The organism is Pantoea sp. X-Soil-YNGN-785, from assembly GCF_059730585.1.
Genome location: NZ_AP035942.1, coordinates 173,014 through 230,684, shown reverse-complemented (window position 1 = coordinate 230,684; position 57,671 = coordinate 173,014). Strand labels below are relative to the sequence as shown.

49 protein-coding genes, 6 tRNA genes and 3 rRNA genes (2 of these 58 only partly in view) are annotated in these 57,671 nt (G+C 55.7%); 11 read left to right on the top strand and 47 right to left on the bottom strand.

Annotation, left to right across the window (positions count from 1 at the left end; translation table 11 throughout):
* From tuf to AC6I8E_RS01005, 5 genes are all read right to left on the bottom strand, one after another.
* A protein-coding gene (gene tuf / locus AC6I8E_RS01025; protein ID WP_013359730.1) for an elongation factor Tu crosses the window boundary here: on the bottom strand, positions 1-965 show its 5' portion. 220 nt of this gene lie to the left of the window's left edge; only the first 965 of its 1,185 coding nucleotides appear in the window; it begins with the start codon at positions 963-965; its stop codon lies off the left edge, out of view.
* A 108-nt stretch (positions 966-1,073) separates the two neighbouring features.
* Positions 1,074-1,149 (bottom strand) — tRNA-Thr (locus AC6I8E_RS01020).
* Positions 1,150-1,154: 5 nt separating this feature from the next.
* Positions 1,155-1,229: transfer RNA gene (locus AC6I8E_RS01015), tRNA-Gly, on the bottom strand.
* A gap of 190 nt (positions 1,230-1,419) precedes the next feature.
* Positions 1,420-1,504, bottom strand: a tRNA-Tyr gene (locus AC6I8E_RS01010).
* An 8-nt stretch (positions 1,505-1,512) separates the two neighbouring features.
* Positions 1,513-1,588, bottom strand: a tRNA-Thr gene (locus AC6I8E_RS01005).
* A gap of 769 nt (positions 1,589-2,357) precedes the next feature.
* On the opposite strand from AC6I8E_RS01005, the gene coaA reads away from it, so the two are divergent.
* Positions 2,358-3,305: a type I pantothenate kinase gene (gene coaA, locus AC6I8E_RS01000; protein ID WP_033784445.1), complete on the top strand. Its 948-nt coding sequence runs from the start codon at positions 2,358-2,360 to the stop codon at positions 3,303-3,305.
* Between the two features lie 42 nt (positions 3,306-3,347).
* On the opposite strand, the gene birA is transcribed toward coaA, so the two are convergent.
* The 11 genes from birA to pepQ all read right to left on the bottom strand — a co-directional run bounded on the left by birA (position 3,348) and on the right by pepQ (position 15,120).
* A complete protein-coding gene (gene birA / locus AC6I8E_RS00995; protein WP_033784444.1) occupies positions 3,348-4,307 on the bottom strand; it encodes a bifunctional biotin--[acetyl-CoA-carboxylase] ligase/biotin operon repressor BirA in 960 nt (319 codons plus the stop codon).
* Positions 4,304-5,341 carry a UDP-N-acetylmuramate dehydrogenase gene (murB, locus tag AC6I8E_RS00990; RefSeq protein ID WP_346437155.1) on the bottom strand — a complete coding sequence of 346 codons (1,038 nt, stop codon included), beginning with the start codon at positions 5,339-5,341 and terminating at the stop codon, positions 4,304-4,306. The genes birA and murB overlap by 4 nt, the downstream gene beginning before the upstream one ends.
* 151 nt (positions 5,342-5,492) lie before the next feature.
* Positions 5,493-5,608 (bottom strand): 5S ribosomal RNA (gene rrf, locus AC6I8E_RS00985).
* Between the two features lie 91 nt (positions 5,609-5,699).
* Positions 5,700-8,607: ribosomal RNA gene (locus AC6I8E_RS00980) — 23S ribosomal RNA — on the bottom strand.
* A 207-nt stretch (positions 8,608-8,814) separates the two neighbouring features.
* Positions 8,815-8,890, bottom strand: a tRNA-Ala gene (locus AC6I8E_RS00975).
* 146 nt (positions 8,891-9,036) lie between these two features.
* Positions 9,037-9,113: transfer RNA gene (locus tag AC6I8E_RS00970), tRNA-Ile, on the bottom strand.
* A gap of 73 nt (positions 9,114-9,186) precedes the next feature.
* Positions 9,187-10,726 (bottom strand): 16S ribosomal RNA (locus AC6I8E_RS00965).
* Together the 16S, 23S and 5S rRNA genes with 2 tRNA genes alongside form the textbook arrangement of a ribosomal RNA operon.
* 410 nt (positions 10,727-11,136) lie before the next feature.
* The gene (gene hemG / locus AC6I8E_RS00960) at positions 11,137-11,670 is read right to left on the bottom strand and encodes a menaquinone-dependent protoporphyrinogen IX dehydrogenase (RefSeq protein WP_497824333.1); all 534 of its coding nucleotides are present in this window, start codon (positions 11,668-11,670) and stop codon (positions 11,137-11,139) included.
* Positions 11,671-11,687: 17 nt separating this feature from the next.
* Positions 11,688-13,139: a Trk system potassium transporter TrkH gene (gene trkH / locus AC6I8E_RS00955; RefSeq protein ID WP_013359724.1), complete on the bottom strand. Its 1,452-nt coding sequence runs from the start codon at positions 13,137-13,139 to the stop codon at positions 11,688-11,690.
* Between the two features lie 32 nt (positions 13,140-13,171).
* Positions 13,172-13,789, bottom strand: coding sequence for an IMPACT family protein (locus tag AC6I8E_RS00950; RefSeq protein ID WP_135910442.1), 618 nt, complete (start codon positions 13,787-13,789; stop codon positions 13,172-13,174).
* On the bottom strand, positions 13,789-15,120 hold the full coding sequence (gene pepQ / locus AC6I8E_RS00945) for a Xaa-Pro dipeptidase (protein WP_107319230.1): 1,332 nt from the start codon (positions 15,118-15,120) through the stop codon (positions 13,789-13,791). The genes AC6I8E_RS00950 and pepQ overlap by 1 nt, the downstream gene beginning before the upstream one ends.
* A 187-nt stretch (positions 15,121-15,307) precedes the next feature.
* Between pepQ and fadB the strand changes: the two genes are divergently transcribed.
* Together fadB and fadA are read left to right on the top strand one after the other, a co-directional pair.
* Positions 15,308-17,491: a fatty acid oxidation complex subunit alpha FadB gene (gene fadB / locus AC6I8E_RS00940; RefSeq protein WP_497824332.1), complete on the top strand. Its 2,184-nt coding sequence runs from the start codon at positions 15,308-15,310 to the stop codon at positions 17,489-17,491.
* Positions 17,492-17,501: 10 nt separating this feature from the next.
* Positions 17,502-18,665 (top strand): acetyl-CoA C-acyltransferase FadA, encoded by a 1,164-nt coding sequence (gene fadA, locus AC6I8E_RS00935; protein ID WP_497824331.1) that lies wholly within the window; start codon positions 17,502-17,504, stop codon positions 18,663-18,665.
* Positions 18,666-18,735: 70 nt separating this feature from the next.
* Here the strand turns inward: fadA and fre are convergent, their stop codons facing one another.
* From fre to pepE, 3 genes are all read right to left on the bottom strand, one after another.
* Entirely contained in the window at positions 18,736-19,437 is a 702-nt protein-coding gene (fre, locus tag AC6I8E_RS00930) for an NAD(P)H-flavin reductase (RefSeq protein WP_008926461.1), read from the bottom strand.
* 41 nt (positions 19,438-19,478) lie between these two features.
* Positions 19,479-20,963: a 4-hydroxy-3-polyprenylbenzoate decarboxylase gene (ubiD, locus tag AC6I8E_RS00925; protein ID WP_010257222.1), complete on the bottom strand. Its 1,485-nt coding sequence runs from the start codon at positions 20,961-20,963 to the stop codon at positions 19,479-19,481.
* A gap of 80 nt (positions 20,964-21,043) precedes the next feature.
* Positions 21,044-21,769 carry a dipeptidase PepE gene (gene pepE, locus AC6I8E_RS00920; protein ID WP_013359718.1) on the bottom strand — a complete coding sequence of 242 codons (726 nt, stop codon included), beginning with the start codon at positions 21,767-21,769 and terminating at the stop codon, positions 21,044-21,046.
* A gap of 206 nt (positions 21,770-21,975) precedes the next feature.
* Here pepE and rfaH point away from each other — a divergent pair, with 206 nt between their 5' ends.
* Positions 21,976-22,464 carry a transcription/translation regulatory transformer protein RfaH gene (gene rfaH / locus AC6I8E_RS00915; protein ID WP_033734838.1) on the top strand — a complete coding sequence of 163 codons (489 nt, stop codon included), beginning with the start codon at positions 21,976-21,978 and terminating at the stop codon, positions 22,462-22,464.
* Here the strand turns inward: rfaH and tatD are convergent.
* The 10 genes from tatD to udp all read right to left on the bottom strand — a co-directional run bounded on the left by tatD (position 22,461) and on the right by udp (position 31,951).
* Positions 22,461-23,243 carry a 3'-5' ssDNA/RNA exonuclease TatD gene (gene tatD / locus AC6I8E_RS00910; RefSeq protein WP_033734837.1) on the bottom strand — a complete coding sequence of 261 codons (783 nt, stop codon included), beginning with the start codon at positions 23,241-23,243 and terminating at the stop codon, positions 22,461-22,463. The genes rfaH and tatD overlap by 4 nt on opposite strands.
* A gap of 88 nt (positions 23,244-23,331) precedes the next feature.
* Complete coding sequence (gene tatC / locus AC6I8E_RS00905) at positions 23,332-24,090, bottom strand: Sec-independent protein translocase subunit TatC (protein ID WP_013359715.1); 759 nt, start codon at positions 24,088-24,090, stop codon at positions 23,332-23,334.
* Positions 24,090-24,791 (bottom strand): Sec-independent protein translocase protein TatB, encoded by a 702-nt coding sequence (tatB, locus tag AC6I8E_RS00900; RefSeq protein WP_497824330.1) that lies wholly within the window; start codon positions 24,789-24,791, stop codon positions 24,090-24,092. Before tatB ends, tatC begins: the two co-directional genes overlap by 1 nt.
* Before the next feature lie 3 nt (positions 24,792-24,794).
* Complete coding sequence (gene tatA, locus AC6I8E_RS00895; RefSeq protein WP_009088506.1) at positions 24,795-25,049, bottom strand: Sec-independent protein translocase subunit TatA; 255 nt, start codon at positions 25,047-25,049, stop codon at positions 24,795-24,797.
* 109 nt (positions 25,050-25,158) lie between these two features.
* Positions 25,159-26,796 carry a ubiquinone biosynthesis regulatory protein kinase UbiB gene (gene ubiB, locus AC6I8E_RS00890; RefSeq protein ID WP_033734835.1) on the bottom strand — a complete coding sequence of 546 codons (1,638 nt, stop codon included), beginning with the start codon at positions 26,794-26,796 and terminating at the stop codon, positions 25,159-25,161.
* Positions 26,793-27,398 carry a ubiquinone biosynthesis protein UbiJ gene (ubiJ, locus tag AC6I8E_RS00885; RefSeq protein ID WP_013359712.1) on the bottom strand — a complete coding sequence of 202 codons (606 nt, stop codon included), beginning with the start codon at positions 27,396-27,398 and terminating at the stop codon, positions 26,793-26,795. Before ubiJ ends, ubiB begins: the two co-directional genes overlap by 4 nt.
* 11 nt (positions 27,399-27,409) lie before the next feature.
* Positions 27,410-28,168, bottom strand: a complete 759-nt coding sequence (gene ubiE / locus AC6I8E_RS00880; RefSeq protein ID WP_497824329.1) for a bifunctional demethylmenaquinone methyltransferase/2-methoxy-6-polyprenyl-1,4-benzoquinol methylase UbiE — start codon at positions 28,166-28,168, stop codon at positions 27,410-27,412.
* 75 nt (positions 28,169-28,243) lie between these two features.
* Positions 28,244-29,743: a DNA recombination protein RmuC gene (rmuC, locus tag AC6I8E_RS00875; RefSeq protein ID WP_201252261.1), complete on the bottom strand. Its 1,500-nt coding sequence runs from the start codon at positions 29,741-29,743 to the stop codon at positions 28,244-28,246.
* An 85-nt stretch (positions 29,744-29,828) separates the two neighbouring features.
* Positions 29,829-31,097 carry a tetratricopeptide repeat protein gene (locus AC6I8E_RS00870; protein ID WP_312217149.1) on the bottom strand — a complete coding sequence of 423 codons (1,269 nt, stop codon included), beginning with the start codon at positions 31,095-31,097 and terminating at the stop codon, positions 29,829-29,831.
* A gap of 92 nt (positions 31,098-31,189) precedes the next feature.
* Positions 31,190-31,951: a uridine phosphorylase gene (gene udp / locus AC6I8E_RS00865; RefSeq protein WP_033734831.1), complete on the bottom strand. Its 762-nt coding sequence runs from the start codon at positions 31,949-31,951 to the stop codon at positions 31,190-31,192.
* Between the two features lie 304 nt (positions 31,952-32,255).
* Between udp and AC6I8E_RS00860 the strand changes: the two genes are divergently transcribed.
* Positions 32,256-33,089: a dienelactone hydrolase family protein gene (locus AC6I8E_RS00860; protein ID WP_013359708.1), complete on the top strand. Its 834-nt coding sequence runs from the start codon at positions 32,256-32,258 to the stop codon at positions 33,087-33,089.
* A gap of 50 nt (positions 33,090-33,139) precedes the next feature.
* Here the strand turns inward: AC6I8E_RS00860 and metE are convergent, their stop codons facing one another.
* Positions 33,140-35,410, bottom strand: coding sequence for a 5-methyltetrahydropteroyltriglutamate--homocysteine S-methyltransferase (metE, locus tag AC6I8E_RS00855; protein WP_497824328.1), 2,271 nt, complete (start codon positions 35,408-35,410; stop codon positions 33,140-33,142).
* Between the two features lie 144 nt (positions 35,411-35,554).
* Between metE and metR the strand changes: the two genes are divergently transcribed.
* Both metR and AC6I8E_RS00845 read left to right on the top strand, forming a co-directional pair.
* Positions 35,555-36,481, top strand: a complete 927-nt coding sequence (metR, locus tag AC6I8E_RS00850) for an HTH-type transcriptional regulator MetR (protein ID WP_013359706.1) — start codon at positions 35,555-35,557, stop codon at positions 36,479-36,481.
* Positions 36,482-36,564: 83 nt separating this feature from the next.
* Complete coding sequence (locus AC6I8E_RS00845; protein WP_013359705.1) at positions 36,565-37,044, top strand: YehS family protein; 480 nt, start codon at positions 36,565-36,567, stop codon at positions 37,042-37,044.
* A 438-nt stretch (positions 37,045-37,482) separates the two neighbouring features.
* On the opposite strand, the gene AC6I8E_RS00840 is transcribed toward AC6I8E_RS00845, so the two are convergent.
* Positions 37,483-38,346 (bottom strand): carboxylate/amino acid/amine transporter, encoded by an 864-nt coding sequence (locus AC6I8E_RS00840; protein WP_041457286.1) that lies wholly within the window; start codon positions 38,344-38,346, stop codon positions 37,483-37,485.
* Between the two features lie 374 nt (positions 38,347-38,720).
* Here AC6I8E_RS00840 and glpT point away from each other — a divergent pair, with 374 nt between their 5' ends.
* Positions 38,721-40,061, top strand: coding sequence for a glycerol-3-phosphate transporter (glpT, locus tag AC6I8E_RS00835; RefSeq protein ID WP_095706396.1), 1,341 nt, complete (start codon positions 38,721-38,723; stop codon positions 40,059-40,061).
* Between the two features lie 46 nt (positions 40,062-40,107).
* Here the strand turns inward: glpT and yigL are convergent, their stop codons facing one another.
* Positions 40,108-40,908, bottom strand: coding sequence for a sugar/pyridoxal phosphate phosphatase YigL (gene yigL / locus AC6I8E_RS00830; RefSeq protein WP_013359702.1), 801 nt, complete (start codon positions 40,906-40,908; stop codon positions 40,108-40,110).
* A 52-nt stretch (positions 40,909-40,960) separates the two neighbouring features.
* Entirely contained in the window at positions 40,961-41,953 is a 993-nt protein-coding gene (gene pldB / locus AC6I8E_RS00825) for a lysophospholipase L2 (protein ID WP_033784430.1), read from the bottom strand.
* A 112-nt stretch (positions 41,954-42,065) separates the two neighbouring features.
* Here pldB and rhtB point away from each other — a divergent pair, with 112 nt between their 5' ends.
* Positions 42,066-42,689 carry a homoserine/homoserine lactone efflux protein gene (rhtB, locus tag AC6I8E_RS00820; protein ID WP_010257290.1) on the top strand — a complete coding sequence of 208 codons (624 nt, stop codon included), beginning with the start codon at positions 42,066-42,068 and terminating at the stop codon, positions 42,687-42,689.
* A 45-nt stretch (positions 42,690-42,734) separates the two neighbouring features.
* Here rhtB and AC6I8E_RS00815 read toward each other — a convergent pair whose 3' ends face one another.
* The 4 genes from AC6I8E_RS00815 to pldA all read right to left on the bottom strand — a co-directional run bounded on the left by AC6I8E_RS00815 (position 42,735) and on the right by pldA (position 47,124).
* On the bottom strand, positions 42,735-43,544 hold the full coding sequence (locus tag AC6I8E_RS00815; protein ID WP_418163126.1) for a DUF1460 domain-containing protein: 810 nt from the start codon (positions 43,542-43,544) through the stop codon (positions 42,735-42,737).
* Positions 43,545-43,755: 211 nt separating this feature from the next.
* The gene (gene rhtC, locus AC6I8E_RS00810; protein WP_033734822.1) at positions 43,756-44,379 is read right to left on the bottom strand and encodes a threonine export protein RhtC; all 624 of its coding nucleotides are present in this window, start codon (positions 44,377-44,379) and stop codon (positions 43,756-43,758) included.
* Positions 44,380-44,391: 12 nt separating this feature from the next.
* Positions 44,392-46,221 carry an ATP-dependent DNA helicase RecQ gene (recQ, locus tag AC6I8E_RS00805; protein ID WP_033784428.1) on the bottom strand — a complete coding sequence of 610 codons (1,830 nt, stop codon included), beginning with the start codon at positions 46,219-46,221 and terminating at the stop codon, positions 44,392-44,394.
* Between the two features lie 24 nt (positions 46,222-46,245).
* A complete protein-coding gene (gene pldA, locus AC6I8E_RS00800) occupies positions 46,246-47,124 on the bottom strand; it encodes a phospholipase A (RefSeq protein ID WP_033784427.1) in 879 nt (292 codons plus the stop codon).
* A gap of 194 nt (positions 47,125-47,318) precedes the next feature.
* Here pldA and AC6I8E_RS00795 point away from each other — a divergent pair, with 194 nt between their 5' ends.
* Positions 47,319-47,789: a thioesterase family protein gene (locus AC6I8E_RS00795; protein WP_033734820.1), complete on the top strand. Its 471-nt coding sequence runs from the start codon at positions 47,319-47,321 to the stop codon at positions 47,787-47,789.
* A 23-nt stretch (positions 47,790-47,812) separates the two neighbouring features.
* Complete coding sequence (rarD, locus tag AC6I8E_RS00790; protein ID WP_147789648.1) at positions 47,813-48,712, top strand: EamA family transporter RarD; 900 nt, start codon at positions 47,813-47,815, stop codon at positions 48,710-48,712.
* On the opposite strand, the gene AC6I8E_RS00785 is transcribed toward rarD, so the two are convergent.
* From AC6I8E_RS00785 to AC6I8E_RS00740, 10 genes are all read right to left on the bottom strand, one after another.
* Positions 48,683-49,735, bottom strand: coding sequence for an AbrB family transcriptional regulator (locus AC6I8E_RS00785; protein ID WP_201252255.1), 1,053 nt, complete (start codon positions 49,733-49,735; stop codon positions 48,683-48,685). The two genes, rarD and AC6I8E_RS00785, sit on opposite strands and share 30 nt — an antisense overlap.
* Positions 49,736-49,832: 97 nt before the next feature.
* Positions 49,833-50,786 (bottom strand): magnesium/cobalt transporter CorA, encoded by a 954-nt coding sequence (gene corA / locus AC6I8E_RS00780; RefSeq protein ID WP_013359692.1) that lies wholly within the window; start codon positions 50,784-50,786, stop codon positions 49,833-49,835.
* A 178-nt stretch (positions 50,787-50,964) separates the two neighbouring features.
* Positions 50,965-51,021, bottom strand: a complete 57-nt coding sequence (ysgD, locus tag AC6I8E_RS00775) for a YsgD/CorL family protein (RefSeq protein ID WP_350769477.1) — start codon at positions 51,019-51,021, stop codon at positions 50,965-50,967.
* Between the two features lie 67 nt (positions 51,022-51,088).
* Positions 51,089-53,251: a DNA helicase II gene (gene uvrD, locus AC6I8E_RS00770; protein ID WP_013359691.1), complete on the bottom strand. Its 2,163-nt coding sequence runs from the start codon at positions 53,249-53,251 to the stop codon at positions 51,089-51,091.
* 154 nt (positions 53,252-53,405) lie between these two features.
* Positions 53,406-54,122, bottom strand: coding sequence for a 5-amino-6-(5-phospho-D-ribitylamino)uracil phosphatase YigB (gene yigB, locus AC6I8E_RS00765; RefSeq protein WP_013359690.1), 717 nt, complete (start codon positions 54,120-54,122; stop codon positions 53,406-53,408).
* Entirely contained in the window at positions 54,119-55,024 is a 906-nt protein-coding gene (xerC, locus tag AC6I8E_RS00760) for a tyrosine recombinase XerC (RefSeq protein WP_013359689.1), read from the bottom strand. Before xerC ends, yigB begins: the two co-directional genes overlap by 4 nt.
* Complete coding sequence (locus AC6I8E_RS00755) at positions 55,021-55,725, bottom strand: DUF484 domain-containing protein (protein ID WP_013359688.1); 705 nt, start codon at positions 55,723-55,725, stop codon at positions 55,021-55,023. Before AC6I8E_RS00755 ends, xerC begins: the two co-directional genes overlap by 4 nt.
* Complete coding sequence (dapF, locus tag AC6I8E_RS00750; RefSeq protein ID WP_033734938.1) at positions 55,722-56,546, bottom strand: diaminopimelate epimerase; 825 nt, start codon at positions 56,544-56,546, stop codon at positions 55,722-55,724. Before dapF ends, AC6I8E_RS00755 begins: the two co-directional genes overlap by 4 nt.
* A gap of 28 nt (positions 56,547-56,574) precedes the next feature.
* Positions 56,575-56,775 carry an LPS translocon maturation chaperone LptM gene (gene lptM / locus AC6I8E_RS00745; RefSeq protein WP_013359686.1) on the bottom strand — a complete coding sequence of 67 codons (201 nt, stop codon included), beginning with the start codon at positions 56,773-56,775 and terminating at the stop codon, positions 56,575-56,577.
* 147 nt (positions 56,776-56,922) lie between these two features.
* Positions 56,923-57,671, bottom strand: partial view of a class I adenylate cyclase gene (locus tag AC6I8E_RS00740; protein WP_041457156.1) — the 3' portion only. 1,810 nt of this gene lie beyond the right edge of the window; the window shows 749 of its 2,559 coding nt (coding positions 1,811-2,559); its start codon lies beyond the right edge, outside the window; the stop codon is at positions 56,923-56,925.

Genomic DNA, 57,671 nt, shown 5'->3' with positions numbered 1-57,671 from the left:
GGAGTATGGCGGCCACCTTCGTCTTTAGACAGAACGTAAACTTCTGACTCGAACTGGGTGTGTGGCTTGATTGAGCCTGGCTTAGCCAGAACCTGGCCACGCTGGATGTCTTCACGCTTGATACCGCGCAGCAGAACACCACAGTTTTCGCCTGCCTGACCCTGGTCCAGCAGCTTACGGAACATCTCAACACCGGTACAGGTTGATTTCGCAGTATCTTTGATACCCACGATTTCAACTTCGTCGCCGACTTTAACGATGCCGCGCTCAACACGACCGGTAACAACAGTACCACGGCCAGAGATTGAGAATACGTCTTCGATTGGCAGCAGGAACGGCATGTCGATCGCACGGACTGGATCCGGGATGTAGTTGTCCAGGTGTTCAGCCAGTTCGATGATTTTCGCTTCCCACTCAGGAACGCCTTCCAGCGCTTTCAGAGCAGAACCACGAACGATTGGAGTGTCGTCGCCTGGGAAGTCGTACTGTGACAGCAGGTCACGAACTTCCATCTCGACCAGTTCCAGCAGCTCTTCATCATCAACCATGTCGCACTTGTTCAGGAACACGATGATGTAAGGAACGCCAACCTGACGACCCAGCAGGATGTGCTCACGGGTCTGTGGCATCGGGCCATCAGTCGCAGCAACAACCAGGATCGCGCCGTCCATCTGCGCAGCACCGGTGATCATGTTTTTCACATAGTCGGCGTGGCCTGGGCAGTCAACGTGAGCGTAGTGACGTGCAGCAGTCTCATACTCAACGTGAGCGGTGTTGATGGTGATACCGCGGGCTTTTTCTTCAGGCGTGCTGTCGATCTGGTCGAACGCACGAGCCTGGCCGCCGTTGGTTTTAGCCAGTACGGTAGTGATAGCTGCAGTCAGGGTGGTTTTACCGTGGTCAACGTGACCGATGGTGCCCACGTTTACGTGCAGTTTGTTACGTTGAAATTGCTCTTTAGCCATCGTTAGTCCCTCTAAGACACGGATATATCAATGATATCATCACATTAACCAGGCAATGCCTGACTGCAAGGAAGTTACAGAGAAAATCAGGAGGGAGATTAAAGGAAGTGGTGCTGATACCCAGAGTCGAACTGGGGACCTCACCCTTACCAAGGGTGCGCTCTACCAACTGAGCCATATCAGCACATCTGGAGCGGGCAGCGGGAATCGAACCCGCATCATCAGCTTGGAAGGCTGAGGTAATAGCCATTATACGATGCCCGCATCCTGGAACTCGGCTACCTGTTCTTTCTGTAGCTTGCAGATAACAGTGAATGCTTCTCTGCTATCTACTGTCTGCCAGCGAAGCTGACCGACGTTGACTTCGCTAACGCTCAGTCTGAATTCAGGGTGATAAGTGACTCACCTGACAGATAAACAGGCCGTTTATCTGTACTCAACCGCGAGGCTGAGATGGTGGTGGGAGAAGGATTCGAACCTTCGAAGTCTGTGACGGCAGATTTACAGTCTGCTCCCTTTGGCCGCTCGGGAATCCCACCTACTTGATTGGTGCCGGCTACCGGAATCGAACTGGTGACCTACTGATTACAAGTCAGTTGCTCTACCAACTGAGCTAAGCCGGCATCAAGTGGAGCGCATTCTAGGAAGGTCGGGCCCTGGATGCAACTAAAAAATCGCATATTTTTTTCTATCGCTTACTATTTGTGCAAATCATCGCATTTTAACGTTTTTATGCAGATTATTTGTGCAATCTGGCTCTGTTTTCACAGGATCAGACTAAAGCGCGTCACCATCTTAACTCCCTCTGCCCTTCTCTTTTATGCGAATAAAATGAGTGGCCAGCACCCTTTTTTTTACGTCGGGGGTGCTGAATGAGGTTTTTTTGCCCCTGGCTGAACCCTTTTTTCTCATGGAGCGGCGCACTTCTATCGAAAGCAGGGGCATATTGTCATGCGCATTCTTTCTCACTATCACGATTTGCGCTGAAAGGAAGCGTTTAAAATGTTTTTGTACTGTTTGTTTTTTTGCGAAAGGTTGCGCGTGACATGTATTAGCCTCACTGCAAGCGTCTTATTACGCCGTTCAGCCAATCAGGCACAGCGATGACCGTATAAGCAGATTAAACGTCGCACATTACCTGTGCCGGCCTGCAATATCATAAACAACGATAAAGCAGTAAAAATTAAAGGCACTGCAACGTTTTGTGGGTATGCCGACGAAAGCGCGATCGCGTTTATCTTTTTACTTCTGTTAAAAGCCATACTGGTGATACCCTCCAGCCCATTGTTCTCACTGATAAACCAGCGATTCGTGATTCACTTCACCCGTGCTGTCCTGCTTATCGGCTAATACGCGGTTGATAGTAATGAATTTGCGGTCAGATGCATGCTTATGGATAAAACAACCCCCCTGACAACGCCTTATCTGGAGTTCACTCGTGAGCAGTGGGCTGCATTACGTGATTCTGTGCCTATGACGCTGTCAGAGGAAGAGATCGCGCAGCTCAAGGGCATCAACGAAGATCTTTCGCTGGAGGAAGTTGCAGAAATTTATCTGCCACTTTCGCGTCTGCTTAATTTCTATATCAGCTCTAACGTTCGTCGGCAGGCGGTACTGGAGCAATTTCTGGGCACCAATAGCCAGAAAATCCCCTATATCATCAGTATCGCGGGGAGCGTCGCGGTCGGTAAAAGTACGACTGCGCGTGTACTGCAGGCGTTGCTCAGTCGCTGGCCTGAACATCGTAAAGTGGAATTGATCACGACGGATGGCTTCCTTCACCCTAATGCCGTGCTGAAAGAGCGTGGCTTAATGAAGAAAAAAGGCTTCCCGCAATCTTATGATATGCACCGGCTGGTCAATTTCGTCTCCGATTTAAAATCCGGCGCCAGTCAGGTGACCGCCCCGGTCTATTCGCACCTGATTTATGATGTCATCCCTGATGGCGATAAAGTGATACAGCAGCCAGATATTCTTATTCTGGAAGGTCTGAACGTATTACAGAGCGGCATGGACTATCCCCATGACCCTCATCATGTCTTTGTTTCGGACTTCGTTGACTTCTCTATCTATGTAGATGCAGAGGAAGACCTTCTGCAAAGCTGGTATATCAATCGATTCCTGAAATTCCGTCAGGGTGCCTTTACCGATCCAGACTCCTACTTCCACCATTACGCCCAGCTCTCAGAGGCAGAAGCGGTTGAGATAGCAGGTAATCTATGGAAAGAGATTAACTGGCTTAACCTGCAGGAAAATATCCTGCCGACACGTGAAAGGGCCAGCCTGATCATGACCAAAAGTGGCGATCATGCGGTCGATAAGGTGCGCCTGCGTAAATAACAGCGGTCATAAAAAAGCCTGCATTAGTGCAGGCTTTTTTGATCAGACAGGACGCAGTGATATTTCCCCGCCCACCCAGGCTTTTATTTCACCATCCTGCTCCAGTAATAAACCACCCTGGCTGTCGACACCCCGTGCAATACCATGCACTTCACGTTCGCCGATGAGCAACTTAACGGGCCGGTTAATAAAATTGTCCAGTGCCGCCCAGCGCGAGATGAAGGCAGTTAATCCCTCCTGCTCAAACAGCGGCAGGGCCTCGCGCAGGCTGTTGATCAGACGGGCTGCCAGCTCATTGCGGTTCACGCTTACTCCGGCCTCCTGCAGGTTAATCCAGCCCTGATTAATCTGTGAAGCATCCGCTGTCCGCATCGCCAGGTTGATGCCAGCTCCCATCACGATCTGCGCAGCATCACCGGTTTTACCGGTCAGTTCGACCAGAATACCTGCCAGTTTCCGATCGTTCAGGTAAATATCATTGGGCCACTTTACCCGGACATCATCGGCCCCGAGTGCACGTAATGTTTCAGCCATGACAATGCCAATGACCAGGCTAAGACCCATCGCCGCAGCCGGACCCTGCTCAAGACGCCAGTACATGGACATGTAGAGGTTGGCACCAAAAGGAGAGAACCATTGACGACCACGACGGCCACGACCTGCCTGCTGATATTCAGCGATACAGGCGGTGCCAGAGGGCATGTCATGCATGCGTTCCAGCAGATACTGATTTGTGGAATCAATCACCGGGATAATCGAGACATTGCCCTGCTTCACCTGTGACAGAATCGCCTGCTCATCCAGCAGCTGTATCGGGGCAGAGAGACTGTAGCCTTTCCCTGTCACGGTATAGACGTCCAGACCCCAGCTTTTTAGTGTCTGGATGTGCTTGTTGATGGCGGCACGACTCATGCCCAGAGTGTCGCCCAGCTGCTCGCCAGAATGAAACTCACCATCAGATAAAATATCGACCAGTTTTAGCGGGACACTGTGGTCTTTCATGCGATCACCCCGACAGCATTGCACTCACCCTGCGCCTGAATAAAGCGGACTTCAGGCTCCAGCCAGACATCAAATTTTTCACCCACCCGGGCGCGCACAGTTTTTGCCAGCGCAACGATATCCTCAGGCGTGGCATGGTCAGCGTTAATCAGCACCAGAGCCTGTTGCTGGTGAACGGCGGCGCCTCCGATGCGATACCCTTTCAGCTGACACTGATCGATAAGCCACCCTGCGGCCAGCTTGGTTTCTCCATCTGGCATCAGATAGTGTGGCATAGCGGGAAATTGGGTTAGCAGGGAGCTACACTGCGCCTCGGTGACGACCGGGTTTTTAAAGAAGCTGCCGACATTACCGGTGACTTTCGGATCCGGTAATTTGCTCTGCCGCATCTGGCAAACCGCGTGATAGACATCCCAGGCATTAGCCGTCACCGGATTAAGCGTTTTCAGATCGCCATAGGTTAATACCGGCTGCCATTGCTTAGGCAGGATCATCCCGACGGCGACGATGACATAGCCTGACTGGTAGCGATGTTTAAAAATGCTGTCACGATAGCCAAACTCACAGGCTTCACGATCGAGGCGTTCTGTCTCACCACTGTGCAGATTAAGCACATCTACGTATTCACAGACATCTTTTAATTCCACACCATAGGCACCAATGTTCTGAATCGGTGCCGAACCCGTCATTCCAGGGATCAACGCCAGGTTTTCCAGGCCAGTGATCCCTTTTTCCAGCGTACTCTTAACCAGCTGATGCCAGTTTTCACCTGCCCCGACATGCAACTTCCAGCACTCAAATTCATCCTGAATTTTGATGCCTTTAATGCGATTCAGCACCACGGTACCGGCAAAATCCTCCAGGAAGAGGACGTTACTGCCTTCCCCGAGCACAAGGAAAGGTGTCTGATTACGCTGGCTATCCTGCCATGCGGCCAGAATAGCGGCTGGCGTCTCTGCGACGATGCGTTTTTGTGTGTGTACTTCAAGCCCAAGCGTATTGTCGGCTTTTAAGGAGGGATGCTGGCTGGACATTTGACGGCCTTTACTGAGATTATCTGGCCGTAGTTTACCGTATCAGAGAGGGGTTCTCAGGCTGTTTTCGGAGATTATGGTGCGGTTTTTCACGATCTGCAGACGTAAAAAAGCCCCGCACTCGCGTGCGGGGCTTCTTCACTTATTTAATGCCTGGCAGTTCCCTACTCTCGCATGGGGAGGCCCCACACTACCATCGGCGCTACGGCGTTTCACTTCTGAGTTCGGCATGGGGTCAGGTGGGACCACCGCGCTAAAGCCGCCAGGCAAATTCTGTCTCCGCGCCGCCACAGGGGCCGCGCAGAATATCCGGTACAAGGCTGAAAATCGTGTCTCTCAAAAACGCCTCTGGCGTTGTAAGGTTAAGCCTCACGGGTCATTAGTACCGGTTAGCTCAACGCATCGCTGCGCTTACACACCCGGCCTATCAACGTCGTAGTCTTCAACGTCCCTTCAGGACCCTCAAGGGGTCAGGGAGAACTCATCTCGGGGCAAGTTTCGTGCTTAGATGCTTTCAGCACTTATCTTTTCCGCACTTAGCTACCGGGCAATGCCATTGGCATGACAACCCGAACACCAGTGGTGCGTTCACTCTGGTCCTCTCGTACTAGGAGCAACCCCCCTCAATTCTCCAGCGCCCACGGCAGATAGGGACCGAACTGTCTCACGACGTTCTAAACCCAGCTCGCGTACCACTTTAAACGGCGAACAGCCGTACCCTTGGGACCTACTTCAGCCCCAGGATGTGATGAGCCGACATCGAGGTGCCAAACACCGCCGTCGATATGAACTCTTGGGCGGTATCAGCCTGTTATCCCCGGAGTACCTTTTATCCGTTGAGCGATGGCCCTTCCATTCAGAACCACCGGATCACTATGACCTGCTTTCGCACCTGCTCGAGCCGTCACTCTCGCAGTCAAGCCAGCTTATGCCATTGCACTAACCTCACGATGTCCGACCGTGATTAGCTGACCTTCGTGCTCCTCCGTTACTCTTTAGGAGGAGACCGCCCCAGTCAAACTACCCACCAGACACTGTCCGCAGCCCGGATCACGGGCCTACGTTAGAACATCAAACATTAAAGGGTGGTATTTCAAGGTTGGCTCCACGCAGACTGGCGTCCGCGCTTCAAAGCCTCCCACCTATCCTACACATCAAGGCTCAATGTTCAGTGTCAAGCTGTAGTAAAGGTTCACGGGGTCTTTCCGTCTTGCCGCGGGTACACTGCATCTTCACAGCGAGTTCAATTTCACTGAGTCTCGGGTGGAGACAGCCTGGCCATCATTACGCCATTCGTGCAGGTCGGAACTTACCCGACAAGGAATTTCGCTACCTTAGGACCGTTATAGTTACGGCCGCCGTTTACCGGGGCTTCGATCAAGAGCTTCTCCTTGCGGATAACCCCATCAATTAACCTTCCGGCACCGGGCAGGCGTCACACCGTATACGTCCACTTTCGTGTTTGCACAGTGCTGTGTTTTTAATAAACAGTTGCAGCCAGCTGGTATCTTCGACTGGCTTCGGCTCGGGGAGTAAATCCCTCCACCTACGCGCCAGCGTGCCTTCTCCCGAAGTTACGGCACCATTTTGCCTAGTTCCTTCACCCGAGTTCTCTCAAGCGCCTTGGTATTCTCTACCTGACCACCTGTGTCGGTTTGGGGTACGATTCTGTGTTACCTGATGCTTAGAGGCTTTTCCTGGAAGCAGGGCATTTATCACTTCAGCACCGTAGTGCCTCGTCGTCACGCCTCAGCGTTAATAAGGGACCGGATTTACCTGGACCCTCCGCCTACACGCTTAAACCGGGACAACCGTCGCCCGGCTGATATAGCCTTCTCCGTCCCCCCTTCGCAGTAACACCGAGTACAGGAATATTAACCTGTTTCCCATCGACTACGCCTTTCGGCCTCGCCTTAGGGGTCGACTCACCCTGCTCCGATTAACGTTGAACAGGAACCCTTGGTCTTCCGGCGAGCGGGCTTTTCACCCGCTTTATCGTTACTTATGTCAGCATTCGCACTTCTGATACCTCCAGCATGCCTCACAGCACACCTTCAACGGCTTACAGAACGCTCCCCTACCCAACAACACATAGTGTCGCTGCCGCAGCTTCGGTGCATGGTTTAGCCCCGTTACATCTTCCGCGCAGGCCGACTCGACCAGTGAGCTATTACGCTTTCTTTAAATGATGGCTGCTTCTAAGCCAACATCCTGGCTGTCTGTGCCTTCCCACATCGTTTCCCACTTAACCATGACTTTGGGACCTTAGCTGGCGGTCTGGGTTGTTTCCCTCTTCACGACGGACGTTAGCACCCGCCGTGTGTCTCCCGTGATAACATTCTTCGGTATTCGCAGTTTGCATCGGGTTGGTAAGCCGGGATGGCCCCCTAGCCGAAACAGTGCTCTACCCCCGAAGATGAGTTCACGAGGCGCTACCTAAATAGCTTTCGGGGAGAACCAGCTATCTCCCGGTTTGATTGGCCTTTCACCCCCAGCCACAGGTCATCCGCTAATTTTTCAACATTAGTCGGTTCGGTCCTCCAGTTAGTGTTACCCAACCTTCAACCTGCCCATGGCTAGATCACCGGGTTTCGGGTCTATACCCTGCAACTTAACGCCCAGTTAAGACTCGGTTTCCCTGCGGCTCCCCTATACGGTTAACCTTGCTACAGAATATAAGTCGCTGACCCATTATACAAAAGGTACGCAGTCACCCCCATAAAGAAGGCTCCCACTGCTTGTACGTACACGGTTTCAGGTTCTGTTTCACTCCCCTCGCCGGGGTTCTTTTCGCCTTTCCCTCACGGTACTGGTTCACTATCGGTCAGTCAGGAGTATTTAGCCTTGGAGGATGGTCCCCCCATATTCAGACAGGATACCACGTGTCCCGCCTTACTCATCGAGCTCACAGCACATGTGCTTTTGTGTACGGGAGTATCACCCTGTACCCTGCGACTTTCCAGACGCTTCCACTAACACACATGCTGATTCAGGCTCTGGGCTGCTCCCCGTTCGCTCGCCGCTACTGGGGGAATCTCGGTTGATTTCTTTTCCTCGGGGTACTTAGATGTTTCAGTTCCCCCGGTTCGCCTTGCAGCACTATGTATTCATGCTGCAATGATGCACAGAGTGCACCGGGTTTCCCCATTCGGACATCGACGGCTGTAGCGGTTCATATCACCTTACCGTCGCTTTACGCAGATTAGCACGTCCTTCATCGCCTCTGACTGCCTGGGCATCCACCGTGTACGCTTAGTCGCTTAACCTCACAACCCACAGGCGTTTTTCAACGCTGCAGACTGCAAGCATTTGAGAGACTCGAACGTGTCGTATTTTTCATTCTTATTACGGAGAATGAAAACGACACGTCGTTTCAATTTTCAGCTTGTTCCGGATTGTTAAAGAGCATAATACTTCGCAGCACACCGTTGCCGGTACGCTCTGAAGTATTCAGAAAAACAGTTAAAACGGTATGGTGGAGCTAAGCGGGATCGAACCGCTGACCTCCTGCGTGCAAGGCAGGCGCTCTCCCAGCTGAGCTATAGCCCCATACAGTTACTGCAGAGACCACTACTACCACTCAACCGAGTTACATTCTTCTGACGAAGGATGTAATTTCTTTTCAGGCAAGGCATGCGGAAGGGACGTTTACCGGGGTAAACGACCGCGCGCATAACGCAGCATGAGAAGAAATCTGGTAGGCCTGAGTGGACTTGAACCACCGACCTCACCCTTATCAGGGGTGCGCTCTAACCACCTGAGCTACAAGCCTGTAGAGGTTTTTTCTGCTCGTTACTTTTTATCAGACAATCTGTGTGGACACTGCGCGGGAAGGTATCTTCATGTAAGGAGGTGATCCAACCGCAGGTTCCCCTACGGTTACCTTGTTACGACTTCACCCCAGTCATGAATCACAAAGTGGTAAGCGCCCTCCCGAAGGTTAAGCTACCTACTTCTTTTGCAACCCACTCCCATGGTGTGACGGGCGGTGTGTACAAGGCCCGGGAACGTATTCACCGTGGCATTCTGATCCACGATTACTAGCGATTCCGACTTCACGGAGTCGAGTTGCAGACTCCGATCCGGACTACGACGCACTTTGTGAGGTCCGCTTGCTCTCGCGAGGTCGCTTCTCTTTGTATGCGCCATTGTAGCACGTGTGTAGCCCTACTCGTAAGGGCCATGATGACTTGACGTCATCCCCACCTTCCTCCGGTTTATCACCGGCAGTCTCCTTTGAGTTCCCGACCGAATCGCTGGCAACAAAGGATAAGGGTTGCGCTCGTTGCGGGACTTAACCCAACATTTCACAACACGAGCTGACGACAGCCATGCAGCACCTGTCTCAGAGTTCCCGAAGGCACCAATCCATCTCTGGAAAGTTCTCTGGATGTCAAGAGTAGGTAAGGTTCTTCGCGTTGCATCGAATTAAACCACATGCTCCACCGCTTGTGCGGGCCCCCGTCAATTCATTTGAGTTTTAACCTTGCGGCCGTACTCCCCAGGCGGTCGACTTAACGCGTTAGCTCCGGAAGCCACTCCTCAAGGGAACAACCTCCAAGTCGACATCGTTTACGGCGTGGACTACCAGGGTATCTAATCCTGTTTGCTCCCCACGCTTTCGCACCTGAGCGTCAGTCTTTGTCCAGGGGGCCGCCTTCGCCACCGGTATTCCTCCAGATCTCTACGCATTTCACCGCTACACCTGGAATTCTACCCCCCTCTACAAGACTCAAGCCTGCCAGTTTCAAATGCAGTTCCCAGGTTAAGCCCGGGGATTTCACATCTGACTTAACAGACCGCCTGCGTGCGCTTTACGCCCAGTAATTCCGATTAACGCTTGCACCCTCCGTATTACCGCGGCTGCTGGCACGGAGTTAGCCGGTGCTTCTTCTGCGGGTAACGTCAATCGACGCGGTTATTAACCGCATCGCCTTCCTCCCCGCTGAAAGTACTTTACAACCCGAAGGCCTTCTTCATACACGCGGCATGGCTGCATCAGGCTTGCGCCCATTGTGCAATATTCCCCACTGCTGCCTCCCGTAGGAGTCTGGACCGTGTCTCAGTTCCAGTGTGGCTGGTCATCCTCTCAGACCAGCTAGGGATCGTCGCCTAGGTGGGCCATTACCCCGCCTACTAGCTAATCCCATCTGGGTTCATCCGATAGTGAGAGGCCCGAAGGTCCCCCTCTTTGGTCTTGCGACGTTATGCGGTATTAGCCACCGTTTCCAGTGGTTATCCCCCTCTATCGGGCAGATCCCCAGACATTACTCACCCGTCCGCCACTCGTCACCCGAGAGCAAGCTCTCTGTGCTACCGTCCGACTTGCATGTGTTAGGCCTGCCGCCAGCGTTCAATCTGAGCCATGATCAAACTCTTCAATTTAAGTTTGATTTGCTTAAACAAGTTAAGCGGTGCTCATCTGTAAAACGTCATAATGAATTTCATTATGTGTTCACTCGTGAGGCTTTGATATTTTGTTGCGTCCTAAGACGCTGATATCAATCCTGCGAGTGCCCACACAGATTGTCTGATAAATTGTTAAAGAGCAGTGCGAACAGTGCGTTAGCGTCCTGTCGCGAGGTGGCGTATATTACGCTTTCCTCCTGCAGAGTCAACCTCTTTCTCAGAAGTTTTTCTCCGGCGGCGCAGTCTCCTGTGCCTCCCGACCCGTTTCCCGTTGCCGGTGTTCCGTGTCGATGGAGGCGCATTATAGGGAGTTCGCGCGGGCTGACAAGTGTTTATTACGAAAAGATTATCGTTCGCAGTAATTTTCATCAAATCGCGCTATTTCGCTACGATTTGCCTGGTAACTGTGCAAAATCATTGGCAAAAGTGCGAACCTGCTGCCAGTCCGTGTATTCCACTTCTTTCGTTGAATCTGTCTCGCCACCGGTCATACGCATAATCAGCTGAATCATGACGCGATCGAACCAGCGATAGCGCGGATAATAAAGTGCGCCCGCGAACACGGCACAGCAATCGGGTTGCCACGGAGAGTTAGCCAGAAACTTTTGCGTATAGGCGTTAGTTTCAGGCGAACGCTTCTCCGGTTTCCGCGCTGTCAGGTTCACCGAAAAGAAACCGCTGGTACGCTGCTGCAATTCCTTGAGGTGCTGCTTCACGAACTTATCGACGACCGGCTGGAAATGGCCGTAGCGGATCGAGGCGCCAATCAGCACGCGATCATACTGCGCCCAGTCCGGCAGGGTAGCATCCTGGATGTCCAGCACATCACATGGCTGCTGCTGACGGATCGCCTCAGCAATAGAAGAGGCAATTTTCTTTGTTTGTCCGTCGCGAGTGGAATAGAGAATCAGCGCTTTCATGTCAGCATCCTTATTAATTATTCACGCCAGAAAGTAGGCGTGAACAGCACCAGCAAGGTAAATACCTCGAGACGCCCGAACAGCATGGTAGAAATAAGAATCCATTTCGCCACGTCATTCATTGAAGTGAAGTTATCGGCCACAACCCCTAAACCCGGCCCGAGGTTGTTGAGCGTCGCGGCAACCGCAGCAAAAGCCGAGAAGTCATCGACACCGGTGGCGATGATCGCCAGCATGCTGACCAGGAACACCAGTGCATAGGCCGAGAAGAATCCCCAGACGGCTTCAAGGATACGTTCCGGAAGCGCCCGATTACCCAGCTTAATGGTGTAGACCGCATTCGGGTGAACCAGACGCTTAAGCTCACGGTTACCCTGCTTGCATAACAGCAGAATGCGAATCACCTTCAGGCCACCGCCGGTTGAACCGGCACAGCCGCCAATAAAGGCTGAGCACAACAGCAGCACCGGCAGGAACAATGGCCAGCGTGCGATGCTGTCGGTCGTGAATCCCGCCGTCGTTGCCATGGAAACGACCTGAAAGAAGGCCTGATTCAGCGTCTGCCAGCCGCTGGCATAGACATTGTGGAACCAGAGCACCAGCGTGCAGATCAACACCAGCGTCAGCTGAACGCCAATGAACATGCGGAATTCCGGGTCGCGCCAGTACACGCGCAGATTACGTCCGCTTAACATGGCAAAGTGCAGGCCGTAATTACAGCCTGAGATCAGCAGAAACACCGCCACGATGGTATTGATGGTGCCACTATGAAAATAGCCGATGCTGGCATCGTGGGTAGAAAAGCCGCCAATAGCGATGGTCGAGAAGCTGTGACCGATAGCATCAAACGCCGGCATGCCCGCCAGCCACAGCGCCAGTGCACAGGCCACCGTCAGCAGGACATAGATCAGCCAGAGTGTCTTGGCCGTCTCGGCGATACGTGGCCGCATCTTGTTATCTTTTAACGGCCCCGGCATTTCAGCGCGATAGAGCTGCATGCCCCCGACGCCCAGAATCGGCAGTATCGCCACCGCTAACACGATGATCCCCATACCGCCCAGCCACTGGAGCATCTGCCGATAGAAGAGAATCGCCTTAGGCAACGAGTCCAGCCCCACCAGCGTGGTGGCACCGGTTGTTGTCAGGCCCGAGAACGATTCAAAGAACGCATCCGTCACCGAAAGATGTGGCTGCTCGGCAAAGATAAAGGGCATGGCTCCTACGCTGCCCAGCACCGTCCAGAACAGGACGACGATCAGGAACCCTTCGCGCGGTTTGAGTTCGGTTTTCTTTTTACGATTCGGCCACCACAGCAGCGAGCCAATCACCAGCGCCATCATAAAGGTCTGGCTAAACGCCCGCCCCGCCCCATCGCGATAAATGAGGGCGACCAGACCGGGCAAAATCATCGTCACTGAAAAGAGGATCACCAGCAGACCGACTATGCGGGTAATGGCGCGAAAGTGCATTCAGCCGTTCCTTTAAATAATAGAGATGAACATCAGGGTGTGAGCGGGATCAGCGATAACGCGCCCCGACTAAAGTCTGACAGATTTTTTTTGAATCCGTCGATTTGTCCGTAAGGTACAGCCAGCGTCAATGCAATGCGATCCTGAAACTGACTGTCGGTCACCCTACCGTCGAAACGCTGAACCAGCCTTTCAATATCACTGAGCTGTGGATAGTCGCATTGCAAGGTGAACAGCTTCATCGGTACTTTGCGCTGCCGTGGCAGCAGCTTAAGTCCCTGCTGGACCCCACCGCCATAGGCTTTTACTAAGCCGCCGGTTCCCAGCATGATGCCGCCGTAATAACGTACGACGACGGCGGTAATCTCGCCAATATCTGCGCCCATCAGCTGCGCAAGCATCGGTTTGCCGGCCGTGCCCGAGGGTTCCCCATCATCAGAGAAGCCAAGCTGCTGGGAATCATTCGGTGCGCCCGCGACCCACGCCCAGCAGTGATGCCGGGCAGCGGGATGCTCGCTTTTCACCTGCTGGACAAACGCGCGTGCCGCCTCAGCGCCTTCGGTGTGTGCCAGTAGCGTAATGAAGCGACTCTTTTTGATCGTCTCCTCACTGCTGCTGACTGGCACAGCCGGAATATCAAAAGCGTCCATCAGGCCAGATGCAGATCGCGGGTCATATTCTCAACGCGATGCGCATGGATCACCACGTTGTCCTCGATACGAATCCCGCCATAAGGCCGAAGCGCATCGATAGCCTGCCAGTTAAAGTGCTGACTGAAACGGCCCGCACGCAGCGGCGCCAGTAATGAGTCAATAATATAGAAGCCCGGCTCGATGGTTAAGACCATGCCCGGTTGCAGCACGCGGGTGCAGCGAAGATAAGGATATTGCGCGGGCGCGGCCAGATGGGTGCCCTGATCATCCTGCATAAAGCCAGCCACGTCATGCACCTGCAGACCCAGCGGATGTCCCAGACCATGTGGCATAAACGGACCGGTCAGATCTTCAGCCACCAGCGCTTCTTCGCTGATCCCCTGTACCAGCTCAAACTTCAGCAACATCTTCGCAATACGCTGGTGCATCTGAAGATGATAATCGGTGTAGCGCACGCCCGCTTTCAGCATAGCGATCAGCGCCAGCTCTTCCGCGTTCATCGCCTCAACCATTCTGGCATAGAGCGAACTGCTCTGCGCCGCATAGCTGCGGGTTAAATCGGCGGCATAGCCAAGATACTCAGCACCGGCATCAATCAAAAAGCTGTGGCGTTTCGCCGGTGGCTGATGATCCAGCCGGGTGTAGTGCAGCACCGCAGCGTGTTCATTCAGCGCGATGATATTGCCGTAAGGCACATCAGTATCGCGATGCCCGGTTGCGGTCAGATAGGCCTGATTGATATCGAACTCGCTTAAGCCTGCAGAGAACGCCTCTTTCGCTGCGCGATGACCCGCAACCGCCAGCTTTTGCGCCTGGCGCAGGCAGGCAAGTTCATAATCTGTTTTGATGCTGCGATGGAAATGCAGGAAGTCGATCACCGCTTTCGGATTGATATTGCCGGAAGTGATACCGAGCTGAGCCGCACGCGCGTTAACCGGGCCGATATAGGCGACGTTATCGCGCTGTGCAGGCAGCAGTTGCGCAATCTCATCGGCATTTTTCAGGCCGATAACCTCAACATCCGCGGTCCAGAAGCTATCCGGCAACGGTTCAACGTTGTGCCAGTAATCCACCGGAGAGTAGAACCACAGTTTCGGTTTGTTCACCCCGTCAATCCACAGCCAGCAGTTAGGCACCTGCGTTACCGGCACCCAGGCCTTGAACTGCGGATTCACCTTAAATGGATAGGTGTGGTCATCCAGAAACACCGTCAACAATTCACCGGAATGGATCAACATCGCATCCAGTTTATTGCGTGCCAGCACCTGCTGCGCCCGTTGTTGCAACGTGGCGATATGCGCGTGATACAAGGTCTTCAGTGAATCCATTGACGTCTCTCCAGTGTCGCGAAATGGCCGCAAGTTTAGCATACCCCTTGTGCAGATGCCGAAGTCGGCGCAGCTGTGATCTTGTTAGCAAATAAGCAAAGAGCAGTTTGCAAATAATTAACATCGCTCCCACACTCACGATCATCTGGTATGACCAGATCACCTTTCGCGGTTTCAGGAGACGCACATGCTCTACCAAGGCGCTAACCTTACTCTTCACTGGCTGGACGATGGCATCGCCGAGCTGGTTTTTGACGCTACAGGCTCGGTCAATAAGCTCGATACGCAAACGGTCGCCAGTCTGGGCGAGGCGATTGCGGTGCTGGAACAGCAGCCAGAACTGCGCGGCCTGCTGCTGAGCTCCGCTAAACCTGCTTTTATTGTGGGCGCGGATATCACCGAGTTCCTTTCTTTGTTTGATGCACCCACCGAAAAACTGAGTCAGTGGCTGAGCTACGCCAACAGCATCTTCAACCGTCTTGAAGATTTACCGGTGCCAACCCTGGCCGCCATTGACGGCTATGCGCTGGGTGGCGGATGCGAATGCGTACTGGCAACCGATCTGCGTATCGCCACTGCGGATGCCCGTATTGGCCTGCCGGAAACAAAACTTGGCATCATGCCCGGCTTTGGTGGCAGCGTGCGATTGCCGCGCCTGCTGGGTGCCGACAGTGCGCTGGAAATTATTGCAGCGGGTAAAGATGTGGATGGCAATGCCGCCCTGAAACTCGGTCTGGTCGATGCGGTCGTGGCGCGTGAGAAACTGCGCGAGGCGGGGATCACCATGCTTAAGGCCGCTGCCGCAGATGACAGCTGGCGCGCACGCCGGGCACCGAAACTGGCACCGCTGAAACTAAGTCCGATTGAAGCGGCGATGAGCTTCACGATTGCGAAAGCGATGGTGCTGCAGACCGCAGGTAAACACTATCCCGCTCCGCTGATGGCCGTAAAAACGATTGAAGCGGCGGCCAGCCTGGGTCGTGATGATGCGCTGAAACTTGAAACGGCAGCGTTTGTGCCGCTGGCGCAGTCTGATGAAGCCCGCGCACTGGTCGGCATCTTTCTCAACGACCAGTACGTTAAAAGTCTGGCGAAAAAACGCGGCAGCGAAAGCGGCGCTCCGGCTCATGCAGCGGTACTGGGCGCGGGCATTATGGGTGGCGGCATCAGCTACCAGTCTGCCTGGAAAGGCGTGCCAGTCAGAATGAAAGACATTAATCCGCAGGCGTTAACGCTGGGGATGAATGAAGCCAGCAAGCTGCTCAATAAGCTGCTGGAGCGCGGCAAAATCGACGGCAGTAAACTCGCCAGTGTGATCGCCACTATTCAGCCCACCCTGGATTACGCCGGTTTTGACCAGGCCGATGTGGTGGTGGAAGCCGTGGTCGAGAACCCGCTGATCAAGGCCAAAGTGCTGGCAGAAACCGAACAGCATCTGCGTCAGGATACGATTCTTGCTTCCAATACCTCAACCATTCCTATCAGCCAGCTGGCGCAGGCGCTGCAGCGCCCGGAAAACTTCTGTGGCATGCACTTCTTCAATCCGGTGCCGCGTATGCCGCTGGTTGAAGTCGTTCGTGGCGAGAAAACCAGTGAAGCGACACTGAGTAAAGTGGTGGCATGGGCCAGCAAAATGGGCAAAACGCCGATCGTGGTGAATGACTGCCCCGGCTTCTTTGTGAACCGGGTGCTGTTCCCCTACTTCGCTGCTTTCAGCCTGCTGCTGCGCGACGGCGCTGATTTCCGTCAGATTGATAAAGTGATGGAAAAACAGTTCGGCTGGCCGATGGGGCCGTCATGGCTGCTGGATGTGGTGGGCATCGATACCGCGCACCACGCGCAAAGCGTTATGGCGGATGGTTTCCCGGATCGTATGAAGCATGACTATCGCGATGCGATAGACCTGCTGTTTGATGCCGGTCGTTTTGGTCAGAAAAATGGCAAAGGCTTCTGGCGCTGGGAAGAGGATAAAAAGGGCAAGCTGAAGAAAGTGCCGGATGCTGAAGTGGATACGCTGCTGCAACAGGTCTGTCAGCCCGCGCGGGTCTTCAGTGATGAAGAGATCCTGAACCGTATGATGCTGCCGATGCTGAATGAAGTGGTGCGCTGTCTGGAAGAGAAGATTATCGCCTCGCCCGCTGAAGGGGATATGGCACTGGTCTATGGTCTCGGCTTCCCGCCGTTCCGTGGCGGCGCTTTCCGCTATCTGGATACCCTGGGCAACAGCAATGTGGTCGATCAGGCCCGGCGCTACAGCGCACTTGGTGGCCTGTATGCCCTGCCTGCGCTGCTGGTGCAGAAAGCCCATCAGCATGAAAGCTGGTATCCCGCCGCCAAACCGATTGATGAAGCCGCGCTGAAAAGCGCCTGAGGGCAAGAAGATGGAAAATGTGGTGATTGTTGATGCGGTGCGCACGCCAATGGGACGTTCAAAAGGCGGAGCCTTTCGGAACGTGCGCGCTGAAGATCTCTCCGCGCACCTGATGCGCGAAATCCTGAGCCGCAACCCGGCGGTGAACCCGGCATCCCTCGACGATATCGTCTGGGGCTGCGTACAGCAGACGCTGGAACAGGGATTTAATATCGCGCGTAACGCCGCGCTGCTGGCCGAAATCCCGCACTCTGTGCCTGCCACGACCGTTAACCGGCTGTGTGGTTCGTCAATGCAGGCGCTGCACGATGCGGCCCGCGCCATTATGGTCGGCGATGCGCAGTGCTGCCTGATTGGCGGCGTGGAGCATATGGGACACGTGCCGATGAATCACGGCGTCGACTTTCATCCCGGCCTGGGCCGCACCGTCGCTAAAGCTGCGGGCATGATGGGCTTAACCGCCGAGATGCTGGCACGTATGCATCATATCAGCCGTGAGCAGCAGGATGCGTTCGCCCTGCGTTCGCACCAGCGCGCATGGCAGGCCACACAGCGCGGGGACTTTGCAACGGAGATTGTCGCCACCTATGGTCACGACAGCGACGGCATTCTTAAGCGCTATGCTTTCGATGAGGTGATCCGCGAGGAGACCAGCGCCGAAGGTCTGGCGGCACTCAAACCCGCCTTCGATCCGGTGAATGGCACCGTCACAGCGGGTACGTCGTCGGCGCTGTCCGATGGCGCGGCCGCAATGCTGATTATGAGTGAATCACGCGCCCGTGAACTGGGGCTGACGCCACGTGCACGTATCCGCAGCATGGCAGTGGTCGGCTGTGATCCGTCGATCATGGGCTACGGACCGGTACCGGCCAGCAAACTGGCATTGAAACGGGCGGGACTGAGCGTCAGTGATATCGACGTGTTTGAGCTGAACGAAGCCTTTGCCGCGCAGACCCTGCCCTGTATTAAAGACTTAGGTTTGCTGGAACTGATGGATGAGAAGGTCAATCTGAATGGCGGCGCGATTGCGTTGGGCCATCCACTGGGCTGTTCCGGCGCACGCATCAGCACCACATTACTGAACATCATGGAACGCCGCGATGCCCGTTTTGGCCTTGCCACCATGTGCATCGGACTGGGCCAGGGGATCGCAACCGTATTCGAGCGTCTTTAATACGTTGAGTCTTACTTTGTCAGATTTACCCGCCGTTGATCGGCGGGTTTTTTCTGTCTGCTACCAGGAATCAGATAAAGGCAAACGCATCGCCATACATCTGTGATTCCACTGCGCCACGCTCGGCACAGAAACGGTCGCGGGCAATCTTCGCCATCTCAAAACGTCCGGCGATGTAGATCTCATGCTCACTCAGCGTGCTGAAGTCCTGCATCACTGCGGTCAGTACCGTACCAGAACGGCCCTGCCAGCCTGCTTCAGGCTGCTCGACGACCGGGATCACCTTCAGGTTCGGGTGCTTCACGGCCAGCGCATCCAGCTCATCCATATCGTACAGATGCTTAAGCTCACGTCCGCCCCAGTAAATGGCGATGTCGCGCTCTGGCTGTTCCGCCAGTGCGGTGAGCAAAATCGAACGGGCATAGGAGAAACCGGTGCCGCCTGCAATCAGGATCAGCGGTTTAGTGCTCTCTTCACGCAGCCAGGCATCGCCGTGCGGCATATCAACCGTGATCTGGCGATCGTTACGGATGCGGTCCATTACGGCCATGGCATAGAGATTCAGATCGGACGCGCCGATATGCAGCTCGATAATATCTTTTTCCATCGGCGTTGAGGCCAGCGAGAACGGACGCTTGTCGCGCTCATCCATCACTACCATCAGATACTGTCCCGCGCGAAAACTGAATTCCGCTTCAGGGATCAGGCGAACGCGATAGACCGTGTCGGTAATCGCCTCAACCGAAGTTACTTTACAGCTTAACGTTGTCATGCGTTCCCTCTGTCGGGTCGTCTTTATGGTTGTGCTCGCCATCAACGCTGTGGCGGCTGATCAAAAATACCTAGCTCATCCCAGATAGCATCAATGCGCGCGGTGACCGCCGGATCTTTAACGATGGGGGTGCCCCATTCACGCTGCGTTTCACCTGGCCACTTATTGGTCGCATCCATCCCCATTTTCGACCCCAGCCCGGAAACAGGCGAGGCGAAATCGAGATAATCGATCGGGGTATTTTCCACTAATACCGTATCGCGGGCCGGATCCATACGGGTGGTAATGGCCCAGATCACGTCGTTCCAGTCACGCGCATTAACATCATCGTCACACACAATAACAAATTTGGTGTACATGAACTGCCGTAAAAACGACCAGACGCCAAACATGACACGTTTGGCATGCCCGGCGTACTGCTTTTTAATCGTTACGACCGCCAGCCGGTATGAGCAACCTTCCGGTGGCAGATAGAAGTCCACGATCTCCGGGAACTGCTTCACCAGGATTGGCACCAGCACTTCATTCAGCGCCACACCCAACACCGCAGGCTCATCCGGCGGCCGGCCGGTGTAGGTGGAGTGATAGATAGGCTTATGGCGCTGCGTAATATGTGTCACGGTAAACACCGGGAAGCTGTCTACTTCATTGTAGTAGCCGGTGTGATCGCCGTAAGGTCCTTCTGGCGCCATATCGCCCGCTTCGATATACCCTTCCAGTACGATTTCCGCACTGGCCGGCACTTCAAGATCGTTCGACAGGCACTTCACCACTTCGGTTTTATTGCCGCGCAGCAACCCGGCAAACGCATATTCTGACAGCGTGTCAGGCACCGGCGTGACGGCACCGAGAATGGTGGCGGGATCGGCACCCAGCGCCACCGAGACCGGAAAACGCTCACCCGGATGCGCTTTCGTCCACTCCAGATAATCGAGCGCGCCGCCACGGTGCGACAGCCAGCGCATAATCAGACGGTTTTTGCCGATCACCTGCTGTCGATAAATGCCAAGATTCTGCCGCTCTTTATGCGGGCCGCGCGTGACGGTCAGTCCCCAGGTAATCAGCGGTGCCGCATCGCCAGGCCAGCATTTCATCACCGGAATACGCGTCAGATCGACTTCATCGCCGCTGAACACCTCTTCCTGACAGGGTGCATTGCGCAGGCGTTTGGTTGGCATGTTCAGGACCTGCTTAAACTGCGGCATCTTATCGAACAGATCGCGGAAGCCTTTTGGCGGCTCCGGCTCTTTCAGGAAGGCCAGCAGTTTACCCACTTCACGCAGTGCGCTGACTTCTTCCTGGCCCATGCCCATGGCCACGCGCTTTGGCGTGCCGAACAGATTGCACAGCACCGGCATGTCATACCCTTTCGGGTTTTCAAACAGCAGAGCGGGGCCACCGGCACGCAGGGTGCGGTCGGCAATTTCGGTCATTTCCAGTTCAGGATCGATCGACTGGGTAATGCGCTTTAGCTCACCGCGCTGTTCGAGCAGCGCGAGAAAGTCTCTTAAATCGTGATATTTCATGCGGCTTTAGCTTTCCGGCCAGAGTGAGTCGGCCATTATAGGTCTGATTACACGGAGTTGCTGAGGTTTATACGGCCGCCTCATACGCACTGAAAGGGAACCAGCGGTTGTAACGCACGGGCATCGTGATACCCCTGAATCGGCTCGCCGTGGCGAAACAGTTTAAAATCTTCGTTACGCACGCTGTGATAACGCAGCTGGTTGTCATGTAGATGCAGAAAACTGCCTTCACGCAGCGCAATGACCGACTCAGCAGGGTTAACGGCACAGAACTCTGCCAGACGTTCGTCACGGGTTTCGCCCATGTGGCCGCTGACGCTGGCATCCAGATAGTGGGGATTGATCTGCACCGGAAAGAGGCCCAGCGCAGGTAACACCACGCTGCTGCGTACCGGCATATCGTTAGTGGTACGGATTGAGGGCGTTGCCACGTTGCAGCCTGCGCTCCAGCCGACATAGGGTACCTGCCGCTCCCGCACCGCGCGCTGAATCGCTCCGATCAGACCCTGTTCATGCAGCATCTGATTCAGAAACCAGGTGTTGCCACCGCTGACTAAAATCAGCTCTGCCTGGGCAATTGCATCAGCTGGCGAAGCGAATGCCTGAACCCGCTCCACCTGAATTCCAAGAGAAGCGCTGAGCTCATCAGCGCGCTGCTGCTGATCGCCACGAATAATTGCGTAGGGGATCAGTACCGCCGACCGGATAGCGCGTCGCGCGATCATGGCGTGCAGCTGTGGCTGCGCATAGCCCAGCAACGGCGCATCATCCGCCAGCTTGCCATTGCTCAACAGAAAGAGTTCCATCAGAGGATCCTTGTGCAGATGTGATGGTCATCGAGTCTGATACAGAGCAATAGCCGACGTCAATTACCCATCAATGCTTTTACTGCCATCCGGCATGTTAGGAAAAGTCTCAGTTTATTTTCGCTGCAGGACGCTTTACCCTGCCCCTGCGCTATAACTCTGGCAGCAGGTTTGCTATTCTTAGCGTCCATTCAATGGGAGCAGTTATGGAATCCTGGTACTTACTCTATTGCAAACGTGGACAGCTATTGCGCGCGAAGGAGCATCTGGAGCGGCAGGAAGTGCATTGCCTCAGTCCAATGATCGCTCTGGAAAAAATCGTGCGCGGCAAACGCACCACGGTGAGTGAGCCACTGTTTCCAAATTACCTGTTTATCGAATTCGATCCGGAAGCGATTCACACCACGACGATTAGCAGCACACGCGGTGTCAGTCACTTCGTGCGCTTTGGCACCACGCCCGCAACCGTGCCATCGGCGGTGATCGAAGCGCTGGAAACCGACGTTCCGCAAATCCTGCTTGACCCTGAGACACCACAAAGCGGCGATGAAGTCGTCATCACCGAGGGGACGTTTGAAGGGCTGCGCGCCATTTTTGCCGAGCCGGATGGTGAAACGCGCTCGATTCTGTTGCTGAATCTGCTGAACAAGCAGGTGATGCGCAGCGTCGACAACAAGCAGTTCCGTAAGATTTAAGCCAGTCGGAACAACGTCCGCGCATTCTGATCGATGCGGGTCGCCAGTTCCTCAGCACTCTCGCCTCGCCATGTCGCCACCTGATTAACAATATGCGGTAAAAAGCAGGGTTCGTTCCGGCGTGAGGTTGGGCGCGGACGCATGTCGCGTGGCAGCAGATAAGGCGCATCCGTTTCCAGCAGCAGCCGGTCAGCCGGAATCAGCGGCAGCAGCTCGCGCAATTCCAGCCCACGACGCTCATCGCAAACCCAGCCCGTAATCCCCACCGATAATCCCATCGCCAGACAGGCCTCCAGCTCATCACGGGTGCCGGTAAAGCAGTGAATCACCGCACCAGCCAGTTTCGGCAGCCAGGGTTCAAGTACCGCAGCGAAACGGGCATGGGCTTCACGGCAGTGCAGAAACACCGGCATGTTGAGTTCGGCCGCCAGCGCCAGCTGCGCGTCAAACGCATACTCCTGCTGCTCATGCGCCGACAGGTTGCGGTTGAAATCGAGCCCGCACTCACCGATAGCTACCACTTCCGGTTTTTCAGCCAGGCGACGCAGGGTACTGGCGATTTCCGTGGACCATTCGCTGGCATGGTGAGGATGAACGCCCGCAGTAGACCAGCAGAAGCCGGGTTGAGCTTCAGCCAGTCGCTGAGCCTGCTGGCTCTCCAGCGCGTTAGTGCCGGTAATAAGCATGCCGGTGACGCCCGCATCACGCGCGCGTTTAACCACCTTTTGCCGGTCGGAGGCGAATTGCGTGCTGGTCAGGTTTACACCGATATCAAACATAATATTTCCCACTGTTTATAAACAAAAACCGCCCATCAGGGCGGTTTGGAGTGAACGCTTCCCGCCAGTGCGGGTAAGGCTGTCAGCATCAGGCGTCGGTGTTCTCTTCCTCATCCTGTAAGCGTCGGCCTTTACCCACATAGTACCGGGAAAAGAATACGCCGACTTCAAACAGGCAGTACATCGGAATAGCGAGCAAAGTTTGGGAAAAAACATCCGGCGGTGTGAGCAACATCCCGACCACGAAGGCACCTACCAGAATATAAGGACGCTTCTTCTTCAACTCTTCCGGACTGGTGATCCCCGTCCAGCACAGCAACACAATCGCTACCGGCACTTCAAACGCCACGCCAAATGCCATAAACAGCGTCATGACAAAATCGAGGTACTTAGAGATATCCGTTGCGACGGTGACGCCAATCGGTGCGGTCTTGGTGAAAAAACCAAATGCCAGTGGGAAGACCACGAAATAGGCAAAGGCCACGCCGAAATAGAACAGGAAAGTGCTGGAAAAGAGCAGCGGCATAACCAGCTTACGCTCATGCCGGTAGAGCGCCGGGGCGACAAAGGCCCAGACCTGATAGAGGATCACCGGCACCGCAAGAAACACCGACACAATAATGGTCAGCTTAATCGGGGTGAAAAACGGTGAGGCCACATCGGTCGCGATCATGCTCGATCCAACCGGCATCTGGCTGATCAGCGGTGCCGCGACCAGCTGATAGATGTCATTGGCGAAGTAAACCAGCACCAGGAAAATTGCTAATACAGCGAGAATGCAATTCAGTAGTCGCTTACGCAGCTCAATCAGATGACTGATGAGCGGTTGGGTATCTTCAACGGCCATTATCGTTCATCACTTGCAGAAGAGGAGGCTGCGGGATTACGCGCAGAATCTGCCGGTCTGGCAACATCACTCGCAGGCGCCTGAGCCGGAGCGCTGGCCACAGCGGCAGGTGCGGCAGAGGATTGCACAGCCGGAGCGGATGAAACCGCGGATGGAGCCTGTGCCGGAGCCGTGGCGACTGCGGCAGGTGCCGCAGAAGGTTGCACGGCCGGACCTGAATCTGAAACCGCAGCGGGAGCCTGGGCCGGGGCACTGGCCTGATGTTCTGCGCTAGCCGGCGTTGCCGAAGGCTCAACCGGGCCAGGTTCAGATGCCTGCACCGTCTCAGAAACCGCCTGAGGTACATGCCTGTGCTGAGCCGAATGAATGGTGTTCGCCTCGTCTTCCTCTTTTTCAATGTCGATGCTCTGACTGACCGAGCGTTTCATTGAATCCGCGGTTTTACGCAACTCTTCCATTGACTCTTTCAGCTCAGGGGAGAGCGTGCCGCGGCCCGCTTCTTCCACCTTTTTCAGGCTCTCCTGCAACTCCTGCAGCTTGAGCTCCTGCGCCAGTTCATGTTGTACATTGGCTGCCAGCGAGCGAATCGCCCTGATCCAGCCAACCACGGTTTTCACCGCAACCGGTAAACGTTGCGGGCCGAGAACAATCAGCCCGATAACGAACACCAATACCAGTTCACTAAAACCAATATCGAACACGGTTTACACCTGCTTGTCGTTCTTGGCTTCTTCTTTGTTAGCCGACGTTTGCTGTTTGTCCGCCAGTGTTTTAGCTGCGAAGTCAGCGTCCTGCTCTTTCGGCTGATCCTTTTTGTCATCCTCGTCACTCATAGCTTTTTTGAAGCCACGAATCGAAGAACCTAAATCTGAACCCAGATTACGTAATTTGTTGGTACCGAACAGAAGAACAACAATCACGGCAATGATTAACAATTGCCAGATACTGATACCGCCCATGAGATAGCCTCTAATATTCTGTGAAAACGATAATGTAATGCAGGACAGAGTGCCCTTTTTAACCGGGCTTTAGCCAGCGACATTACCTTTTTTTAAACAGACGTGACAATCAGTTTGTCTTACGCCAGCCGATTAACCAGGAGACGATTCCCGCAGCCATCAATACCGCCGGGAAGAAGTCCCAATCCGGGCGGGTGAGCAGCACCGCCGTTCCACTTAACAGCAACGTTGCACCGACGCCAAACAGGTATCGCGCCTGATGGTGACGGACGCGTTGCGCGTTCATGTCGCCCACTAACTTATCGACGCTGTGCCGTAAGAGTTTGTGCTGGCGCATGCTGTCGTAAAAGAGTTCTGGCAACTCAGGTAACTTTTCAGCCCAGAATGGCGCTTTCTCTTTGACCGCACGAATAATAGCGGGCAAACCGACCTGATCCTTAATCCAGTCTTCCAGGAACGGCTTAGCCGTCTTCCACAGGTCGAGCTGCGGATAGAGCTGACGGCCAATCCCTTCCACATAGAGCAGCGTTTTTTGCAGTAATACCAGTTGCGGCTGCACTTCCATATTGAAGCGGCGTGCGGTGTTAAACAGATTCAGCAGCACATGGCCGAAGGAGATCTCAGCCAGCGGTTTTTCGAAAATCGGCTCACAGACCGTACGGATCGCAAACTCGAAATCTTCAACGTTGGTATCGGGCGGCACCCAGCCTGAGTCAACGTGCAGCTCCGCGACCTTACGGTAGTCACGGTTGAAGAAGGCGATGAAGTTTTCCGCCAGATAACGCTTATCTTCTTTGTTCAGTGAACCCACGATACCGCAGTCGATACCGATATATTGCGGATCTTCCGGATGCTCATAGCTGACAAAAATGTTGCCCGGATGCATATCCGCATGGAAGAAGCTGTCGCGGAAAACCTGGGTGAAGAAGACCTGCACGCCACGCTCTGCCAGCAGCTTCATGTTCACACCATGACGCTCCAGCGTCGCTACGTCTGAAATCGGAATGCCGTAGATGCGCTCCATCACCATCATAGTTTCGCTGCAGTAATCTGAATAGACTTCCGGCACATAGAGCATACGGCTATCTTCAAAGTTCCGGCGCAGCTGAATGGCATTGGCGGCTTCGCGTAACAGATTCAGTTCATCAAGCAGGGTTTTCTCATAATCGCGCACCACCTCGACCGGACGCAGACGACGGCCATCCGGCAGCAGACGCGGAACCCAGCGAGCCAGGCGATAGATAAGCTTCATGTCCGCCCGGATAACCGGCAAAATATCAGGGCGAATGACTTTGATGACCACTTTCTTACCGGTCGATTTCAGCGTGGCGGTGTGCACCTGCGCAATGGATGCCGACGCCAGGGGCTTGATATCAAAATCATCAAACCAGGTTTCAATCGGTGCGCCCATTGAGGCTTCAATCTGCGCTTTGGCTTTGACGCCATCAAACGGCGCAACGCGGTCCTGCAGGATTGCCAGTTGATCGGCGATCAGCGGCGGGAAAAGATCGCGACGCGTCGACAGCATCTGGCCAAACTTGATCCAGACCGGCCCAAGTTGCTCCATCGCCATGCGCATGCGTGCGCCAATCGGTTCATGCTTATACAGATTGGGGATCCAGAAAACAGAGCGACGCCACAGGCGAAACAGGAAAGTGAGGCGTGTCTGAGGGATCAGTTCATCAAGGCCATAGGTCAGAAAGACCTTCATGATCAGATATAAACGGCGGATCTCTCCAAAACTCATTTTGCCTCCAGCTGCGCCAGACGCGCATCAAGCGCCTCAAGCGAACGTTCCATCGCGTCGACCTCCTCAGAAAACCAGGCTAACTCCAGCGAGCCAGGCGCAACACGCCACTCTTCGGTAATGGCCTGTCCGAGATAATCCTGGCGACGCTGCACTTCACCTTTGAAAAAGCGGAATGCCTGTTGTGAGCGCTGACTGATGCCCTGAGCGGCGATATCGCCGACCCAGGGAGCCAGATATTCGGCCGGATCCAGCTCAGCCAGATCCATCAGCGCGGAGAACTGCTGCACCACCTGCAGGTCACCTTCAACCTGCAGCTCACCGCTGCGGATCAGCGGCGTCAGCTGCTGGCGATCGCGCAGCTTAGGCAGCGTTTTCAGCGAGGTGATCACCGTGCAGTCACTGCGATCCTGCCAGTCCGCTAATACGTCGAGCTGCTGCTCACTGAAAACCAGCACCAGCGGATGCGAAAACTCACTCAGGCGCAGCGTCAGCACTTTGCCATTCAGGCGTTGCCGCGCCGCTTTCAGGCCACGATCGCGATAGAGGATACGGTTCAGCGCCGTTTCCAGACCTGCGGTAATCAAGGGCGTCAGGTTCATTACCATCTCACTCAGAACTTAAATCCGCGATGCAGCGCAACAATGCCGCCGGTCATATTGGAGTAAGTGGTATTTTCAAAACCGACATCGTTCATCATCGCTTTCAGGGTCTCCTGATCGGGATGCATGCGGATTGATTCGGCCAGATAGCGATAGCTCTCTGCATCCTGCGCTACCAGCTGTCCGATGCGCGGCAGAATGTGGAACGAGTAAGCGTCATACGCTTTGCTCAGCGGATCCAGAACAGGCTTAGAGAACTCCAGCACCAGCAGGCGTCCGCCCGGCTTAAGGACACGGAACATGGAGGCCAGCGCCTTCTCTTTTTCCGTGACGTTGCGCAGACCAAAGGAGATGGTGATGCAGTCGAAATAGTTATCGGGGAAAGGCAGCGCTTCTGCGTTAGCCTGGACGTAACTCACGTTGCCCACCACGCCCTGATTGCGCAGTTTTTCGCGGCCCATCTTCAGCATGGAGCTGTTGATATCCGCCAGGACAACCTGACCGGTTTCGCCCACCAAGCGAGAGAATTTGGCGGTGAGATCGCCGGTACCACCCGCCAGATCTAACACGCGCTGACCGCGACGTACGCCGCTGCTGTCAATGGTAAAACGCTTCCAGATACGATGGACGCCAAACGACATCAAATCGTTCATCAGGTCATATTTTGCTGCTACGGAGTGAAACACATCCGCGACTTTGTAAGCTTTTTCGCTTTTGGCGACCGTCTGAAAGCCAAAATGGGTAGTTTCCTGCTGTGATTCATCTGCCATCGGTTTTACCTGCTCCACAAACAATACTTCCCGAAGTGTATCAGAGTCACGGAAGTCAGGCACGCTGCGCCCATACTATTCGTGGAGGCGTCTCACACGACTCTCACTTTCATCCGCATCCCTGTCGTCATCTGCGTCGTCAGCCGCCCGGTTTTCCTGCATGGCCCGCTCGGCCAGCTGGGGATTGATGGGTCGTTTGATCTCCACGCCCAGCGCACGAAATCCTTCCGTCTGCGCAATCAGGTTGCCGCGCCCTTCTGCCAGCTTTTTCATCGCCTCGCGATAGCTGTTCTGCGCCTTATCCAGGCTGTGACCAATGCCACTCATGTCATCGACAAACAGTCGCATCTTGTCATAGAGGCGCGTGGCCCGGTCAGCAATACGCTGCGCATTGCGGCTCTGATGCTCGTAGCGCCAGAGATTGTTAATGGTACGCAGCGCCACCAGCAGCGTGGTGGGACTGACCAGCATGATGTTCTGCTGCAGCGCCTCGCCAATCAGCTCAGGCTGACGGTCAATCGCCAGCAAAAAAGCCGGCTCGACCGGAATGAACATCAACACATAATCCAGTGACCGTAAACCGGGCAATTGTTGATAATCTTTTCGTCCCAGCAGGCGAATGTGCGCTCGCATCGCGCTGACATGCTCCTGGATCGCCTGCTCACGTTCGATCTCATCATCCGCATTGAAGTAGCGCTCATAGGCCACCAGCGTCATTTTGGCATCCACCACCACATCTTTGCCCTGCGGCAGACGCACAATGACATCCGGCTGCATCCTGCCCTGCTGTTCTGACTGGATGCTGACCTGAGTTTCATATTCGTAGCCTTCACGCAGCCCGGAGGCTTCCAGTACCCGGCTCAGCACCACTTCACCCCAGTTACCCTGGATTTTATTGTCGCCCTTGAGCGCTTTGGTCAGGTTAAGCGCCTCCTGCGCCATCTGCGCATTCAGCTGCTGTAACTGCCGGATTTCATGAGTCAGTGTGTGCCGTTCACGTGCCTCTGCGCCAAAGCTTTCATGCACCTGACGGCGGAAACCATCCAGCTGTTCACGCAGCGGGCCAATCAGCCCGTCCAGACTCTGGCGGTTCTGTTCATCGACGCGACGGCCACTGTTTTCGAAAATACGGTTGGCGAGGTTTTCAAACTGGGCGCTCAGGCGTTGTTCGCTGTTGGTCAGCAGGCGCTGTTTCTCTTCAGCGGCAAAACGGGTCTCTTCAAGGCGGATGGTCACTTCGCGCAGCTCTGCTTCCTGCGCGCTGTTCACCTCCAGCTGATTACGCAGTTCACGATTAAGCTGTTCACTTTCATTGCGCCAGTAATCGAGCTGTTGCAGGCGCTCATTCGCCCCGCTCAGCGCGCCATGAAGCTGACGCAGCTCCTGCTCACGCTGCTGCGTCTGCTGCTGAAGCTGTTCGATTTGCTGCTGCTGGCGCTGTTGCGCCTCTTCCTGCAGACGGCGCTCGGTCTGAAAACTGGCGACCTGATGGCCGGCACGTAACTGTGCCAGCATCCAGCCAATCCCCAACCCGGCCAGCGCCAGACAGGCGCTGATAATGATGTGCTGATCCATGATTTCCCCGCGACTCAGGCTGCTGAGGAAAAAGGTAGAGTCGCACTGTATGAATGTCCAGATAAATTTACCGGCATTCAGCGCCTTACAGGGCCGCTACCGTCAGCTTTCCAGCCTGCCACTCATCAATCAGGAAGAATGGCATCGGTAATAGCCACTCGCCGTTTTTGACCTGCGCCAGATAATGCCAGGTTGTCTCGCCGGAGGTGATCGCAACGCGCTGTCTGCTGCCCACAGGGGCGCTCGATTTACCGGTCATACTGGCAAAACCGGCATTGCTGCCAACGTGGAAATGCGGCGTCTGCCAGCGCACGGGCGCATGATCAGGCCACGGCTGGGCCTGGTGAAAACTGAACAGCTCATCATGGCTCAGGAGGCTTTCACGCACTGTCGGCCATAACGCCACTTTAAGAAAATATTGATCGGTGAAGCGCTGACTGCCCTGATACCGGGCAATGAAATCACGCATCGCCTGTTCCACGTTGTGAAAGACGCCGTGACAGCCGCCCCACATTCCCGCCAGCAGCAGTTCGGTATGAGAGAAGTAGTCGCGCATGTGGTGGAACCAGTAAGGCGACGCCAGCCAGGCGTTAACCGCGGCCGCTTCGCGCTCCGAAAGCAGCGAGTCGGCATCGCGCACGATAAAGCGCTTCACCGTCGGATCGTCGAGCACCAGAAAACGCCACAGGGTCGGAAACAGCGTTTTCTCGTGAGACATATCGACCAGCTGGACGTGTGGCTGGTTCAGGCGCTGCCAGACATGCTGCGGCACGCTGTCATCAAGATAGATGCGGCAAACCCAGCCAGGATAGAACTCAGGCGCTACCTCAACGTTTTTAATCAGCGTTTCGCAATAGCGGGGCTGATCGCCATACAGGCAGAAAGCGATGACATTCTGGTGCGGTTGACTGAGATCGACAGGCTCAGGTTGCGGAGCGGGAAATGCAGTTCGCTGCCCCTGACTGAAACGCGCATCAGAGCGCATCAGCGACGCCAGACCAAAACGTGCCACCTCTTCCTTTTTATCCAGCCAGCCGCACACTTCGGTTAAGCCATCCAGCCAGGTTTCAGAGGCCGTGGCCTGCACAGCGGGCGGTGACTGATAAATTTTCTGGTAGATTTTGTACGATTTATTGTACTGACCCAGACGCAGCAGGCAGAGCGCGTAGTCGCTCAGCACCTGCATCTGATTGGGCATTGAGCGCAAGACTTCTTCGCAGCACCGGGCAGCCAGCGCGTGGTCACCCTGCTGCATGGCAGCGCGAAAACGTTCGGCACTGCGTTCCAGCCGGGCATTGATTGCCGCAGGATTAGCGCCAGGGACAGGACGTCGGACAGGAATCGTATTGCGCATAAAAACTCTCAGGTTTCACTGATGTTACGCGCCGTTAACTACCGGCAACAGGTTTTGAGTCTGGACAAAAAACCTGCTGCCAGACGCGGGCGTTATAATAAACGACGCGCCGCTTCGACCACAATCTTCACTGCGTCACTTTCAGTCTGCTTCATGGTAACCGCATCCGGAATCTCTTTCTGAGTGCGGTTCACAATCACGCCAGCTACCATGCCGGCTCGCAGACCCTGGCTGGCGCACATGGTTAACAGCGTTGCAGATTCCATCTCATAGTTGAGAACGCCCATCTCCTGCCACTCTTTCATCGATCCTTTGAAACGACTGACGACGCGGCCTGAAACGGTGTCGTAGCGCTCCTGGCCCGGATAGAAGGTGTCAGAAGAGGCGGTGATGCCAATGTGGGTTTTCGCGCCACAGGCTTCAGCGGCGGCAACCAGCGCGGTGGTGCAGGCGAAGTCAGCGACAGCCGGGAATTCCATCGGGGCAAAATGCAGGCTTGCTCCGTCCAGGCGAACGGACGCGGTGGTCACCAGCACATCGCCGACGTTGATGTGTGGCTGAATAGCACCTGTGGTACCGACACGCAGGAAGGTACGCACGCCAAGCTGCGCCAGCTCTTCGACCGCAATCGATGTAGAAGGACCGCCGATGCCTGTTGAGCAGACCACGACCGGCTTACCATCAAGTTTTGCCAGCCAGGAGGTAAATTCACGGTGTGAGGCGAGATGCGTGGCATCTTCCATCAATCCGGCAATTTTCTTCACACGCTCCGGGTCGCCCGGCACAATCGCCAGGGTCGCGCCCTGCAGATCGGCTTTTGTCAGGCCAAGATGGAAAACGTCAGACTGTGTCATTTTCAGACTCCTGTTAAGGGAAGGTAGCGCGTCACTCTACGCCAGCACGCCCGATAAATATGTGACAACATTCACTTAAGAAAATGAAAGTTACATTTCACGGAAGATTAAATGTGATTTTAATCACACAATTACGTCTTATTCTTCCGGATAGCCCTTAGCGAGGCTGTGTCAGGGTCGGCGCAGTGTTAAAGAGGTGGATGATTTTATTCACTGCTGATTCTGTTACCCGACACCTGGACGCAGACGCTTTACGGCCAGGCTATAGTTACGTGATTGCGCAAATGCTTGCACGGAGAGAATAATGAAACCCAGTGACACTATGGCACAAAAACCGGCGACGGGCGGCTTTGCCCCTGCCGTGCAGCCCACCGCCTCTACCACCATTATTACCGAAAGCCCGGCAATTCACTCAGGTGAAACCTCAGTGCCCAGCCAGGGCGAAAACATGCCAGCGTTTTTTGCAAAACCGCACTCAGCGGAAGGCCCATTGCCTGTGGTGCTGGTAGTGCAGGAGATCTTTGGCGTCCATGAACACATCCGGGACATCTGCCGTCGTCTGGCACTGGAAGGCTATCTGGCGATTGCACCTGAGCTCTATTTCCGCGAAGGCGACCCGACTGAGTATAACGATATCCCGACCCTGTTCAGCGAACTGGTCAGCAAAGTGCCGGATACGCAGGTGCTGGCCGATCTCGATCATGCCGCTAACTGGGCAGCACGTAACGGCGGTGATATCCGTCGCATGGGCATCACCGGTTTTTGCTGGGGTGGCCGCATTACCTGGCTCTACGCCGCGCATAACCCACAGCTACGCGCCGCGGTTGCCTGGTATGGACGATTAATCGGTGAGCGCACGCTGAAGCAACAGAAGCATCCAATTGATGTTGCGGTCGATTTGAGTGCGCCGGTGTTAGGTTTGTATGGTGGTCAGGATGACGGTATTCCATTGGAGAGCGTCGAGCAGATGCGTCAGGCGCTGCATGCCGCCAATGCGACCGCCGAGATCATCGTCTATCCCGAGGCGGGACATGCGTTTAATGCTGACTACCGCCCGAGCTACCATGCTGAATCAGCCAATGATGGCTGGCAGCGGATGCTGGCCTGGTTCAGGCAGTATGGCGTGGCAGCAAAATAAATGAACAAGGGGCGCTTCTGCGCCCCTGTTTTTGCCACCCGGTCCCTTTCCTACGCCGTCTCACCACGCAGTTTCTTTGCCGCCGTCACCATATTCGCCAGCGCCTGACGTGTTTCCGTCCAGCCACGCGTTTTCAGACCGCAGTCCGGGTTCACCCACAACCGCGCTTCCGGAATCCGTTTCGCCGCCTTCAGCAACAGTGCCTCTATCCACGCCACACTGGGAACATTAGGCGAGTGAATGTCATAGACGCCGGGGCCGATTTCATTCGGGTAGTCGAAGTGTTCGAACGACTCCAGTAAGTCCATGTCAGACCGTGAGGTTTCAATCGTGATCACATCCGCATCCAGCGCCGCGATGGCGTCCATGATGTCGTTAAACTCGCAGTAACACATATGCGTATGAATCTGGGTTTCATCCCGCGCCACCGCCGCATTCAGCCGGAACGCCTCCACCGCCCAGTTCAGATAGTCCGCCCACTCAGACTGATGCAGTGGCAGACCTTCACGCAGGGCAGGTTCATCGATCTGAATAATACCAATGCCTGCTTTCTCCAGATCTTCCACCTCATCACGCAGCGCCAGCGCGATCTGCTTCGCGATGGTTTCCCGTGATACATCTTCACGCGGGAATGACCAGCACAGAATCGTCACCGGGCCGGTCAGCATTCCTTTTACCGGCTTGTCGGTCAGCGACTGCGCATACTTCGCCCACTCAACGGTAATCGCCTCTGGGCGACTGACATCGCCGATGATCACAGGCGGTTTCACACAGCGGGAACCGTAGCTCTGCACCCAGCCATTCTGGGTAAAGACAAATCCCTCCAGATGCTCGCCGAAGTACTCAACCATGTCGTTACGTTCCGCTTCACCGTGTACCAGCACATCCAGTCCCAGCCGCTCCTGTTCGGTAATCGCCTGTCTGATGTGCTCCGCGATGCCGGTGCGGTAATGATTGCTGTCGAGACGGCCCTGTTTAAAGTCGAGGCGCAGGCCGCGAATTTCAGTGGTCTGCGGAAATGAGCCGATGGTGGTAGTGGGCCACGCGGGCAGATTGAAACGCTGACGCTGCAGCGCTGCCCGCACCGGGTAGGCGTTCTGGCGCTCACTGTGCTGCGGCGTAATGGCCTGCAGCCGCTGTCCCACCGCCGCATTATGCACGCGGCGGGAGTGAGCACGGGCACGCACCGGTGTGCTCCAGGCGTCCAGCAGCGTCGCATCATTGTTATTCAGTGCCTGACTCAGCAGTGAAAGCTCAGCACATTTCTGCAGCGCAAAGGCGAACCAGCTTTTGACCTCATCATCCAGACGGGTCTCGACGCAGAGATCGATTGGGCTGTGCAGCAGCGAGCAGGAAGATCCGATCCACAGTTGTTGACGCTCTTTGATTAGCGGTTGCAGGCGACTGAACCAGCGGCTCAGATCGGCGCGCCAGACGTTACGACCGTTAATCACGCCCAGCGACAGCAGCCAGCTGGCGGGCAGTTGCTGATTCAGTTGCTCAATATCATCGTGGCCATGGACCAGATCGACATGCAGGCCCTGTACCGGCAGCTTACGAATGACATCAAGGTTCTGGCCGATGCTGTCAAAATAGGTGGTCAGCAGCAGCTTACTGTGCTCCTGCAGGGCGTCATACGCCGGTTTAAACGCATCGCGCCACGTCTGTGGCAGCTCCAGCGCCAGGGCGGGTTCATCGATCTGAACCCATTCGATGCCGCGCTTCGCCAGTTCTGCCAGCACCTGCTGGTAGACCGGCAGAATCCTTTCCAGCAGCGACAGACGTTCAAACGGCTCACCTTTAACTTTACCCAGCCACAGATACGTCACCGGTCCCAGCAGCACCGGTTTGATGTTGTGGCCCAGCACCAGCGCCTCATCCACTTCATCCAGTAGCTGAGTCCAGGTCAGTTTAAAGGTCTGGTCCTGAGTAAATTCCGGCACCATGTAGTGATAGTTGGTGTTAAACCATTTCGTCATTTCTGCCGCCGCCGCAGGCTCGCCAGTCGGCGCACGACCGCGCCCCAGACGAAACAGCGTGTCGAGATCAACGGTCCCTTCTTTGTTCTGATGACGCGCGGGCACGTTGCCCAGCAGCAGGCTGGTGGTCAGCACATGATCATACCAGGCGAAATCGCCGACCGGCAGCAGATCGACCCCCGCCTCTTTCTGTTGTTGCCAGTGTCGGGCGCGCAGCTCTCGGCCCGTTGCCAGTAAAGCCTGCTGCGTGCTGTCGCCCGCCCAGTAACTCTCCAGAGCTTTTTTCAGTTCACGGCGCAGGCCAATTCGGGGAAAGCCGAGGGTATGGTTCAGGATAGTCATATGCTGTTCTCCAGATAATCTTTCACTTTGGCTTAAATGGGCAGCCAAAGATGTTTAGCCGTCCAGATGTTTACACTGCTATACTCTGCGGGTACTGTATGTTGCTCAAGCGCAATATGTTCATTTTCGATGTGAAGGACTCTCATGATCGAACTCAAGCACCTGCGGACGCTTCAGGCTCTGCGCAATACCGGATCGCTGGCGGCGGCGGCGGCCCAGCTTCATCAGACGCAATCGGCGTTGTCTCACCAGTTCAGCGATCTGGAGCAGCGGCTGGGATTCCGCCTGTTCGTGCGTAAAAGTCAGCCACTGCGCTTTACGCCGCAGGGCGATATTCTGCTGCAGCTGGCGGAACAGGTGCTACCGCAGATTCAGCAGGCGTTGCAGGCCTGCCATGAGCCGCATCAGACCACGCTGCGGGTAGCGATTGAGTGTCACAGCTGCATTCAGTGGCTGACGCCCGCGCTGGATAAATTCCGGCAGAGCTGGCCGCAGGTGGTGATGGATTTTAAATCGGGTGTGACCTTTGATCCCCAGCCCGCTCTGCAACAGGGTGAGCTGGATGTGGTGCTGACCTCCGATATCCTGGCGCGCTCGGGCCTGTTCTACTCGCCGATGTTTGATTATGAAGTGCGGCTGGTGCTGGCGACGGATCATCCGCTGGCGCAGGTTGAGCAGATTTCGCCAGAAGATTTAGCCGATGAAGTGCTGATGATCTATCCGGTGCAGCGTCAGCGTCTGGATATCTGGCGTCACTTCCTGCAGCCCGCTGGCGTCAGTCCGGCCCTGAAAAGTGTGGATAACACCCTGCTGATGATTCAGATGGTGTCGGCACGGATGGGGATTGCCGCACTGCCGCACTGGGTGGTGGAGAGTTTTGAGAAGCAGGGTCTGGTCGTCACGCGCACGCTGGGTGAGGGTCTGTGGAGCCGTCTTTATGCCGCCGTGCGTGAAGGTGAGCAGCGTCAGCCGGTGCTGGAGGCGTTTATCCGTTTTGCCCGTCAGCACGCCTGTGAGCATCTGCCTTTTGTGCGCGATGCCGCGCTGCCCGGTACGGTGTTGCAACGGTAATCCGGCCAGCACAAACCTGCGCGAACGCGGGCAAAATCCCCTATAATGCGCAGCCTGTCGACTGACCATGAGAAGATCTCACCATGACTAACAACGATATTCTGCGCAGCGTGCGCTACATGCTCAACCTGAGCGATGCCAAAATGGTGGAGATTTTTGCGCTGGCAGAATGTGACGTGCCGCAGACAGATATTCAGGCGTGGCTGAAAAAAGATGACGATGCGGCGTTCCGTCCCTGCCCCGATGTGCTGATGGGTTATTTCCTGAATGGCCTGATCTTTTACCGTCGCGGCAAGAGTGAAGATGCGCCTGCACCGTCGATTGAACGCAAGATGACGAACAACATCTTCATGAAAAAACTGCGTATCGCTTTCGATTTAAAAACCACCGATATCCCTGACGTGCTCAAACGCGTGAACTTTACCGTTTCGCAGGCGGAAGTCGGCGCGATTTTCCGCAAGCCCGATCATAAAAATTACCGCGAGTGCGGCGATCAGATTCTGCGTAACTTCCTGAAAGGGCTGGCGATGATTCAGCGCCCTAAGAGTGAGAAGCCAGCTTAATTTCTGATCGCTTCTGACCCCAGCGTGGTCAGAGGTGGCGCATCTGATCGCAAAGAAAGCCTGCATCCATGCAGTACGGCCTCGCCATCCCTGGCTCGGACGCTTTGCTCCTCAGCTGCGCTACCCCTTCCCTCCCGCTTCATCAGGGCTTTGACAAGAGCAGCACCGGGCCAGCCATGCGGCGGACGCTTTACTTCTCAGCCCGCCATTCCCTCCTTCATGCTCGCGCTGAGCCACGCATTTAACAGCGATGAGGCTGTCGCACCTCATGGGCTGGCGCGTCAGAAGAGCGAAGCGTCCGGGCCAGGGATGGCCCGGCCGATCGACAGGGAGGTGAGATTGCTTCGCGATCGGACGCCCCAGCCCGGGAGGCGGCACCCATTCAACAGCCACTTTTCAAAGCCTGTTTATGGTCTGTGGCAGCGCACCCCTTTCACCTTATGACCGGTCACCGCGCCCCACCACCCAGCGCTTATGCACCCACAGCGAGGCGAAGATCACCAGCGCGCCCGCAATAAAGCTCGGCCAGTGCGGTTTCTGCTGCCAGATAGCCAGATTCACCAGCAGCCCGGCGGGCACGTGCATGTTATTCATTATGCCCAGCGTACCGGCATCGACCTGTGTCGCACCGTAGTTCCACATAAAATAGCCGAGACCGGAAGCCGCAACGCCCAGCCAGACCAGAATGCCCCACTGCAATGAGGTGGTCGGTAACTTCTGTGGGTTGCCCCAGGCGCACCAGGCGATGACGGCAATCAACACCGCCCCCAGATAGAACCAGGAGAAGGCCGTGTGCTGCGGCATGGGTCGGGTCTCCTGCAGACGCTTATAGCCCACCATGCCTGCCGCAAAGCAGATGTTAGCCAGCTGTACTAACAGCAGACCAAACCAGAAATGATCGCTGACTTTGTCATAGCGAATAATGGCCGCACCCGCTACCGCCAGTAACGCACTGAAGATATAGCCGATGCGCAGCGGACGACGGCTGATCAGATCGTAAATCAGCGTCACATAGAGCGGCGTCATCACCGTAAACAGCAGGAATTCTGACACGCTAAGGTAGAGATAGGCTTCGAAGCTCAGCAGATACATCACGCCCAGCTGCAGCATTCCCACCAGCATATACAGCAGTAGCGTCGAAGGGCGATAACCCCGCCAGCGCAGGAAAGGCAAAAATACCAGCGCAGCCAGCGCCAGCCGCATCAGCACAGAGAACCAGCTATCCACCTGCCCGGCGAGGTATTCGCCAATCAGGCTGAACGAAAAGGCCCACAGAATGGTGGTAATAATCAATAAAAACACGGCAACGACCCCGAAATTAACAGGTCGACAGTGTAAACAATGTGCCGCCGTCAGGCTGTGAAATCTGGTTGACATCTGATTATAATCCAGGCAATTAAACAGCCGACCGGATAGCCTGCTTACACTTCCTGACACATCAATCGACAGAATAGGTTTTCAGCCAGATAAAATGCGCGAAATGATCCATCCGGTGATCACTTCCGCTCCTTGCTGTAATAAAACTGTAACAAATGTGTCATTCATCACAGTAACGTTGCGCAACTAACACTATTCTTTGCGCGAAATGGAACATTCTGCATCCATTTTGTTCTGCACTTTCCTGCTCCAACCTGCCGGGAATGAAAAACCATAATGTGCCCTGGAGGGCCTCACTGATGCTGAGCATTTTTAAACCTGCACAACGTCAGCCGCAGGTGGCGGCGGATCACGTTGATCCGCTCTACCGTCGTCTGCGCTGGCAAATTTTCATCGGGATCTTCTTTGGTTATGCTGCCTACTACCTGGTCAGAAAAAACTTCGCACTCGCCATGCCCTATCTGGTCGAGCAGGGTTTTTCACGTGGCGATCTCGGGTTTGCCCTGTCCGGCATCTCCATTGCCTACGGCTTTTCAAAATTCATCATGGGCTCGGTCTCTGACCGATCAAACCCGCGCGTCTTCTTACCGGCTGGCCTGATTCTGGCCGCAGCAGTGATGCTGATCATGGGATTCGTCCCCTGGGCGACCTCCAGCATCATGGTGATGTTCGTACTGCTGTTTATCTGCGGCTGGTTCCAGGGCATGGGCTGGCCACCCTGTGGACGCACCATGGTTCACTGGTGGTCGCAGAAGGAGCGCGGCAGGATCGTTTCGGTCTGGAACTGTGCGCATAACGTGGGCGGTGGTATTCCGCCACTGCTCTTCCTGCTCGGCATGGCGTGGTTCAACGACTGGAAAGCAGCACTCTATATGCCCGCGTTTGGTGCCATTGCCATTGCGATTATTGCCTTTGCGCTGATGCGTGACACGCCGCAATCCTGTGGCCTGCCGCCGATTGAAGAGTACAAAAACGACTACCCGCCCGACTACGATGCCAGCCACGAAGAGGAGCTGACGGCAAAACAGATCTTCATGAAGTATGTGCTGCCGAACAAGCTGCTGTGGTACATCGCGCTGGCCAACGTCTTTGTCTATCTGCTGCGCTACGGCATCCTCGACTGGTCACCCACCTATCTGCGCGAAGTCAAACACTTCACGCTGGATAAATCGTCGTGGGCCTACTTCCTGTATGAATACGCGGGAATTCCGGGAACGCTGCTGTGTGGCTGGATGTCGGACAAAGTGTTCCGGGGTAATCGCGGTGCGACTGGCGTATTCTTTATGACACTGGTGACCATTGCGACCGTGATTTACTGGCTCAACCCGGCGGGCAATCCTGGCGTCGACATGGCCTGCATGATCGTGATTGGCTTCCTGATCTACGGTCCGGTGATGCTGATTGGTCTGCATGCGCTGGAGCTGGCACCGAAAAAAGCAGCAGGGACGGCGGCGGGCTTTACCGGCCTGTTTGGCTACCTGGGTGGCTCGGTCGCGGCCAGTGCCATTGTCGGTTACACCGTCGATTACTTCGGCTGGGACGGCGGCTTTATGGTGATGATTGCGGGCTGTGTGCTGGCGGTTATTCTGCTGTTACTGACCATGGTCAGCGAACACAAACACAAAAAGACCCTCGCCTGACGGCAATAAAAAGGGCCGGTTATCCGGCCCTTTTAACGCAGGCTGCTTAAGCAAGATAGAGCGTGCGCAGTGTCTGCGGCACCGCATCATCGGCATTCGAACCAATCACATCCAGCTCCGGCAGCGTATCTTTTAAGCGCTGATGGGCGTTCTGCATGATATAGCCCTTGCCCGCCATGCTCAGCATCTCCACATCATTCATACCGTCGCCAAAGGCAATGCAGCTCTCCAGTGAGTGACCCAGCGTTTTCGCGACCGCTTCCAGCGCATGTCCTTTCGACACGCCGCCCGCCATGACTTCCAGGCAGGTTGGCAGCGAGAAACTGACGTTAACCCGATCGCCCCAGCGCGCTTCAATCGCCTGCTCCATTGGGATCAGATGCTCAGGGTTTTCGCAGGTAAAAAAGACCTTGCTGATGTTGCTGGTTGGCAGCAGGCCCGGCTCATAGACCTGATAGTTGAACACTGACTCGCGGAAATAGTCCTGCTCAGCCGGGCTTGAACGGCTGACAAACCACTCATCGTCGCGGTAAACGTGCGTCAGAATATCGCTGTGATGATACTGCAGGCCAAACAGGTCGCTGGCGATATCCTCATCCAGATTATGACTGAACACCAGCTCGCCCTCTGCGTTGTGCACGCGCGCGCCGTTCGAGGTGATCATATAAGCCGGAATCGCCAGGCTGTCGCGCATCTGTCCGACATCGATATGATGACGGCCGGTGGCGAAGACAAAGTGAATATTCTTAGCGACCAGCTGCTGCAGCGTTTCACGTGCAAAAGGGGTCAGGCGATGTTCGGGAGAAAGCAGCGTGCCATCCAGATCGGATGCAACGATGTGATACATGAAAACCTCGGGTATCTGGTTCTGCCGGTTTTTACCGGTCGGATAAATAACGTCAGTGGTGCGATGAAAAAAAGTCGACCACTGCATTGAGTGCTTCGGCACGCATCTCATCTTTTTCAAACAGGATCTCGTGACGCGCGCCATCGATCACCCGTGGCTGATTACCTTCACACGGATGACCCGCCGCCGCCATCGCGGCACAAAACAGGTCCTGCGAACGATTGTCGACCACCCGATCGTCGCTGGCCTGTAACAGCAGCAGCGGCGTAGTGATCTTATCCACCTGACTGATGATGTTGCGCCCCGCATGGATGCCTTCGCGTACCCAATGGTAGGTCGGTCCGCCCACACGAATCGCCGGATCGTCCGCATAAAAACGCAGGTTACGCCGGTAACGCTCGGCGCTATGGGTCAGCCGGTTAATGCCAAACGGATGCGCGCGCCAGCGTCCGGTGCCGAGCGCATAGCCATCGCGTAAGGCTGGACGTTTCTCCGCCCAGTCCAGGATACGATGAGCCAGAAAAGAGGGCAACGGTAAGGCGATGCCAAACATCGGTGCCACCAGCGCGACTGCATGAAACGCCTGCGGCTGACGCGCCAGAAACAGCGTTAAGATTGCGCCACCCATTGAGTGAGCCAGCGCATAGCGCTGCTGGTAATGGCCGCTGACGATCTCTTTCAGATAGAGCGTTTCAAGATCGTCAACGTAATGCGTGAATTCTGCCACGTGACCGCGGTGTGAATCTTCCAGCAGGCGATCGGAACGCCCCTGACCGCGATGGTCCAGGATCACCACATCAAATCCGCAGTGAAACAGATCGTACGCCAGCTCAGGATATTTTATGTAACTCTCGATGCGTCCCGGCACAATCAGGATCACACGCTTGTGTTGCGGCGATGTGAAGCGAACATAACGCAGCGTCAGATTGCCGACGCCGGTAAACTCAAGCTCCTCCCGACGGTGCCAGAAATCGAGCAGCGGCCCGGTGGCGAAGGCAGCAAAGGCTTTTTCCCGTCGCAGCCAGCTGGCTTTGTGTTGATTCATTCGCCCTCCTGATGACCGGATACAGAGTCCTGAACGCCCTGCGCAGGCCGTAGCGCCGCGCTTATTTCTGGCGTATTGTGTCACAAATCCGCGACTAAAGAGAGCCTGACCCATGACCATCGAATGGTGGCTGACCTACCTGCTTACCACCACAATTCTCAGCCTGTCGCCCGGTTCCGGCGCAATCAATACTATGAGTACCGGGATCAGCCACGGTTATCGCGGCACGGTGGCCTCTATCTCCGGTTTGCAGGTCGGCCTGGCGCTGCACATCGTGCTGGTCGGCATCGGTCTGGGCGCACTGTTTTCGCAGTCGCTGCTGGCGTTTGAAATTCTGAAATGGGCCGGTGCAGCCTATCTGGTCTGGCTCGGTATTCAGCAGTGGCGCTCAGCGGGTGGCATCGATCTGGATGCGGTCGCCAGAGCGATGCCGCGTCGTCGCCTGTTCAAACGTGCCGTGCTGGTTAATCTCACCAACCCGAAAAGTATCGTTTTTCTGGCGGCGCTGTTCCCGCAGTTTATCCAGCCGCATCAGCCGCTGTTTATGCAGTATCTGGTGCTGGGCGTGACCACGGTAGTGGTCGATATCATCGTGATGATTGGCTACGCCACGCTGGCCACCCGCATTGCTGGCTGGATTAAAGGGCCAAAGCAGATGAAGTTGATGAACCGCATTTTCGGTGGGCTGTTTATGGCGGTGGGCGCGCTGCTGGCCAGCGCCAGAAAAATCGCTTAAGACTTTACGCGCCGAATCCGGCGCGCAATTTCTTTCCAGGCTCCGCTACGGTGCTCTCAGTGGCACCGCACGCAACACAATCATGCCCGGCTTCGACTGCATATATTCCCTGAACGGCGTATCGACAACCCTGCGATTAACGGCCAGTGATGAGGCGTTCCTGAACCACAACCGGCCATCATGCCGGACGGCAATTCCGGCATGCGTGACATCCAGCCCCTGCGCGGGGGTGTAAACCCCGATGTAATCGCCAGTGTGGATTTGCGCCAGCACCTTTGGTGTGATCGCCCGGGCCGGAATGTAGGTGATGCGGCGAGGAATGATACCCAGACCGGGCACCTGTTCTTTTCCACGAGCCTGATGATTGAGCTGCTTCACTACCGTCACCGCATCCGGGCTGAGGGTGCCGGTGACATCATCGGCATTGCGCGGGTTCTCAGCGAACCAGTCGGAAAAGAAGTGGCGGCGCTTCAGAAAGCTGACCTCACCGCCAGCGTAGCGGGTCCGAATCAGGCTAGCCTCAAAGCTGGCGCGGTCATGGCTGCGGCTCAGCGCCTGGACATAATCAAGCAGCGTGAAACAATCCACTCCGTTGAAATTGATCACCAGCTCTTCCGGCGTATTGATCGAACCAGTTAACGTATGCGCCTGATAAGGCGTACCGAGAAACGCGGCAGAGATTTGGCTAATCCTTTCGCCTTGCGGCTGCTCTGATGCCGGGCGTGCCTGCGACAGGATAGCCGACACGCTATCTACTTCTGCCGTTTCAGAGACGCGATTATGGGCAGCATCAGGGGAAGCGCAGGCGCTGATAAAGGCCGCGATAAACAATAGTAAAAGGGGTTTTACTCGCATCATCCTCTCCATGAAAAAGAGTCCGTCGATACGACCATACCGGAGGTGATGGTTTCATTAATTAACGAAGGGTGACTTTTTGTCAGCGATGACAGCAGAAAGACGTCAGCAGGCCTGGATTGTGATAGCCATCACCCAGGTGAAGTTCAGAAAGAGGCAACAGGAGGTGAAATGACTGCCGGATGCGCAGCACGCTCTCCGGCATTAGAGCTTAACGCGAAATAATCAGGTGGATACCAAAACCGGCGAACAGAACGCCAGCCATACCATCTACCCACTTCGCCAGCCGCTGATACTTCGCGCGGATCCACGGCAGCGCAAAGATAGCCGCCACCAGCGTAAACCACGCAAAGGTTTCACCAACAATCAGCAGGAACAGACCCCAGCGCTCTGCTGAACCGACATCGTCACCGACGAACAGCGAGAATACGCTGCCGAAGTAAATAATCGCTTTAGGATTCGACAGGTTGGTCAGCAGGCCCTTGAGAAAGCTCATGCCGCGTTTCGGCAGCTCTACCACCGGCTCATCCTGCTGCGGCTGCTTATGACGCTGACGCGCCGAGCGCATCAGCTGCCAGCCCATCCAGAGCAGATAGAGGCCACCGCCGACCATAATAATCTGATGCAGCCACGCCATTTTTTCCAGGATCAGATGCAGGCCCATCAGCGCCACGCCCGCCCAGACAACGATACCCAGCGTAATACCCAGTACCCCCATCATCGCCTCTTTACGCGAGCGGCTGGCGGCGGTTTGCGATACGAAAAAGAAATCAGGGCCGGGGCTCATCAGCGCCACCAGATGTACCAGCGCCACGGTTGCGAATAACATCAGCATGATTAGTGTCCTTTACTCTTCATCATCAAGATGCTCTTTGATCATCACCAGGAAGGGTTTGCCAAAGCGCTCCAGTTTGCGGTGCCCCACGCCGTTGACGCTAAGCATCTCGGACGCGCTGACCGGCATCTGTTCTGCCATCTCTATCAGCGTGGCGTCATTGAACACCACGTAAGGCGGAATATTCTCTTCGTCGGCGATCGCTTTTCGCAGCTTACGCAGCTTAGCGAACAGTTTGCGATCGTAGTTACCACCGTGAAACTTCGCCGGACCGCTGCTCTTTGTTTTCGCGGTGATTAAACGCGGCACCGCCAGCATCAGTGGCACTTCACCGCGCAGCACCGGCCGCGCTGCTTCGGTGAGTTGTAATGCCGAGTGCATAGCAATGTTCTGCGTCACCAGCCCCAGATGGATTAACTGACGTAACACGCTGACCCAGTGTTCGTGGCTCTGATCTTTGCCCAGTCCATAAACCGGCAGTTTGTCATGACCCTGTTCACGGATGCGCTGGTTGTTGGACCCGCGCAGGACCTCAACGATATAGCCCATGCCGAACCGCTGGCCGACGCGATAGATGCCGGAGAGCGCTTTTTGCGCTTCAACCAGGCCGTCATAGCGTTTAGGCGGATCGAGACAGATATCGCAGTTGTCGCACGGCTGCTGGCGACCCTCGCCAAAATAATTCAGCAGCACCAGGCGGCGGCAGGTCTGTGCTTCAGCAAACGCACCCATGGCGTTGAGCTTGTGGCGTTCAATATCCTGCAAGGGCCCCGGCACTTTCTCTTCCAGGCATTTACGCAGCCAGGCCATATCGGCCGGATCGTAGAGCATCATCGCTTCGGCGGGCAGACCATCACGTCCGGCTCGTCCGGTTTCCTGATAGTAGGACTCGATGTTGCGCGGAATATCGAAGTGGACCACAAAACGGACGTTGGGCTTGTTGATACCCATGCCAAAAGCCACGGTCGCCACTACGATTTGCAGATCGTCACGCTGGAACGCTTCCTGCACGCGGGCACGCTGTTCGCTGTCGATGCCAGCATGATACGCCCCGACGCTGAAACCCCGGCTTTGCAGTCGCGCGGCGGTGTCTTCCACCTTCGCCCGGCTATTGCAGTAGATAATGCCGCATTTGCCGCGCTGATCCTGAACGTAGCGCAGCAGCTGATCGGTGGGTTTGAATTTTTCCACCAGCGTGTAGCGAATATTGGGGCGGTCAAAGCTGCTGATCTGAATCAGCGGATCCTGCATGTGCAGCAGGTTAACGATGTCGTTGCGGGTGGTTTCGTCCGCAGTCGCCGTCAATGCCATGACCGGTAATTCCGGGAAGCGCTGACGCATCTTCCCGAGTGCACCATATTCCGGACGGAAATCGTGGCCCCACTGTGAAATACAGTGCGCCTCATCTACCGCCAGCATCGCCGGTTGCCAGTGCGCCAGACTTTCCAGGAAATTATCCATCATCAGGCGTTCTGGGGCGATGTAGAGCAGCTTAACCCGGCCGGTACGGCAGTCAGCCATCACCGTCTGCTGCTGATCGCGCGTCATGGTGGAATTGAGATAGGCTGCCGCCACGCCGTTCGCCAGCAGCTGATCGACCTGATCTTTCATCAGTGAGATCAGCGGCGACACCACCAGTGTCAGCCCTTCGCGCACCAGCGCCGGGATCTGATAACAGAGCGATTTACCGCCGCCGGTGGGCATCACCACCAGACAGTCGCGTCCGCTCAGCGCCTGATTAATGATCGTCTGCTGACCGGGACGAAACTGCTGGTAGCCGAAGGTATCCTGCAATACCTGCTGAGCCAGCGCTTCCTGATTAAGAACTGCCGAGGTTGCCACGCGATTCCTGTCTTACGTTAGGGATTAGAACAAGTCGTTAAGCGTTACACCCACACCCAGACGCGTCTGGCGATGGTTGTAATCGATCAGTGATTCACCGTAGCCGCTAAACACCTGAGTATAGAAGCGGACGTGCTCGCTGATAGGGTAGCTCCAGCCCATTGTCGCGCCGCCATAACCGCTGTTCCAGTTATAGTTGCCCTCTACGCTGAAGATACTGTCGCCGAGCTTATAGCCCAGCCGGGTGCGGTAGTAACCCATATATTTGGTGATGTCGGGATTATCATCGCTGCTCGCTCCTTCAGGGATACGATACCAGGGTTTGATTTCCGCAAGGAAGTTACCATTCTCCGCCATCAGACGCGCATAGACACGGTTCCAGCTTCGTGAGGTCGGATCACTTCGTCCATTGGACTGATGATTCAGACCCACTTCAACATCCCGTAAGGTCCAGCCCGCCAGCGAATAGTCAGTTGCCCAGCCGAGGAAGATCTGGGGTTCATAGTTGGTTTCGCGGAATGGTGAAGACTCCGCGCTATTCGACAGCTGCCACCAGGAACGCTGTGTATAAGAGGCTGCCAGCACGGAGTTGTCGCCCAGAATACCGCGCCATAACGGAAATGCCAGACTGAGCTGGAATTTCACTTCATCTTTACGGGCATTTTCTCCCCAGTTATAGGATGAGATCGCCTCTTTATTGAGGTCGCTGGTATAGGTGTAGAGCAGATAGTTGTTCTCGTAAGGATAGAGAACAAACGGGTTGTCGTGCTTCTCCAGCAGGTTAGCAATAATGCTACCCTGAACCTGTGGCGCGTCATGAACCTCTTTAATCCGGGCTTCATCCGCCTGCGCCAGCGCAGGAAATATCAACATTGCCGCCAGCAAGGCGCGATGCTTACGCATAGAATTCTCCGGTGAGCAACTGCGTATCAGAATAACTGAAAGGGTGTCGTAAAAAGCAGGCCATTCTACACGCAAATGGCAGTGAGCATGAGTGCTGATTTCTTAAACTGGAAACACCCTCGCAGGCGGCATAGAATACACAACTCATTCATGTTCCGCGCCCCTCTGGCCCGATTTTTTCAGGACACATCATCATGTCATCACCCGTGCTGACACCGCAGGACGCTCGCCAGCTGGTCGGCGAAATTTTTGTTTATCACATGCCGTTTAATCAGGCGTTAGGCCTGGAGCTGATGCGTCTTGACGCAGACTACGCTGAAATCAGCTTCAATAATAAATCCATGCTGGTGGGCAATCAGGCGCAGCAGATTCTGCACGGTGGTGTTATCGCATCGGTACTGGATGTGGCTGCGGGCATGGTCTGCGTCAGCAATGCGTTAACCCGTCAGGAGAGCATCAGCGAAGCGGATCTGCGCCAGCGTCTGTCACGCATGGGCACCATCGACATGCGCGTTGACTATCTGCGTCCCGGACGCGGCGAGCGCTTCACCGCCACCAGCAGCCTGCTGCGCGCTGGCAACAAAGTCGCCGTGGCGCGCGTGGAACTGCACAATCAACAGGGCGATTATATCGCCACGGCTACCGCCACCTATCTTATCGGCTAAACACGCCACTGAATGGATCGCATATGGATACGCAACAAACCCGCCAGGGCGTTGGCTTTGCACTGGGCGCCTACTTTATCTGGGGCATTGCGCCCGCCTATTTCAAGCTGGTCAAACAGGTTCCCGCCACAGAAATCATGACGCACCGGGTGATCTGGTCGGCACTCTTTATGCTGTTGCTGATTACCCTGAGCCGCAGCTGGCCCGGCGTTCGCAGCGTATTGCGCCAGCCCAAAAAAGTGCTGTTGCTGGCGCTGACGGCCGTGACTGTCGGCAGCAACTGGCTGCTGTTTATCTGGGCGGTCAACAATCAGCATATGCTGGAAGCCAGCCTGGGCTACTTTATTAACCCGCTGATCAACGTGGTGTTCGGCATGCTGTTTTTGCGCGAACGTTTTCGTCGTCTGCAATGGCTGGCCGTGCTGCTGGCCACCATCGGCGTGCTGGTGCAACTGTGGCAGTTTGGATCGTTGCCGGTTATCGCACTCGGCCTGGCCCTGAGCTTTGCCGTTTATGGTCTGATGCGCAAAAAGATCCAGGTCGATGCGCAGAGCGGCATGCTGATTGAGACCCTGTGGCTGTTTCCGCTGGCAGCCATTTATCTGTTTGGCTTTGCCGACAGCGCCACCAGCCATTTATCGGCGAACCCGCTGAGTCTCAACCTGAAACTGATTGCAGCAGGTATTGTAACCACCATTCCACTGATGCTGTTTGCGGCGGCCTGCAGCCGGCTGCGCCTATCAACGGTCGGTTTCTTTCAGTACCTCGGCCCGACGCTGATGTTTGTGCTGGCAGTGGTGTTTTACGGTGAAACTATCACGCCAGACAAGATGGTGACCTTTGGCTTTATCTGGCTGGCGCTGCTGGTGTTTGTCTGCGATGCGGTGGCGTTTTCATTCCGTTCCCGCGCGCGCATAGCGTGAAATAAAGCGCGCTAAAGCCGGGCCGGTCAGCAGGATGGTAAAGAGACGCAACGTCTGCATCGCCATCACAAATGCCATGTTGACCTGGGTTCCCGCAGCAATAATCGCCACCGTGTCCAGCCCGCCAGGACTGGTGGCGAGATAGGCCGTCATCAGATCGATATCCAGCATGCGCGTCAGTATCCACGCCAGCCCGCCACACAACAGCATCAGCCCGAAGATTGACGCCAGCATCTGCGGCAGCGTGCGCAGTGCCAGCAGAAAAATCGGGCGGGTAAAACGTAAACCCACGCTCCAGCCAATCAGCGCATAGGCTACGGCCAGCAGCCATTCCGGCACCTGTAGCACTGCGATTTCGCTGCTGTTCAGTACCGCACCCGCCAGCGCGGGCAGCAGTAATGCGCCAGAGGGAATGCGCAGTCGTGTGCCCAGCCACGCGCCCGTCAGCATCACCACCAGCGTAATGGCAAAGCCATAATTCAGCGCGGGAAACCAGAGCAGCGAGATGCTGTGCGCTTCATCGCCCAGCCCGATACGCGCGACCAGCGCGGCGGCCGAGGCGACAAACAGCACCCGCAGATACTGCATAAACGCCACCAGCCGTACATCAGCGCCGAAGTCCCCCGCCATCGCTACCATTGCCGAAGCACCGCCCGGTGACGAGCCCCATGCGCCGGTCGGGCCAGGCAGATGACTGAAGCGCACCAGCAGAAAACCGGACAGGCCGCTGGCCGCCAGCGTCAGCAGCAGCACCGCCAGCACGATCGGCCAGTCCTGAATCAGCGGTGTCAGAATCGAAGGCGAGAGGCTCTGGGCAATCATGCAACCCAGCACCGCCTGGGCAAGCAGGAAGAATCGTTTATCAATCCGCAGTGTGGCACCCGACAGGCCCATCACCACACCCACTATCATCGGTCCCAGTAGCAGCGCGGCAGGCACGTGAAAATAGTGCAGCACCGCACCTAGCAATACGGAAATCAGCAGCAGCAGCGTCCACTGCGTGCGTAACGAAAAAGCGTCCATAAGAAGTTAATTTTTTGTAAAAACAGGAGGGTCAGAGTACGCAGAAATCGGGACGGGAGCCAGCAGAACGGGCCATCTCAGATGGCCCGTTGCTTTTCTAAAGCCAGTTTTTACGTTTGAAGTAGAGATACGGCGCCAGTCCGGCCAGAATCATCAGGCCGATAGCCGCGGGATAACCGAAGCTCCACTTCAGTTCCGGCATAAACTCGAAGTTCATCCCGTAGCTGGAAGCGACCAGCGTCGGCGGCAGAAACACTACCGAGACCACCGAGAAGATCTTGATGATGCGGTTCTGTTCGATATTGATAAAGCCCATCGCCGCCTGCATCAGGAAGTTGACCTTCTGGAACAGCGATTCGTTATGTGGCAGCAGCGATTCGATATCGCGCAGAATTTCCCGCGCCTGCTCCAGCTGATTACCCGGTAAGCGCGCTTTACGCACCAGGAAGTTCAGGGCGCGCTGAGTATCCATCAGGCAGAGACGCACCTTCCAGCCGATATCTTCCAGTTCCGCTAAGCGTGACAGCGCCTGATCGTACTCTTCGCCCTGCTGACCTTCCATGATCACCCGGCTGAGTTTCTCCAGCGCGCTGTAGATGTTCTCGATTTCATCCGCCAGCTGTTCGATTTTGGTTTCAAACAGGTCCAGCAGCAGCTCAAAGGCGTTGCCGTCGATCAGGGTCTGGTTACGGGCACGCATGCGATAGAGGCGGAAAGCGGGCAGCTCACGTTCACGCAGCGTGTAGAGGCGGCCTTCACGAATGGTGAATGCCACGGTGGAGTTACCGGCGTGATCGTCAGCATCTTCATAGAAGAAGAAGGAGTGGATATGCAGACCATCTTCATCTTCGAAGAAGCGTGCCGAGGCCTCGATATCTTCCAGCTCTGGCCGTGTTGCCAGGCTCTGGCCCAGCTCGGTCTGCACCCGGTCACGTTCGCCCTCTTCCGGCTCGATCAGATCGACCCAGACGGAGGTGGTCAGTTTGTCGTTTTCGTCTTCCAGCTCCAGTCGCGTCAGGCGGCTGTGATCCAGTTTAAATGCGCTCAGCATAGCAATACTCCCCATTGCAGACTAAATGGGACAAGGCGGTCCGCCGTTCCTCAACATGGAACGTGCGGCCTGAACACGGAAACAGAGTTTCAGAGATAAATCAGTGCTGACTCGCGCGACGGAATCAAAAAGGGAGGTCGCTGATAACCGCTAAGGCTACCCGCGTAAAGAGGTAGCCTTAGATGTTATGCCTGGTATCCAGGTCATTGAGCCAGCATCGACTGGGCGTGTCCAAGGCATTGTCCTCTCATGATAATAGTGGGCGCATGTTACGCTGAGACGAAAAAGCCGTCAACCGCACGCTAAAGCGTTTCCAGCTTCGCGTAAGCCGCCACCAGCCACTTGATTCCCTGCCCCTGAAACGCCACCTGCAGGCGGCTGTGTTCGCCGCTGCCTTCCAGATTTATGATGGTGCCTTCGCCAAATTTTGCGTGATGAACACGCTGGCCCAGCGCGAATCCACTGTCATTTTTGGTCACCGGCGCACCCATCCGCTGATGGTTGACCGGACGGCTGACGCTGGCGCGCAGACGCACTTCTTCAATGCAGGTCTCGGGCAGTTCGCCGATAAAACGGGAAGGCCGGTGATACACTTCCTTACCATAGAGTCGGCGGGTTTCAGCGTAGGTCAGCGTCAGCTTGAGCATCGCGCGGGTCACACCGACGTACGCCAGACGACGCTCCTCTTCCAGCCGTCCACCTTCATCCAGCGACATCTGGCTCGGGAACATCCCCTCTTCCATACCGACGATAAAGACCTGACTGAACTCCAGCCCTTTGGCCGAGTGCAGCGTCATCAGCTGAACCGCATCCTGCCATTTGTCTGCCTGACCTTCGCCCGCTTCCAGCGCCGCATGGGATAAGAAGGCCTGCAGCGGCATCAGATCTTCATCTTCATCCTGATAGCTGAACTGACGCGTTGCCGTCACCAGCTCCTCAAGGTTTTCGATACGCGCCTGACCCTTTTCGCCTTTTTCCTGCTCATACATCAGCCACAGGCCGGAGTCTTTGATAACCCGGTCGGTCTGAACATGCAGCGGTAAATCGGCAGTTTCGGTGGCCAGTGAATCGACCAGCTCACAGAAGCGTTGCAGCGCAGACGCGGCGCGGCCAGCCAGTGCGCGACTTTGCAGCAGTTCGCGCGTGGCCTGCCACAGCGTCATCTGACGTTCACGCGCCGTCTGACGCACCACGTCGAGCGTACGATCGCCCACGCCGCGCGTCGGGGTATTCACTACGCGCTCAAAGGCGGCGTCGTCATTGCGGTTCGCCATCAGACGCAGATAGGAGAGCGCATCTTTGATCTCCTGACGTTCGAAGAAGCGCATGCCGCCATAAATACGGTACGGCATACTGCTCTGCAGCAGCGCCTCTTCCAGCACGCGCGACTGGGCGTTGCTGCGATAGAGAATGGCGCAGTCGTTGAGCGCACCGCCGTTCTCCATCCAGACCTTGATGCGGTTCACCACAAAGCGCGCTTCATCCAGCTCATTAAAGGCGCAGTAGATAGAGATCGGTTCGCCATCGCTGCCTTCGGTCCAGAGCTCTTTACCCAGACGGCCATTGTTATTGGCGATCAGGGCGTTGGCCGCTTTCAGGATGTTATTGGTTGAGCGGTAGTTCTGCTCCAGACGGATCGTTTCTGCACCAGGGAAATCCTGCAGGAAGCGCTGAATATTCTCGACCTGTGCGCCGCGCCAGCCGTAGATCGACTGGTCATCATCGCCTACGATGATCACCCGGCCGCTGTCGCCCGCCAGCATCCGAATCCAGGCATACTGAATATTGTTGGTATCCTGAAACTCATCCACCAGCACGTTGGTAAAGCGTTCGCGGTAGTGATTGAGGATGTGCGGCTTGTTGAGCCAGAGTTCATGGGCGCGCAGCAGCAGCTCGGCAAAGTCGACTAAACCCGCACGGTCACAGGCTTCCTGATAGGCCTGATAGATGCGCAGCCAGGTCTGCTCAATCGGATTGCCATAGCTTTCAATGTGCTTTGGCCGCAGGCCTTCATCTTTTTTGCCGTTGATGTACCACATGCCCTGACGTGCAGGCCACTGCTTGTCATCAAGGTTCATGGATTTGATCAGGCGCTTGAGCAGACGCAGCTGGTCTTCGCTGTCGAGGATCTGAAAATCCTGCGGCAGACCGGCGTCAAGATGGTGGGCGCGCAGTAAACGGTGCGCCAGACCGTGGAAAGTCCCGATCCACATTCCGCCCTGGCTGGTGCCGATCAGATGCTCGATACGGTGACGCATCTCGGCGGCTGCTTTATTGGTAAAGGTCACCGCCATAATCGAATAGGGTGAGCAGTTCTCTACTGACATCAGCCACGCAATGCGATGCACCAGCACCCGCGTTTTACCACTGCCCGCGCCTGCCAGCACCAGCAGGTTACTGCGCGGAGCCGCAACGGCCGCGCGCTGATTGTCATTCAAACCATCGAGCAGTTCAGAAACGTCCATAAGCACCGTTTACCAGAGAAAAAGCGTCGTCGTCGCGTTGTTTATTCCGCCTGCCGCAAGGCAGTGTCACGGCCAGTCAGGCGGCGACACAGATGCCGGATAAGGGACGGCGGCAAAGCAGAGAAGAGGAGACGACTGGATAAATTTACAGCCATTATAGCAGTGAGGTGAGTGATGCCAACCGCGAAATTTCGACATGCGGCAACAGGCGCGCATCCGGGATATGCATCAGGTTACCCTGTCGCAGGTTAATCCAGCAGGCCTGCATGCCGCAGCGCAGTGAGCCGGCGACATCGGTAGTCAGGTCGTCGCCCACATGCAGAATGTGTTGTGGCGCGATATCAAGGCGTTGCGCGGCAAGCTGATACATATCCTGCCACGGCTTGGCGCGCCCGTCAGGTCCGGCCCGCAGCGTGAACTGAAAGTATTCAGCAATGCCCATTTTTTCCGGGCTGGCGTTGCCGTTGGTGACCGCCACCAGCGGGATTTTTTCCGCCAGCGCTTTCAGCGTCTGATGCGTCTCATCCGGCATCTCGACCTGACTCCGCCACTGATGGAACACCGCCATCACGTCTGCCGCACCCGCGGTCGCTTCCGCAGCAGAGAGGCCGATATTGAGCATCGCCAGCTCTACCGAACGGCGTCGCCACTCTGAAACGTCATGATAGATTTCAGGCTCGCGCTGCAGCAATTCATCGCGCAGTTGCTGATAATCCTGCGGCGTGAAGTCACGCAGCGCCGGATGAAAAGCCTGCAAAGCGGCGTGAGACTCCAGCGTGGTGCGACGGATCACCGGATAGTTATCGTAGAGCGTGTCATCAAGATCGAAAGTCATGGCTTTAATGGCCGACAGCGGACGATAAAACTTCATTCGTTCTTTCCTCGTTTGGCGCGGGGATGCGCAGCGTCATACACCGAAGCCAGATGCTGGAAGTCGAGATGGGTATAGATCTGGGTCGTCGAGAGGTTCGCATGCCCCAGCAACTCCTGTACGGCGCGCAGGTCGCCGCTGGATTCCAGCAGATGCGTGGCAAAAGAGTGCCGCAGCTTATGCGGATGGATATGGCTCGCCACACCCTGTCTGACGCCCCATTCGGCAAAGCGTTTCTGCACGTTACGAGGGGAGATGCGGTTGCCGCGCGTCGACAGGAACAGCGCATCATCCTGGCCGCCGAAGGTTTCACGCAGCGGCAGCCAGTGCTGGATCCAGGTGACCGCCGTGCGGCCAATCGGCACCCGGCGCTCTTTGCTGCCCTTACCCACGACCCACACTTCGCCGGAATCGAGGTCGACGTGGCGGCAATCCATATTCACCAGCTCGGAGAGACGCAGCCCGCCGCCATACATCACTTCCAGCATCGCGCGATCGCGCACCGCCAACGGATCGTTAAGGTCGATCTCCAGCAGCTGATTCACTTCATCCACATCGATATTCTTAGGCAGATGACGCGCTTTACGCGGCGTCATTACCCCTTTAGCCGGATTGGCGGAAAGCAAACCCTGGCTTACCTGCCAGTCGAGAAAACTGCGCAGGGCGGAGAGGCGCAGCGCAAGGCTGCTGGCAGAAAGTCCGGCGCGACGGCTGCGTGCCGCCATACTGCGCACCTGTGCCGGTTCCAGCTGTGCCCAGCTGCCGAGCTTCATCTCATCCGCAATTGCCACCAGCGCAGCAAGCTGTCGCGCATAGCTGCTCTGGGTTAACGGACTCAGCTGGCGCTCCACTTTCAGGTAGCGCAGAAATCCGTCGACGGCCTCCTGCAGTCCGCTGCTCATGCGCGCTCCACCCAGCGGGAAAGCAGGCCAGGCATCATCTGTGACAGGTGCTGCAACAGCAACGTCCCCATGCCCGACTGATAGTGCTGGCTGTCACGGCTGCTGAACACCAGCACGCCGAGATCGCCCTCTTCGCCCATCAGCGACATCGCAACCGAGCCAATTGCTTTGGCCTGTGGCAGCAGCAGCAGCAGTTCCGGCCCATTGATATTACCGAGATAGTGGTGCTGGTTGCCGAAACGCTGAATACGCAGCGGCTCAAACGCCTGACGCGACAGGCTCAGCTGGAAGAAATCGGAGGGGGCACCCAGCAGCCATTTGTCGCTGAACAGCCGCACATTGGCACCCGCCAGGCCCAGCTCACGCGCCCAGCGATGCAGACGGTTGAGCATATCCTGCAGCGAATCAGCCGCGGCCAGATGACTTTCCAGCGACAGCAGACGGTCAAACAGCTCATGGTTCGCGCTGGCCTGCTCCATCAGCAGTGTGATCTCTTCTTCCAGCCGCTGAATGTGGTTGCGTTGCCGCGCCATATGCCACTCGACCAGGGACACACTGCCGCGCACCGGATGCGGCACCGCCATCTGTTCAACTTCACGTGCATTACGGATGAAGAAATCGGGATTCTGCCGCAGATAATCACTGACGGCCTGATCGTCCAGCAGAACCGAACTGTCAGCCTGCTCTTCGATATTTTTCATAGATGAATAAACCCATCGTAGACGTGTGTCGCAGGCCCGGTCATATAGAGCGGCTGACCGGCGCCTTTCCAGGAGATATGCAGCGTCCCGCCAGGCAGATCGACACGCACTTTCGGTGCCAGAATGCCCTGCTGAATGCCACATGCAACGGCAGCACAGGCGCCGCTGCCGCACGCCTGCGTTTCACCCGCTCCGCGTTCGTAGACGCGCAGCCGGATATGTTCGGGATTAATGATCTCCATAAAACCGACATTGACGCGATCCGGGAAGCGCTCGTGGCTCTCCAGAATCGGGCCAAGCAGTTCAACCTGCGCGGTTTTAACACTTTCCACCTGGATGACGCAGTGAGGATTCCCCATCGACACCGCACCCAGCATCACCGTCTGTTCGGCCACACGCAGCAGATAGAGATTTTCAGCTTTGTTAGCGCGGAACGGCACCTGCTGAGGCTCAAAGTTGGGCTCACCCATGTTCACGCGCACGTGGTCATCAGGCGTCACGGTGAGGACCATGCGGCCATTCTGGGTACTGACCCGAATATCGCTTTTGTTGGTCAGCCCTTTCAGCTGAACAAAGCGGGCAAAACAGCGCGCACCGTTACCGCACTGGGCCACTTCACTGCCGTCAGCGTTGAAAATGCGATAGTGAAAATCGAGATCGGGATCGTAAGGCGGTTCAACAATCAGCAGCTGATCGAAACCGATCCCCAGATGACGATCGGCCAGCCGGCGGATCAGTTCCGGCGAAAAGAAGACGTTTTGTGTCACCGCATCCACAACCATAAAATCGTTGCCGAGACCGTGCATTTTGGAGAACTGCATTTTTTGCTCCGCCGGATAAGCCATCAGATTAGTTCGCTTTTACGCCTGAATTGCCGGTCACCAGCCCGCCGACATCGGCTTTAGTGGCATCCGCTTTCTGGCGTTCGGTTGGGGCTTGTTGTTTCTTCGGCTGGTCCTTCGGCGGGAAGTAGAGCGGTCCTTTCAGACCACAACCTGCAAGGCTGATTACTGCCAGTGTCATGGCCAACAGGCTTATTACTTTCTTCATTCTTTATGCTCTTAATGTCCTTTACCTGGATGCTTATCATCGCAGTTGAAGGTGGAAAAGCAACAGGAAATCCCCGCAAATAGCGTGAACCGGGTGACAGGCCAGGAAGATAGCGGCCACCTGCAGAGCGCAGGCAGCCCGTCAGCATCAATGCACCTGATAGCGCGGTTGATAGTCGCTGTTGTCGTTGTCAGGCTGCGTTGTACAGAGCTGCGTCAGCGTCTGACTCCGGAACGGGATCACCTGGAATCGCTCACCGGTGTTCACAATCTGGTAGAACTGCGGCAGGTTGAAGTTGATAAAGCTCGAGCCATAGGTAAAGCGATCGTGTGACGAGGAGTAGAAGCGGCTGACGTCGCGCACCAGCTCCTCTTTGCTGCCTTCACAGTGATGATAAACCTCAACCCGATTGCTCTCATCGAGGATATAGATGTTGAAGCCGCGCTCATCCGTGGTGTTTTCAAAGAAGAACTGAATGATGCCTTCGCTGGCATAGCCGTTCACCACCGGTGGCAGCGGCGTCTGATTCGTTTCGACTTTGATCGACAACCCATGCAGCTTGTTATTGGAGATCGCGCCATAAAATTCTACCGCGTTTTCCAGCTTCTGCACCGAGACGCTCATGCGTTCAAAGAACAGACCCCAGGTCTCACCCGCCATGCGCAGCGCTTTAAAGCGGCCTGGCTCCTGACGCGTGCTGGAGAGGCGCAGCTCAATGCATTCAGAGACCAGCTGCTGGACGCGCGTGCGAATCAGCCCGCGCAGATGCTGGCTGTAGCAGAACACTTCTACCGTATCCGGCGGTGCGGCATCCTGATGCATCTTGCCGAGAATAGTTTTCAGCCCTTCGATCATCGCCTGTTCGCCGCTGAAGTGCAGCGTACGCACTTCATTCC

What these genes read in the sequence shown, in the direction of transcription:
- coaA (WP_033784445.1), top strand. Translation starts at nt 2,358, where the DNA reads ATGGATAAAACAACCCCCCTGACAACGCCTTATCTGGAGTTCACTCGT.
- birA (WP_033784444.1), bottom strand. Translation starts at nt 4,307, where the DNA reads ATGAAAGACCACAGTGTCCCGCTAAAACTGGTCGATATTTTATCTGAT.
- murB (WP_346437155.1), bottom strand. Translation starts at nt 5,341, where the DNA reads ATGTCCAGCCAGCATCCCTCCTTAAAAGCCGACAATACGCTTGGGCTT.
- hemG (WP_497824333.1), bottom strand. Translation starts at nt 11,670, where the DNA reads ATGAAAGCGCTGATTCTCTATTCCACTCGCGACGGACAAACAAAGAAA.
- trkH (WP_013359724.1), bottom strand. Translation starts at nt 13,139, where the DNA reads ATGCACTTTCGCGCCATTACCCGCATAGTCGGTCTGCTGGTGATCCTC.
- AC6I8E_RS00950 (WP_135910442.1), bottom strand. Translation starts at nt 13,789, where the DNA reads ATGGACGCTTTTGATATTCCGGCTGTGCCAGTCAGCAGCAGTGAGGAG.
- pepQ (WP_107319230.1), bottom strand. Translation starts at nt 15,120, where the DNA reads ATGGATTCACTGAAGACCTTGTATCACGCGCATATCGCCACGTTGCAA.
- fadB (WP_497824332.1), top strand. Translation starts at nt 15,308, where the DNA reads ATGCTCTACCAAGGCGCTAACCTTACTCTTCACTGGCTGGACGATGGC.
- fadA (WP_497824331.1), top strand. Translation starts at nt 17,502, where the DNA reads ATGGAAAATGTGGTGATTGTTGATGCGGTGCGCACGCCAATGGGACGT.
- fre (WP_008926461.1), bottom strand. Translation starts at nt 19,437, where the DNA reads ATGACAACGTTAAGCTGTAAAGTAACTTCGGTTGAGGCGATTACCGAC.
- ubiD (WP_010257222.1), bottom strand. Translation starts at nt 20,963, where the DNA reads ATGAAATATCACGATTTAAGAGACTTTCTCGCGCTGCTCGAACAGCGC.
- pepE (WP_013359718.1), bottom strand. Translation starts at nt 21,769, where the DNA reads ATGGAACTCTTTCTGTTGAGCAATGGCAAGCTGGCGGATGATGCGCCG.
- rfaH (WP_033734838.1), top strand. Translation starts at nt 21,976, where the DNA reads ATGGAATCCTGGTACTTACTCTATTGCAAACGTGGACAGCTATTGCGC.
- tatD (WP_033734837.1), bottom strand. Translation starts at nt 23,243, where the DNA reads ATGTTTGATATCGGTGTAAACCTGACCAGCACGCAATTCGCCTCCGAC.
- tatC (WP_013359715.1), bottom strand. Translation starts at nt 24,090, where the DNA reads ATGGCCGTTGAAGATACCCAACCGCTCATCAGTCATCTGATTGAGCTG.
- tatA (WP_009088506.1), bottom strand. Translation starts at nt 25,049, where the DNA reads ATGGGCGGTATCAGTATCTGGCAATTGTTAATCATTGCCGTGATTGTT.
- ubiB (WP_033734835.1), bottom strand. Translation starts at nt 26,796, where the DNA reads ATGAGTTTTGGAGAGATCCGCCGTTTATATCTGATCATGAAGGTCTTT.
- ubiJ (WP_013359712.1), bottom strand. Translation starts at nt 27,398, where the DNA reads ATGAACCTGACGCCCTTGATTACCGCAGGTCTGGAAACGGCGCTGAAC.
- ubiE (WP_497824329.1), bottom strand. Translation starts at nt 28,168, where the DNA reads ATGGCAGATGAATCACAGCAGGAAACTACCCATTTTGGCTTTCAGACG.
- rmuC (WP_201252261.1), bottom strand. Translation starts at nt 29,743, where the DNA reads ATGGATCAGCACATCATTATCAGCGCCTGTCTGGCGCTGGCCGGGTTG.
- AC6I8E_RS00870 (WP_312217149.1), bottom strand. Translation starts at nt 31,097, where the DNA reads ATGCGCAATACGATTCCTGTCCGACGTCCTGTCCCTGGCGCTAATCCT.
- udp (WP_033734831.1), bottom strand. Translation starts at nt 31,951, where the DNA reads ATGACACAGTCTGACGTTTTCCATCTTGGCCTGACAAAAGCCGATCTG.
- AC6I8E_RS00860 (WP_013359708.1), top strand. Translation starts at nt 32,256, where the DNA reads ATGAAACCCAGTGACACTATGGCACAAAAACCGGCGACGGGCGGCTTT.
- metE (WP_497824328.1), bottom strand. Translation starts at nt 35,410, where the DNA reads ATGACTATCCTGAACCATACCCTCGGCTTTCCCCGAATTGGCCTGCGC.
- metR (WP_013359706.1), top strand. Translation starts at nt 35,555, where the DNA reads ATGATCGAACTCAAGCACCTGCGGACGCTTCAGGCTCTGCGCAATACC.
- AC6I8E_RS00845 (WP_013359705.1), top strand. Translation starts at nt 36,565, where the DNA reads ATGACTAACAACGATATTCTGCGCAGCGTGCGCTACATGCTCAACCTG.
- glpT (WP_095706396.1), top strand. Translation starts at nt 38,721, where the DNA reads ATGCTGAGCATTTTTAAACCTGCACAACGTCAGCCGCAGGTGGCGGCG.
- yigL (WP_013359702.1), bottom strand. Translation starts at nt 40,908, where the DNA reads ATGTATCACATCGTTGCATCCGATCTGGATGGCACGCTGCTTTCTCCC.
- pldB (WP_033784430.1), bottom strand. Translation starts at nt 41,953, where the DNA reads ATGAATCAACACAAAGCCAGCTGGCTGCGACGGGAAAAAGCCTTTGCT.
- rhtB (WP_010257290.1), top strand. Translation starts at nt 42,066, where the DNA reads ATGACCATCGAATGGTGGCTGACCTACCTGCTTACCACCACAATTCTC.
- AC6I8E_RS00815 (WP_418163126.1), bottom strand. Translation starts at nt 43,544, where the DNA reads ATGCGAGTAAAACCCCTTTTACTATTGTTTATCGCGGCCTTTATCAGC.
- rhtC (WP_033734822.1), bottom strand. Translation starts at nt 44,379, where the DNA reads ATGCTGATGTTATTCGCAACCGTGGCGCTGGTACATCTGGTGGCGCTG.
- pldA (WP_033784427.1), bottom strand. Translation starts at nt 47,124, where the DNA reads ATGCGTAAGCATCGCGCCTTGCTGGCGGCAATGTTGATATTTCCTGCG.
- AC6I8E_RS00795 (WP_033734820.1), top strand. Translation starts at nt 47,319, where the DNA reads ATGTCATCACCCGTGCTGACACCGCAGGACGCTCGCCAGCTGGTCGGC.
- rarD (WP_147789648.1), top strand. Translation starts at nt 47,813, where the DNA reads ATGGATACGCAACAAACCCGCCAGGGCGTTGGCTTTGCACTGGGCGCC.
- AC6I8E_RS00785 (WP_201252255.1), bottom strand. Translation starts at nt 49,735, where the DNA reads ATGGACGCTTTTTCGTTACGCACGCAGTGGACGCTGCTGCTGCTGATT.
- corA (WP_013359692.1), bottom strand. Translation starts at nt 50,786, where the DNA reads ATGCTGAGCGCATTTAAACTGGATCACAGCCGCCTGACGCGACTGGAG.
- uvrD (WP_013359691.1), bottom strand. Translation starts at nt 53,251, where the DNA reads ATGGACGTTTCTGAACTGCTCGATGGTTTGAATGACAATCAGCGCGCG.
- yigB (WP_013359690.1), bottom strand. Translation starts at nt 54,122, where the DNA reads ATGAAGTTTTATCGTCCGCTGTCGGCCATTAAAGCCATGACTTTCGAT.
- xerC (WP_013359689.1), bottom strand. Translation starts at nt 55,024, where the DNA reads ATGAGCAGCGGACTGCAGGAGGCCGTCGACGGATTTCTGCGCTACCTG.
- AC6I8E_RS00755 (WP_013359688.1), bottom strand. Translation starts at nt 55,725, where the DNA reads ATGAAAAATATCGAAGAGCAGGCTGACAGTTCGGTTCTGCTGGACGAT.
- dapF (WP_033734938.1), bottom strand. Translation starts at nt 56,546, where the DNA reads ATGCAGTTCTCCAAAATGCACGGTCTCGGCAACGATTTTATGGTTGTG.
- lptM (WP_013359686.1), bottom strand. Translation starts at nt 56,775, where the DNA reads ATGAAGAAAGTAATAAGCCTGTTGGCCATGACACTGGCAGTAATCAGC.